The sequence below is a fragment of the Paenibacillus puldeungensis genome (assembly GCF_042678945.1).
Taxonomy (GTDB): domain Bacteria; phylum Bacillota; class Bacilli; order Paenibacillales; family Paenibacillaceae; genus Fontibacillus; species Fontibacillus puldeungensis.
In genome coordinates this window covers 57,672-99,119 of record NZ_JBHTLM010000019.1, presented here as the reverse complement: position 1 = coordinate 99,119, position 41,448 = coordinate 57,672, and the positions used below count along the sequence as shown (strand labels likewise).

The 41,448-nt window shown below is 48.8% G+C and carries 31 protein-coding genes and 2 tRNA genes (1 of these 33 cut by a window edge); 26 read left to right on the top strand and 7 right to left on the bottom strand.

From position 1 onward, the window contains the following. The first annotated feature begins 522 nt into the window (after nucleotides 1–522). Nucleotides 523–1,275, top strand: coding sequence for a class I SAM-dependent methyltransferase (locus tag ACFQ3W_RS20870; RefSeq protein WP_379321167.1), 753 nt, complete (start codon nucleotides 523–525; stop codon nucleotides 1,273–1,275). After that, complete coding sequence (locus tag ACFQ3W_RS20865; RefSeq protein ID WP_379321166.1) at nucleotides 1,272–2,249, top strand: MBL fold metallo-hydrolase; 978 nt, start codon at nucleotides 1,272–1,274, stop codon at nucleotides 2,247–2,249. The genes ACFQ3W_RS20870 and ACFQ3W_RS20865 overlap by 4 nt, the downstream gene beginning before the upstream one ends. Before the next feature lie 96 nt (nucleotides 2,250–2,345). Here ACFQ3W_RS20865 and ACFQ3W_RS20860 read toward each other — a convergent pair whose 3' ends face one another. After that, complete coding sequence (locus ACFQ3W_RS20860) at nucleotides 2,346–2,912, bottom strand: phosphatidylglycerophosphatase A family protein (protein ID WP_379321165.1); 567 nt, start codon at nucleotides 2,910–2,912, stop codon at nucleotides 2,346–2,348. Between the two features lie 150 nt (nucleotides 2,913–3,062). Here ACFQ3W_RS20860 and ACFQ3W_RS20855 point away from each other — a divergent pair, with 150 nt between their 5' ends. From ACFQ3W_RS20855 to ACFQ3W_RS20840, 4 genes are all read left to right on the top strand, one after another. Continuing rightward, the gene (locus ACFQ3W_RS20855; RefSeq protein WP_379321164.1) at nucleotides 3,063–4,133 is read left to right on the top strand and encodes a GerMN domain-containing protein; all 1,071 of its coding nucleotides are present in this window, start codon (nucleotides 3,063–3,065) and stop codon (nucleotides 4,131–4,133) included. 178 nt (nucleotides 4,134–4,311) lie between these two features. Then, on the top strand, nucleotides 4,312–5,070 hold the full coding sequence (rph, locus tag ACFQ3W_RS20850; RefSeq protein ID WP_379321163.1) for a ribonuclease PH: 759 nt from the start codon (nucleotides 4,312–4,314) through the stop codon (nucleotides 5,068–5,070). A gap of 5 nt (nucleotides 5,071–5,075) precedes the next feature. After that, the gene (locus tag ACFQ3W_RS20845) at nucleotides 5,076–5,693 is read left to right on the top strand and encodes an XTP/dITP diphosphatase (RefSeq protein ID WP_379321172.1); all 618 of its coding nucleotides are present in this window, start codon (nucleotides 5,076–5,078) and stop codon (nucleotides 5,691–5,693) included. A gap of 742 nt (nucleotides 5,694–6,435) precedes the next feature. Next, nucleotides 6,436–7,326, top strand: a complete 891-nt coding sequence (locus tag ACFQ3W_RS20840) for an endonuclease/exonuclease/phosphatase family protein (RefSeq protein WP_379321162.1) — start codon at nucleotides 6,436–6,438, stop codon at nucleotides 7,324–7,326. Between the two features lie 55 nt (nucleotides 7,327–7,381). Here ACFQ3W_RS20840 and ACFQ3W_RS20835 read toward each other — a convergent pair whose 3' ends face one another. Then, a complete protein-coding gene (locus ACFQ3W_RS20835; protein ID WP_379321161.1) occupies nucleotides 7,382–8,287 on the bottom strand; it encodes a serine hydrolase domain-containing protein in 906 nt (301 codons plus the stop codon). A 512-nt stretch (nucleotides 8,288–8,799) separates the two neighbouring features. Between ACFQ3W_RS20835 and ACFQ3W_RS20830 the strand changes: the two genes are divergently transcribed. The 7 genes from ACFQ3W_RS20830 to ACFQ3W_RS20800 all read left to right on the top strand — a co-directional run bounded on the left by ACFQ3W_RS20830 (nucleotide 8,800) and on the right by ACFQ3W_RS20800 (nucleotide 20,274). Further along, complete coding sequence (locus ACFQ3W_RS20830; protein WP_379321160.1) at nucleotides 8,800–9,558, top strand: alpha/beta hydrolase; 759 nt, start codon at nucleotides 8,800–8,802, stop codon at nucleotides 9,556–9,558. Nucleotides 9,559–9,587: 29 nt separating this feature from the next. After that, nucleotides 9,588–10,547 carry an ABC transporter permease gene (locus ACFQ3W_RS20825; protein ID WP_379321159.1) on the top strand — a complete coding sequence of 320 codons (960 nt, stop codon included), beginning with the start codon at nucleotides 9,588–9,590 and terminating at the stop codon, nucleotides 10,545–10,547. Nucleotides 10,548–10,568: 21 nt separating this feature from the next. Further along, the gene (locus tag ACFQ3W_RS20820; protein WP_379321158.1) at nucleotides 10,569–11,471 is read left to right on the top strand and encodes a carbohydrate ABC transporter permease; all 903 of its coding nucleotides are present in this window, start codon (nucleotides 10,569–10,571) and stop codon (nucleotides 11,469–11,471) included. A 49-nt stretch (nucleotides 11,472–11,520) separates the two neighbouring features. Then, nucleotides 11,521–13,125: an ABC transporter substrate-binding protein gene (locus tag ACFQ3W_RS20815; protein ID WP_379321157.1), complete on the top strand. Its 1,605-nt coding sequence runs from the start codon at nucleotides 11,521–11,523 to the stop codon at nucleotides 13,123–13,125. A 406-nt stretch (nucleotides 13,126–13,531) separates the two neighbouring features. Beyond that, on the top strand, nucleotides 13,532–15,697 hold the full coding sequence (locus ACFQ3W_RS20810; RefSeq protein WP_379321156.1) for a glycoside hydrolase family 3 N-terminal domain-containing protein: 2,166 nt from the start codon (nucleotides 13,532–13,534) through the stop codon (nucleotides 15,695–15,697). Between the two features lie 110 nt (nucleotides 15,698–15,807). Beyond that, a complete protein-coding gene (locus ACFQ3W_RS20805) occupies nucleotides 15,808–19,176 on the top strand; it encodes a GH36-type glycosyl hydrolase domain-containing protein (protein ID WP_379321155.1) in 3,369 nt (1,122 codons plus the stop codon). 99 nt (nucleotides 19,177–19,275) lie between these two features. Continuing rightward, entirely contained in the window at nucleotides 19,276–20,274 is a 999-nt protein-coding gene (locus ACFQ3W_RS20800; RefSeq protein ID WP_379321154.1) for a LacI family DNA-binding transcriptional regulator, read from the top strand. Between the two features lie 98 nt (nucleotides 20,275–20,372). Here the strand turns inward: ACFQ3W_RS20800 and asnB are convergent, their stop codons facing one another. Beyond that, nucleotides 20,373–22,217: an asparagine synthase (glutamine-hydrolyzing) gene (gene asnB / locus ACFQ3W_RS20795; protein ID WP_379321171.1), complete on the bottom strand. Its 1,845-nt coding sequence runs from the start codon at nucleotides 22,215–22,217 to the stop codon at nucleotides 20,373–20,375. A 142-nt stretch (nucleotides 22,218–22,359) separates the two neighbouring features. Between asnB and ACFQ3W_RS20790 the strand changes: the two genes are divergently transcribed. From ACFQ3W_RS20790 to ACFQ3W_RS20770, 5 genes are all read left to right on the top strand, one after another. Further along, nucleotides 22,360–22,680 carry a hypothetical protein gene (locus ACFQ3W_RS20790; protein WP_379321153.1) on the top strand — a complete coding sequence of 107 codons (321 nt, stop codon included), beginning with the start codon at nucleotides 22,360–22,362 and terminating at the stop codon, nucleotides 22,678–22,680. 95 nt (nucleotides 22,681–22,775) lie between these two features. Continuing rightward, complete coding sequence (locus tag ACFQ3W_RS20785) at nucleotides 22,776–23,066, top strand: hypothetical protein (RefSeq protein ID WP_379321152.1); 291 nt, start codon at nucleotides 22,776–22,778, stop codon at nucleotides 23,064–23,066. Between the two features lie 106 nt (nucleotides 23,067–23,172). Beyond that, nucleotides 23,173–23,246 (top strand) — tRNA-Arg (locus tag ACFQ3W_RS20780). 823 nt (nucleotides 23,247–24,069) lie between these two features. Beyond that, the gene (locus ACFQ3W_RS20775; protein WP_379321151.1) at nucleotides 24,070–29,523 is read left to right on the top strand and encodes a glucoamylase family protein; all 5,454 of its coding nucleotides are present in this window, start codon (nucleotides 24,070–24,072) and stop codon (nucleotides 29,521–29,523) included. A 393-nt stretch (nucleotides 29,524–29,916) separates the two neighbouring features. Continuing rightward, nucleotides 29,917–30,534: a carbohydrate ABC transporter permease gene (locus ACFQ3W_RS20770; RefSeq protein WP_379321150.1), complete on the top strand. Its 618-nt coding sequence runs from the start codon at nucleotides 29,917–29,919 to the stop codon at nucleotides 30,532–30,534. A 245-nt stretch (nucleotides 30,535–30,779) separates the two neighbouring features. Here ACFQ3W_RS20770 and ACFQ3W_RS20765 read toward each other — a convergent pair. Next, nucleotides 30,780–30,853: transfer RNA gene (locus ACFQ3W_RS20765), tRNA-Gly, on the bottom strand. 85 nt (nucleotides 30,854–30,938) lie between these two features. Next, a complete protein-coding gene (locus ACFQ3W_RS20760) occupies nucleotides 30,939–31,316 on the bottom strand; it encodes a PilZ domain-containing protein (protein ID WP_379321149.1) in 378 nt (125 codons plus the stop codon). A gap of 335 nt (nucleotides 31,317–31,651) precedes the next feature. Here ACFQ3W_RS20760 and ACFQ3W_RS20755 point away from each other — a divergent pair, with 335 nt between their 5' ends. The 4 genes from ACFQ3W_RS20755 to pstA all read left to right on the top strand — a co-directional run bounded on the left by ACFQ3W_RS20755 (nucleotide 31,652) and on the right by pstA (nucleotide 35,900). Next, nucleotides 31,652–33,097, top strand: coding sequence for a stalk domain-containing protein (locus ACFQ3W_RS20755; RefSeq protein ID WP_379321148.1), 1,446 nt, complete (start codon nucleotides 31,652–31,654; stop codon nucleotides 33,095–33,097). 28 nt (nucleotides 33,098–33,125) lie between these two features. Continuing rightward, complete coding sequence (locus ACFQ3W_RS20750) at nucleotides 33,126–33,986, top strand: phosphate ABC transporter substrate-binding protein (RefSeq protein WP_379321147.1); 861 nt, start codon at nucleotides 33,126–33,128, stop codon at nucleotides 33,984–33,986. Nucleotides 33,987–34,137: 151 nt separating this feature from the next. Next, on the top strand, nucleotides 34,138–35,022 hold the full coding sequence (pstC, locus tag ACFQ3W_RS20745; RefSeq protein ID WP_379321170.1) for a phosphate ABC transporter permease subunit PstC: 885 nt from the start codon (nucleotides 34,138–34,140) through the stop codon (nucleotides 35,020–35,022). Next, a complete protein-coding gene (gene pstA / locus ACFQ3W_RS20740) occupies nucleotides 35,019–35,900 on the top strand; it encodes a phosphate ABC transporter permease PstA (RefSeq protein ID WP_379321146.1) in 882 nt (293 codons plus the stop codon). The genes pstC and pstA overlap by 4 nt, the downstream gene beginning before the upstream one ends. 470 nt (nucleotides 35,901–36,370) lie before the next feature. On the opposite strand, the gene ACFQ3W_RS20735 is transcribed toward pstA, so the two are convergent. Further along, entirely contained in the window at nucleotides 36,371–36,520 is a 150-nt protein-coding gene (locus tag ACFQ3W_RS20735; protein WP_379321145.1) for a hypothetical protein, read from the bottom strand. Nucleotides 36,521–36,523: 3 nt separating this feature from the next. Then, a complete protein-coding gene (locus tag ACFQ3W_RS20730; protein ID WP_379321144.1) occupies nucleotides 36,524–37,105 on the bottom strand; it encodes a thioredoxin family protein in 582 nt (193 codons plus the stop codon). 508 nt (nucleotides 37,106–37,613) lie between these two features. On the opposite strand from ACFQ3W_RS20730, the gene ACFQ3W_RS20725 reads away from it, so the two are divergent. The 4 genes from ACFQ3W_RS20725 to ACFQ3W_RS20710 all read left to right on the top strand — a co-directional run. Beyond that, the gene (locus ACFQ3W_RS20725) at nucleotides 37,614–38,606 is read left to right on the top strand and encodes an ABC transporter ATP-binding protein (RefSeq protein ID WP_379321143.1); all 993 of its coding nucleotides are present in this window, start codon (nucleotides 37,614–37,616) and stop codon (nucleotides 38,604–38,606) included. After that, a complete protein-coding gene (locus ACFQ3W_RS20720; protein WP_379321142.1) occupies nucleotides 38,603–39,601 on the top strand; it encodes an ABC transporter ATP-binding protein in 999 nt (332 codons plus the stop codon). The genes ACFQ3W_RS20725 and ACFQ3W_RS20720 overlap by 4 nt, the downstream gene beginning before the upstream one ends. 81 nt (nucleotides 39,602–39,682) lie before the next feature. Further along, complete coding sequence (locus tag ACFQ3W_RS20715; protein WP_379321141.1) at nucleotides 39,683–41,341, top strand: ABC transporter substrate-binding protein; 1,659 nt, start codon at nucleotides 39,683–39,685, stop codon at nucleotides 41,339–41,341. Nucleotides 41,342–41,381: 40 nt separating this feature from the next. Next, nucleotides 41,382–41,448 carry the start of an ABC transporter permease gene (locus tag ACFQ3W_RS20710; RefSeq protein ID WP_379321140.1) on the top strand. It continues 938 nt past the right edge of the window, so 67 of the gene's 1,005 nt are visible here — the first part of the coding sequence; it begins with the start codon at nucleotides 41,382–41,384; its stop codon lies beyond the right edge, outside the window.

Below are 41,448 nucleotides of genomic sequence, written 5' to 3'. Positions count from 1 at the left end.
TGACCGATTCATGGACTTCTACAATAACCGCCGAATTCACATGAGTTTATATGGCTACTCCCCTGCCGAGTTTGCAGCAAAGTTGGAGAGAAACGAAGTAAACGCATTTAAAATTGCCGTATAACTGCGTCTAACTTAGGTTTGATCCTAAAGTGTCCAATATTCGGGGGCCCGGCCGTAAAACGGGGGGAATCGCCCATTTGGCCCGGTTTGGCCCATTTTAATTGTAGGTTTTGCAGTTAAAATCCAGAAATCCGCAATTTGCCCGAAAATAGTTGTACTAAATGCATTTAGTGGTGTGAATTTATGCCGCAACAGTAAATAGAGGAAGCTAGGGAAGAGTAATTCAAAGGACGCCGTCAGGCGGTTTTTCCGCTGCCATTCCTGGCGGTTTCGGCTATGTTCAAGGAAGCACAAATGGGATTTAAGTTTTGAGTTTACCGGAACGAGAGGGTACAATTAGAAAAAAATAGATTATATAAACCGTAAATTTCATCGGGTTGCTATAGGAGGAAAAGAACGATGTCGGAATGGTATGAGCTTAGTTTCGGAGAGGATTACTTGCTGGTGTACAAACATCGTGATTTTCAGGGGGCCAAGCATGAAGTTCAGAAAATGATTGCTTGGCTCGGTTTGCCTAAAGGCGCGAAAGTTTTGGATTTATGCTGCGGAATGGGGCGACATTCCATGGCTCTAGTTGAGGCGGGCTATACCGTTACCGGAGTTGATTTATCGGATGTGCTGCTACGTGAAGCAAAGGGGAATGACACCGCCGGTCACGTAAAGTGGTACAAGGCGGATATGCGCAAGCTGCCGCTCGCGGGCGGGTTTGATGCGGTCGTCAATTTGTTTACCTCATTTGGCTATTTTGAAACCGATGAGGAGCATATTCAGGTGCTCCAGGAAATCGCAAGAATGCTGAAGCCGGGGGGACGGTTTATCATCGATTTTCTGAACCCAGCGTACACGGCAGCTCATCTAGTCCCCCATTCAGAAAGGGTGGATGAGGGACAGCTTATTTCCGAGCATCGCTGCATCGAGAATGGTTATGTGAAAAAGACGATTGATATTTCAAAAGCAGATAGCGATTTGGATGGTACTACAAATCAGCCGCGACGTTACATGGAGCGGATCAAGCTCTATTCCAAGGATGACTTTGCCGTTATGCTGGAGAGGGCTGGTCTGGTTCTTGAGAAGGTGCACGGAGCTTACGATGAAGAAAGCTATGATCCGGATACATCACCTCGCATGATTATGGTGGGACTGCGCCCATGACCGAGCTGAACTTGGATCGATGGACTACTGAAGGAATTGCATCTGTTCCGATATCCATGGCTCCTCCGCTCAAGTGGGTGAATAGCTATGTGCTGAGGGGCGAGGAAGGGATCACTGTGGTTGATCCCGGTCCCCGGACGGCGGATACGGAGGAAGAGTGGCGGAAGGCTTGGCATGTGCTGGGTATAGGGCCTAAGGACATTTCTAGCATCATTGTCACCCATCACCATCCTGACCATTATGGCCTTGCTGGATTTTTGCAATCATTGACCGGTGCGAAGGTATTCATGTCTCGGCGCGCCTTCGAGGAAGCGAATTTAATGTGGGGACCCCGTAGCATCATGAACGAGGCGCTGCCCGATCTGTTTCGGCTGCACGGAATGCCTAGTGTATGGACGGACCAGCTTCCGCCCCATATGAACAGCTTCTTCCCTCAGGTTTCACCGGCGCCCCAGGTAACCTATGTGAACGATGGAGATCAGCTGTTGCTGGGAGGGCGAAGCTGGCAGGCGATTGAAAGCGGTGGACATGCCCCGGGGCATCTGTCGTTTTATGATCCCGTCCGCCGCTGGATGCTGTGCGGAGATGCGGTGCTCCCGCAAATCTCACCGAATATCAGCTATTTGCCGGATAGCGATCCGCAGCCGTTAAAGAGCTTTATCGAGGCGTTAGGTAAGCTGGAAAAATATGAGGTGGATCTCGCATTTCCGGGGCACCGCAACGCCTTTACCTATTTTGGAGAACGAGTGCGTTTGTTGCTGCAGCATCATGAGGAGCGTCTGCTGCGGATCGAGAGCCTGCTGCGGGAGCGGCCTCGGACTGGCTTCGACGTTTGTGCCGCTTTATTTGGAACGGACCTGGGCATTCATCAGATGAGGTTCGCTATGGCGGAGACGTTGGCCCATTTGCTTGAACTGGTCCGGCAAGGACGAGCTAAGCAGAACCTGGACGGACAAGTTGTAATTTTTGAATGAACAGCAAAAGCGCGAGTGATAGGGTGAAAATCCCTTCTCCCGCGCTTTTAAATCGAACTAACTATTTGCCAGTTAAAATCTGCTTGAACTCAGTTTTTAACGCTCGGCGTCAAGCGTCTCCTCGCCCCGTTCTCTCTCCCGTTCCGCTTGCTTGCGGTGTGCGATCCGGCTGCTTGCAGAAGCGGCGACCGCCCCTACGATATCGTCCAGGAACGTATTGCATGGCCCCAGGCTCTTATCGTTCAACTGTTCGAGAATCCCTGGCTTTAATTTATCGATGTATCCGTAATTCGTAAAGCCGATACTTCCATATACGTTAACGATCGAAAAGGCCAATATTTCGTCGACCCCATACAATCCTTCGTCATTGGCAATCATGCCCTGCAGCTCGGGGATGAGTAACCCTTGCTCTGCAAGAATGTCGAGCTGGATGCCGGTTAATACGGCATTTTGCACCTCTCTTTTGCAAAGCACCTGCTCCACATTATGTATACACTCTTCCATCGTCAGATTAGGATAATATTTTTGCTGTAAAAACAAAACAAGCTCGGCGATTTGCTCGGTGGTGACACCGCGTTTATGTAGCCAATCTTTCGTAGCATCGGCTACTTTTTTACTGTTTAAACTGTAAGGTGCTTTTGTCTTCGGTTGTTCCATCCCCATACATCCTACCCCTCGCTATTTTATCATGTCGGCATAGATATGAAGCAGTTTGTCCACTTCCTTTGAAAAATAATAGTATTTTTCGCAAAAAGGGCTCGTATATATAGTAATACAAACTTTAGAAAAATGTTAGGGAGGGATTCATAAGAGATGAGATGGAACCGACGGATACAAAACACCGCTGCGGTCGGGGCGTTAGCGCTGCCGCTGCTGTTGTCGGGCTGCAATATGTTTGGGACAGGTTCTTCCGCACCGGTTGACCCGCCTCCGGCGGATATTGAGACGCAAATGCTGCAAGGATTTGATGGGCAGGATCACGTAAAGCAGACAAGCATCTCCACCGAGAAGACGCTATCCACCGTTTATTTACAGAACGAGCATGGTTTGCTTGCCCCTGTTGCAATTCATTTGCCGATCGGTGATGCCGCAACAAAATTAAACCGAATGCTGGAGACATTGGTCAAGGATGGTCCCTATACCGGGCTTCTTCCAGCAGGGTTTACCGGCGTACTGCCTAGGGGCAGCGAAATAAAGGCCGTGACCATCAAGAAGGACGAGAAGCTTGCGATTGTAGAGTTTGGTAAATCGTTTAAAGATTACTCTGCAGAGGATGAAAGAAAAATACTGGAAGCCTTAACCTGGACGCTGACAGGATCTGCCGAGGTGGAAAAGGTTCAGCTATGGGTCGACGGGGAAAAGCTAAACGAAATGCCGGTAAACGGTACGCCGCTTGACCGGCCGCTCAGCCGCAGTTTCGGCATTAACCTCGAGCTTCGCGAAGGCACGAATTTGTCGCAAACGACTCCGGTGATTGTTTATTTCTCGGCGTCTACACCTAGCGGGGTGCAGTATTTTGTTCCGGTTACACGTTTTGCACCTGCCGGTGAGGATCCCGTCAAATCCGCCTTGAATGAGCTGATGGAGGGACCGGAGCAAAATGAGGGCCTCGAGCGGGTCGTTACGGACAATACTAAGCTGGACAGCGTTGAATTATCCAAGGACGGCGTCGTCACAATTGCACTGGAGGACGATATGTTTGAGGCCGGCGAGAAGCTGCCGGCGCAAATGATGCAATCGCTTGTACTCACGGTGACAGGTAACGCAGACAAAAGCAAGGTTCGGATCTGGGTGAACGGACAAAAAGACGTAGTTGGCATGGATAACAAAAAATACAGCGAACCGGTCATGCGGCCTGACACGATCAATGAGATCCCGCTTTAATTTGCCTTCGCTTATAGTCGAAATGAATACCGCCCTGGCTTAATGACTTGTTCGTCCGCAGCTATCCTTAGCATGCTTAGGCTATTCGAAGCACGAATGGAATGATGCTTTTATGCCCACACTTTGGTAGAATAGGGAAAGCATACTGACAGCATGAAAACGTAGGAGGCAATGAAACATGAGAATTAACGGACGTGAAGCCAATGAGCGGCGGCCGATGAATTTGACGGTAAACATTAATAAATATGCGGAAGGCTCTGTGTATATTGAAGTCGGCGATACGAAAGTAATGTGTACGGCGACTGTGGAAGAGAAAGTTCCGATGTTCATGAAAGGTCAGGGGAAAGGCTGGGTGACCGCGGAATATTCCATGCTTCCGCGAGCTACGCAAACTCGCAACCAGCGCGAATCGGCAAGAGGCAAACTCAGCGGCCGGACGATGGAGATTCAGCGTCTGATCGGTCGTTCGCTTCGATCTGTAGTGGATTTGCACGCCCTTGGCGAACGATCTGTTACGATCGACTGCGACGTGCTTCAAGCCGATGGAGGCACACGGACAACATCGATTACGGGGGCGTTTGTTGCGATGGCTCTTGCGATGCACAAAATCGCTCAGAAGCATTCTCTCCCTGTATTTCCGATAACCGATTACTTGGCGTCCGTCAGCGTAGGTATCGTTGGTCAGGATACGCTCCTTGATTTGAATTACGAAGAGGATTCCAAAGCGATGGTCGATATGAATGTCGTTATGACCGGCCGCGGCCAATTTGTTGAAATACAAGGGACTGGTGAGGAGAATCCGTTCTCTCGGGAGGATTTGGACCGTATGCTGGCCCTTGCCGAGAAAGGCATTCGGGAAATGATTGAGCAGCAGCGTGAAGCATTAGGGCCGGTAGCTCTACTGATTGGCAGCAAACAGTCGGAGGAGACGCTGTGAACAAGATGGAATCATCTGTTATTGTGATTGCAACCCGGAACCCAGGGAAGGTACGCGAATTTGCGCATGCTCTGGCCCCGTTGAACAAACAGGTGAAAAGTCTGTCCGATTATGATGGCTTGCCTGAAATCGTGGAGGATGGAGATACCTTTGCTGCGAATGCGCGTAAAAAAGCTAAAACGACCGGCGATGCGCTCGGCCATCCCGTGTTGGCCGACGATTCGGGGTTGTGCGTAGACAAGCTGGATGGAGCGCCCGGAGTTTACTCCGCCCGTTATGCTGGCGAGGCAGCCTCCGACGAGGACAACAACCGGAAGCTGCTGGCTGAACTTGAGCAGCTGCAGCTCGGCGAAGACACGGAGCAGCCGCTGCTCAGTACGGCTCGGTTCGTGTGCCATCTGGCGCTGTATGATCCGGCCAGCGGGGAGTTTGTGGAGGCAACCGGCGAGGCAGAGGGCAGGATCACCTCCGACCCGGCCGGAGGCGGCGGATTTGGGTACGACCCACTGTTTTATTTGCCGGCGTACGAGAAGACGTTTGCGGAGCTAAGCTTAGAGGAGAAGCAGGCAGTCAGTCACCGGGGAGCGGCGCTGCGCAGTCTGATCGATAAGCTTACATCGTAAGGCAGAGCGGGGCTTGTGCAGGTGGACTTGCACTTTAGGTGCGATATATGAGCTTAAGTTTGCTTAAACAAAGGAATAGGAGAGCGCGAGTGCAGTGGGGGGAAACTTCCTTTGTAGCTCGCGTTTTTTATTGAGACGTCTAGTCTGGGGAAGAAACATTCGATTTCGAAATATCCACCTGTTGCGAGTGTAAATTCTAAAGACCCGGGGCGAAGTAAGTGTAAAAAGTGCAGCTATTTTCGGATAAGTCGCCGATTTTTCAAATTTAACTGCAAAACCTGCATCTAAAATGGGGTAATTTTCTAAACATAGGTTAATACGTTCCCTTTAACTGTACTTTTTACAACTAAATTCCTAGTAAAAGGATATAAATTGAATTTAAGTGTACTAAATACATTTATTCCATTGAGTGTATCTAGGGACGGCAGAATGGTGTACATTAGCAGTACTCTGGCGGTACATTAACGGTACATTAACGGTACATTTGAAGATTAGTCTAGTGCTGATCAAGCCACAATTTAATACGTTTTGCATAATACTCAGTATCTTCTTAAAAAGGGAGCGAGCTGCCAAGCCGCAATTTTTACTTCAGCAAATCATGCCTGCCATTCGAGAAATCGCCCAGAAACCCGCATCATCCCACACCATTCGCACCATCCATCTACCCTTTCTGCCTAGCATTTCCGCCAATTTATGATAGAATAGCTGTGCAATTAAACTAAACTGAAACGGAGTGCTGCAGATGAGCAAGTTAGAGCCGAAGCCGGAATTTGAACTTCGCTGCATGTCCTACAACATTAAGAACGACTATGACCGTGAAGGCGAAAATATATGGAGCAGCCGCAGGGATATGGTAGCAGGCGTCATCCGCTTCCACCGGGCCGATTTGGTTGGGATGCAGGAGGTGCTGTTCAATCAACTGGATGATTTGCAGCAGCGTCTGCCGGAATACGGCTGGATAGGAACCGCAAGGGATGACGGAGATAAGGCAGGCGAGTTTTGCTGTATTTTTTACTTGAAAAAGAGACTAACGCTACTGGAACACGGTCAGTTCTGGCTATCTGAAGAGCCTGAAAAGCCGGGTAAACTCGGCTGGGACGCCGGCTGTGCCAGAATTGTGACATGGGGACGGTTTAAGGATACATACACCGGAGAAGTGTTCACCCACTTCAACACGCATTTCGATCATATCGGCGTGGTGGCGGTAGAGCAAAGCGCTCATCTGATCAAGCGACGGATTCGGGAGATTGCGAAGGAAGAAAATGCACTGCTGACCGGGGATTTCAATATGACAAGCGATTCCGAGCCTTACCGGATACTGATAAGACAAGAGGAGGGCGAGCATCAGCCGCTTCTTCTCGATGCAAGCATCGCCTGCGACTACAAGCATTTTGGGCCTGAGTTTACGTTCCAAGGCTTCGATAGCGCCGAGGTGGCTGCGCGTACGTTTCCTCCTTATGCTCCTTCCCGGGAGCAGCACGGCATTGAGTTTGACAGCGCCATCGATTTTATTTTTGTGACGAGTGGAGTGCATGTGTTAAATTACGGGGTTATTGCTGATCACCGAAAGGGTAAGCTTCCTTCGGACCATTATCCGATCGTTGCTGATGTAAAGCTCCATAAAAATTGCTAATTGCAACAAAAGAACCATCCGGACTGTCTTATTGGCCACGGATGGTTCTGTCATTTTACAGCTGAGGATAGATGTCCGCCCAAACGGCATCCAAAATGGCCTGCAGATTGTCCTCCTCACTGTTTATGGCGATAACGGATTCCTTCTTCGGGAGAATTACACAGAACTGCCCATGGGCCCCGTCGGCTCGATAGGCTTCATGGGAGCACATCCAGAATTGGCAGCCGTATCCCTCGCTCCAGTCCCCGCCACCCGTTGTATCAATGTGCTTCCGGGTGACAAGTTCGATCCACTCTGCGGGGATGAGCTGCGTTCCCTGCCAGTTGCCCTTCTGCAGCAATAGTTGGCCGAACCGGCTCAGTTCCTCGTTGCTGATCCAGAGTCCTGCACAGCCTAATGTTATTCCGAGCGGCGAGGCGTCCCACTGGACATCCCCGATGCCTAGCGGCTCAAACAGCCGTGGGGCTAAATAATCCCGCACCGTTTGACCCACGGCCGCCTGTATCATCGCGGAAACGATGAACGTATCTCCACTGCTGTACGTAAAGGTATCACCCGGAAACCTGTCCAGCGGCAGGGACATATAGTATTTCACCCAGTCCTTTTCCTGCAAAGAAGACCGCTCCTCGGCCCACAATGGTGGTGAATCATGACCGGATGACATCCGGAGCAGATCAAAAAGGGTAAGCTTTTCCGGCGGTAAGGGTGATTTGGGAGCCAGTCCTGCATACTCCGGAAACAAATCCTCAAGCTTCGTACCGAGATGGAGTTTTCCTTCGGTAATCGCAAGTATGGCTGCCATACAGGTAAAGGACTTGCTGATCGAGTGCTGCTGTCTGCGGACGTCTTGGTCGGCATCCCACTCGCCGATTAAACGGCCTTGCTGGAGTACACGAACGGAAAGAACATTAAGACTCAGGCTTGCAATTCGTTCAACGAATTCGGTTAAAGAAAAAGTCATAATTAAACCTTCTCTCTTCAGGGCTACTCCTGTTTATTTGAAAGTTATCAAAACTCTATGAAATTTATTGAAACGTTTTGATTTTTATCTCTTAACGTAGAGATTATTATAGATGACGCATATTTGTCAATATATTGCTGAAATCGCTTTCCAATAATATAAATAATGCTGAATTTTCCCAGTGTAATAGGGTTTTTGCGGAAAATTTATTTTGTTTGCGAAGATTAATATTTTGAAAAAAGATAGTTGACAGGTTTGAATATCGGACTTATGATGTAATCGAAACGATTCGAAAAAATCGCTTTCAATTCCCAAGGGTGTTCAAAACGATAATCATATAGTCCCGATGCCGAACACTCCTCCCTGAGAAAATCGAGGTGAATATATTATCAACCAAGACATATGAGTACGTCAGCAGTTCGACAAACGTTGATTATTTTAAAGCAAGACTTACGGACATCTGGCGGAAAAAAGAAGAGAGCCATCGGGCTGACCAATGAAAGGGGTTACAAATGGCGCATATTACGATAGATACCGGATCGCCTACGTTGCGGATGTCGACCAACATCCACGTGGTTTTGCCCGACGATATCGGAAAACGAGCCATGAGCACGCTTTATTTGCTGCACGGCGCGGGAGATAATGCCAGCACTTGGCAGCGGCTTACCACGGTGGAACGGTATGCGGCGGAGTACAGCTGTACCGTCATTATGCCGGAAGCGAATCGCAGCTACTATACGGATATGGCGTATGGTTTGGATTACTTTTATTACATCACCCAGGAGTTGCCTGAGTTTTGTGAACGCCTGCTGCATATAAGTACCGACCCGGAGAAAACGTTCGTAGCCGGTTTGTCCATGGGAGGCTATGGCGCACTAAAATGCGCTTTAACTTACCCGGAGCGATACTCCAAAGCCGCATCCCTTTCCGGAGTTACCGATATTCGTAAGCGACTTGCGGATCCGGACATGATACCTGGCATGGTTAGTGAAATGCAGGCGGTATTTGGACCGGAGCTTCAGGTGAAGCCGGATCAAGATCTGTATGAGCTTTCCAAGAAACGAATTCAGGAGGGCGGCAAGCTGCCGGACGTGCTCTGCTGTTGCGGTTCCGAAGATCCTTTCGTGGATATGAATCGCGAGTTTGCCGGATACATGGAAGGAACTCCGTTTACGTTCAAATACGTGGAAGGGCCCGGAACCCACGACTGGCGTTTTTGGGAAGAGCATTTAAAGACAACGTTTGACTTTCTGTTTAACGATAAGAACTAAGAGAACTAAGAATAGTGAGGAGATGCCATTTGAAACCCGCAGCCTTAGAGCCCAACGCAAATACAAAGGGACGTTTCAAAACCGGGAGCCTGCTGACGGAAATCTGGAAGAACCGGATGACGTATACACTGCTCATCCCCGGCCTGATCTGGCTGATCCTGTTCGCCTATTTGCCAATGGGCGGTCTGTCGCTTGCATTTAAGCATTACAAGGCCAATATGGGGATTTGGGGAAGCCCCTGGGTCGGTTTGGAAAATTTTACGTATGTATTCCGCGACCCCTCATTTACGAATGCCGTCTGGAGAACGCTTTATCTGAATATTATCAAGCTTGTTATCCAGTTTCCGTTCCCCATTCTGCTAGCGCTGCTTCTCAATGAACTGCGGATGAAACGCTCGAAGAAGCTGTTTCAAACTGTATTTACGTTCCCGCAGTTTTTGTCCTGGATTATCGTATCCGGGGTCGTGATCAATGTACTATCCTATGACGGACTTGTGAACAGCGGGCTGTCGCTTCTGGGTCTGCCGACAATCAACTTCCTTGGCTCGGAGAAAATGTTCCTGCCGATGCTGATTCTAACGGACATATGGAAATCGACCGGCTGGGGCGCCATCATTTATCTGGCGGCTATATCCGGTATTGATCAGGATCAGTACGAGTCGGCACAGATTGATGGAGCTTCGCGTATGCAGCAAATGTTCAAAATTACACTGCCGAACATAATGCCAACCATCATGATCATGTTCATTCTGGCGGTCGGCGGCCTGATGTCCTCGGGCTTTGATCAGATCTTCAACTTGGCGAATGCAGCGACCAAAAATGTGTCGGAGGTACTCGATGTCTACATCTACCGGGTGACCTTCCAGTCCGCGACCGACTTCTCTTTCTCGACGGCGGTCAGCCTGTTCCGTTCCCTCGTCAATATGATTCTGCTGGTATTAGCTGACAGAGTGTCCAAGATGATGGGCGGAGACGGTCTGGTGCGATAAGAAAGGAGATGAGAAAAAACGATGAGCAACGTTGCTGCTAAAAGATCCAAATACCGGGTCGGAAAAATGACAGCTCTCGATTACTTTATATTTGTATTCCTGCTGGTCATGGCTCTAATGGTCATTATTCCGTTCTGGAACGTCATCATGATCTCCTTTGCTTCGCAGAAGGAATACGCGGACAATCCGTTTATGATGTTCCCGAAGCATCCGACTCTTGATTCTTATAAGGCGCTGTTCGATAACGGAACGATCCTGACGGGTTACCTTAATACCGGGAAGCTTCTACTTGCAGGACTTCCGCTAAGCTTATTCCTGACAAGCACAATGGCTTACGCGTTAAGTAAGAACAAATTTCCAGGCAAGAAATTCTTTTTCTTCCTTGTCCTGTTCACCATGATTTTTAACGGCGGGATTGTTCCGCTCTATTTGATTATGAAATCCATGCATTTAACCGGGACGCTCTGGTCCGTCATTTTCGCTGGATCATTCAGTGCCTTCAATATGATTTTAATGATGAATTACTTCCAGGGTCTGCCGGAATCGCTGATGGAATCGGCCCGATTGGATGGGGCCGGTGAATGGAGAATCCTGTTATCTGTCGTTCTTCCGCTCGCCGCACCGATTATGGCCACGATTACGTTGTTCTATGGCGTTGGCATTTGGAACGGTTGGTATGACGCGATGATCTTCCTGCGCAAAGCGGAACAATTACCGCTGCAAAACGTGCTGAGGGCCATCATCGTCGAATCGTCCACGAACGTGTCCAATGCATCCAGTGTCGATGCGCTAAGCAAGCAAGGGTTCTCCATGGGGATGAAAATGGCTGCCGTTTTCGTCACGATGGTGCCAATCATGTGCTTCTTCCCGATGCTGCAAAAGCATTTTGCTAAAGGGGTGTTAACAGGGGCTATCAAGTCCTGATGCACAATAGATTTTTTATCAAAAAATCTTAAAAACATGGGGGTAAAACATGAGAACGAACAAAAAGCTGTCGGTAAAATCTGTCTTGGCCATCTTGATGTGTCTAACCATGCTGACGGTGAGCGCTTGCTCCAAGCAGGAAGCAGCTAACAAGGGCGGCAATGCGAAGGACGACAACGGAGGTTACAAGGATAAGCTGAAAATCTCCGTGGCGAGTACCCTGCAATTGAAAAATGGGGACATGAACAATGAGTTCCATAAGTTCTGGATGGACAAATTCAACATCGATTGGGATTACAACTATGTGGAATGGGATTCCTGGGATGAAAAACTTCGCCTTTGGATCAACTCCGGTGACCTTCCCGATGTGGCGACTTGGCAGTACAACAACGCAGACGCTTTGAACTATATCGATCAAGGACTTTTGTATAAATTGCCGGATGACTGGAAGGAACGTTGGCCAAATGTTGCGGCGGCCTATAAGCTGACCGGACTTGGTGAGAAGCTTGAGGAAAAAACCGGCGGCACTTATGTTTTGCCAAGACCGGTGTATTACGAGAACAAACCAGCTGATCCGCTTTTGAACCAAATTGGTGTTATTGCGCTTCGTAAAGACTGGGCTAAAGCGGTTGGCTTCCCGGTTAAAGATCAATATACGACCAGCGAGCTGATGCAGTATGCCAAACTGGTTAAAGAAAAAGATCCGGGCAAAGTTGGATCCAAACTTGTACCAATTTCTTATAACGCTGCCGACGCCTTGACGAACATTATCATGGCGAACAGTGAGCACTCCCGAGTTGAGTCGGCCTTCTATAAAGGGGCAGACGGCAAATACCACTGGGGTCCTGCCGATCCTGAAACGCTCACCGGTCTGAAGCTGATGCAAAAGGCGTATAAAGATGGCTTGCTTAACCCAGAGTTCTATACTTGGAAAAACAACGAAGGCAGCGACAATTTCCGTGTCAAAGGTGTAGCTGCGATCACCAGTCTCGGGGGCTTGGCTTCTTACAGACAAGACATGGATAACAACATGAAAAAGAACCTGAATCTGAACAGCAGCGATGTTGTGCAAACGGCGATCGTGGTTGGCGATGACGGCAAATACCGCAACCTGGAGCAAGTGAACTTCTGGTCTGCGCTCGTGTTCTCCCCGAATATCAGCAAAGAGAAATTTGAACGCATTATGGATTTGCTCGATTATTCGACAAGTAAAGAAGGACAATTGCTGCTGAACATGGGCTTTGAAGGTAAGGACTGGAAGTATGGCGATAACAAAGAGCTTGTAAACTTGCTGCCAGAAGGAACGACGATGGATACCAAATACCCGAATCGTTTCGAAGGTTTGTACCTGTTGGGCGATGACTTCAGTGTCATTAACCCGGCGATCAAGAAAGAGTTCCGCGATACAGCCATCAAGCATTATCAAGACAAAGCGAAGCTCAGCAAAGAAGGCGGCAAAATGGCTACCTATGATTGGGACTTCCAATTGTACGACTCCAAAGCTAAGAGCCAGGCTGCTTTCGAATACGAAAAGGAATATACGAACCTGATTTTGCAGGACGGCGATTTGGAGACCAACTGGAAAAAATGGGTTGACAGCAAAAAGTCTCTCGTTCAGCCTCTGCTTGATGAACTGAACAACATGAAAAAGTAATTTAGTGTGTGCTGCATTTTTGAGAGGACCTTACGGCGAAAGCCGGGAGGTCCCTCAGTTCCACGAACCCGGTATGCAGGATATCCCGCCTCCAGCCGGGTTCTTCTCTTCATCAAATGTGATATGTGCATGGCTCTTCTAAATGAGGAATTTGCACAACCTCGGGCAGCTCTGTATAGAGGCTATCCGAACCGCAGCAGACAGCATAGTAGTGAAACACTTATAACCAAGCGGGTTTTGTGCAAGCTCCTGAGAAAGGAGATAGGGGCTTGATCTGGAAAGAGCTTTAAAACGATCCGCGAGGCAAGTTTGAAGAACTTATGGGAACGACTCGTTGAGAATGGCTGACTTTCCAAGGATGCAAGCTATTTTTTTCTTATTAATATGTGGTGTGGAGGAACTAGAAATGTATAACCGGCAGTTAACCGACCTGGTTCGCCAAATGACTCTTGAAGAGAAGGTGGCCCAGTTGCTTCAGCTTACCGCCCATTTTCATGAAGGCACGGAGAGCGAAGGCCAAGTCACTGGGCCGATGGAAGAGATGGGCATCACGGAATCGATGGTGGCCGCGAGCGGCTCTGTACTTGGCTTATCGGGTGCGCAGGCAATCATCGACGTGCAGAAAACCTACCTGAGCCAAAGCCGGCTAGGCATTCCGCTGTTATTTATGGCCGATGTCATCCATGGCTTCAAAACGATATTTCCGATTCCACTTGCGATCGGCTGCTCGTGGGATTTAGAACTCGCTGAGAAAAGCGCCGAAATAGCCGCGAAAGAATCTGCGGTATCCGGCATTCATGTCACGTTCGCGCCGATGGTGGATTTGGTTAGGGACCCGCGCTGGGGCCGGGTTATGGAGTCGACAGGCGAAGACCCGTACTTGAACGGTTTGTTCGCTAGAGCCTTTGTGCGAGGTTATCAGGGGAGCAATTTGAAGGAGGAGCCTGAGCGGCTGGCCGCATGTGTGAAGCATTTTGCCGCTTACGGCGCTCCTGAAGGCGGGCGTGAATATAACACGGTAAACATGTCCGAGCGCAATCTTCGCGAACAGTATTTGCCGGCTTATAAGGCGGCGCTGGACGAAGGCTGCGAAATGGTGATGACGTCGTTCAACACTGTGGACGGAATTCCCGCTACTGGGAACGAGAAATTGATGCGAGGTATTTTGCGGGACGAATGGGGCTTTGACGGGGTGGTCATCTCCGACTGGGCTTCCCTTCGCGAAATGATTGCTCACGGAGCCGCGGAGGATGATCGCGAGGCCGCGTACCGCGCGATTCGAGCCGGTGTGGACATTGAAATGATGACCCCGTGTTATATGCACCATCTTCCGGAGCTTATCAAGAACAGCCATGTGGATGAGGCTCTTATCGACGAGGCAGTACTGCGTATATTGCGCTTGAAGGATAAGCTCGGCCTGTTCGACAATCCGTATCGGGGAGCCGATCCGGAACGGGAACGTGAAGTACTGTTCAGCGAAGAGCATCGAAACGTTTCTTATGAGCTGGCAGCGAAGTCCAGCGTACTGCTGAAAAATGAAGGCAGCCTGCTGCCGCTAGGGTCAGACAAGAAAATAGCTTTGATCGGTCCATTCGCTCAAAGTGATGACATTCTCGGATGGTGGTCCTGCATCGGCGTGAAGGAAGATGCTGTGAAGCTGGGAACGGCACTGGAGGAACGCCTTCCGGCAGGGCAACTGCTTATCGCGGAAGGCAGCTCGATTCACAGCATGAGCTCGCAGCAGTTAAAGGAAGCGATGGAAACGGCTCGTGAAGCCGACGTCATCGTACTCGCCTTAGGAGAAAACAGCGAGATGAGCGGAGAGGGCGGTTCACGCACCGATATTCGTCTTCCCGAAGCCCAGCTTGAGCTGGTGTGTCAGCTGAAAACGCTCCGGAAACCGCTGGCCGCGGTATTATTTAACGGCCGTCCTCTGGATTTGCACGGCTTATTGGATAAGGTCGATGCGTTATTGGAAGCTTGGTTCCCGGGCAGTGAGGGAGGCGCCGCTCTTGCGGATATTTTGCTCGGGCGGATCAACCCTTCGGCCCGGCTCACGATGTCTTTTCCGCAGTCAGTCGGTCAGATCCCGGTTTACTACAACCATTTCAATACGGGCCGTCCGCTGAATCCAAGCAAAACTGAAGAACGTTATGTTTCCAAATATATTGACAGCCCGAATGAACCGTTGCTGCCGTTTGGCTTTGGCCTTTCTTACACTACGTTCGTATACGGTGAGCTGAAGCTCTCCTCGGAGGGACTCACGTCCGAGCAGCCGCTTAAGGTGAGTGTATCGGTAACCAATACAGGCGACAGAGCCGGTGTGGAAACTGTGCAGCTCTATATTCGCGATGTCACTGGTGATGTTGTTCGGCCAATGCGCGAGCTTAAGGGATTTGTTCGGCTTGCGCTTGCGCCCGGGGAAAGCGCCGAAGCTGTCTTTACAGTGACGGAGGAGCAGCTTCGGTATCATCATTCCGATCTGACATTTGCCAGCGATCCGGGCAAGTTCCAGGTTTTCGTGGGACCTAACAGCCGCGATACTCAGGAGCATGCCTTTCGGTTAATTTGATTTGAACCTGCCACTGCAGGATGAAAAATGAAAATATAGCAAGCTGCCTTGAGGCACAGCCGTGTTGAAAAAGTCGGCTGTACCTTACGGGATAGGAGGAGTACACATACATGACAACCATAACGAATTCCAAACTGCATGTTCAGGCTGGAGATTTGCGCTTTACATTTTGGGAGAGCGGAGATTTGTTTCAGGCTGTCAGCGGCAACACAATGATCAATCAGTTGATGACGAGCCCCGTGGACGGGTCGCTGAACAATATATATCTGCGAATCCATGCGGAATCCGGTATTCGCTTTTACCCTCTGCTGGGTATCCACTCTAGCAGCACGGTTAGCGTCGGTGATGGCTGCATTTTCTGGAAAGGCGCTGTGGAAAATATTAAATACAGCGTTAGCTTTTCTTTATCGGCACAAGGCATCTGGTTCTGGGATGTGAAAGTCATTGGGGACGGCAGCACGATTGACGTCATTTATGGCCAAGACATCGGAAATGCGGATGTTGGTGCAGTACGCAGCAACGAAGCATATCTATCCCAATACATCGACCAGCAGGTGTTCAAGGACGAGAATTACGGTTATGTGGTGTGCTCTCGTCAAAACCAGCCGCAGGGCGGGGCATTTCCTTACATTCAGCAAGGTTCGCTGACCCGTGCGGCGGCTTTTTCCACCGACGGTTTCCAGTTCTTCGGGTTGTCCTATAAGGAAACGAATGTACCCGCTTGCTTAAGCCAGCCTACACTCGCGAATGAGGTTTATCAGTACGAGTTTGCCTATACCGCACTACAATCGGAACGGGTCTCCCTGGATGGTGAAGCACAGTTTGTATTCTACGGACTGTTCAAGCCGGATCATCCGGAGGCGGTCACAGAGCTGAAATATCATGAAGAGGCGCTAGAGGCTTGGGAGGCGCACCAAGCGAAAACGGAAGCTGCCGGACAACAGCCAGCGCCGCACGAGTTGCCGAAGACGCAGCTGAAGGAATATATTGGCGAACCTCTTCAAACGGTTGCACTTACCAACGATGAACTAAACGCGCGTTTTCCGAAGCAAAAGAGACATCAGGAGGAAGTGGATCAAGATCGGCTGCTAGCTTTCTTTACAGATACGTACGAGCATGTGGTTCTCAAGGACAAAGAACTGCTCGTCGAACGGCCGCATGGGCACATTCTCATGAGCGGTAACAATGTGAGGCTAGGCGAGAAGGTCATCACAACAACTTCCTATATATATGGTATTTTTAACTCTCATTTGGTGGTGGGTAATACCAACTTTAATAAAATGATGAGCAACGCCCGCGGCGCCCTGAACATACCGAAGACGGCAGGTCAGCGTATTTATGTGGAAATGGAAGGCAAATACCACCTGATGACCATGCCATCGTTATTTGAAATGGGCTTTAACTATGTACGCTGGTACTACAAAATGGCCGATGACATGCTGGTCATTACCAATTTCACTACGGTCGATACCCCTGAAGTTCGGCTGCACGTTTGCTCGGAAAGCGGAAAAGCTTATAAATTTCTGGTCACCAATCAGGTGACGATGAACGTAAACGAATACGAAACCCCGGTGCACATGACGGAAGCAAACGGGTGCTTGACCTTTTACGGCGCTCAGGATGAGCTTCGGGCGGAAGCCTACCCTAATCTTCAATACCGGATGTGGGTCGATGGAGCGAAGACAGTTATTGGCGACGAAACCATGCTGGCAAGCGGCGTTCAACCGGGGGATGCTTCCCTAGTTGTACTGCAGCTTGAAAAAAGCAGTGAATGGACCTTAGTGATGCAAGGATTGCTTGAAGGAGAAAGCATTCCGACTAGAGAATGTCATGTGGATGAAGAAATTGCGAAGTACCGGGAGTTCTACCGAGATGTGATGAACGGTTTCCGATTGACCGACGAACAAGGGGCGGAAGGACAGGAGCTGTTCAAGTTTAACGCCTTGGCATGGTGGTATACCCATAACATGCTTGTTCATTACTCGGTTCCACACGGACTTGAACAGTATGGCGGTGCAGCTTGGGGGACACGGGACGTCTGCCAAGGTCCTGTCGAATATTTTATGGCGACTCAAAAATTCGAACAGGTTCGCGATATTTTGAAAATGGTCTACTCCCATCAATACATGGATGACGGCAACTGGCCGCAATGGTTTATGTTCGACCGTTATTACAAGGTTCAGCAGGAGGAAAGCCACGGCGACATCATCGTATGGCCGCTTAAGGTGCTCAGCGATTACTTGCACGCCACCCGGGATTTCAGCATCCTGACGGAGAAAGTTCCATATACCGTGAAGCACAAGTTCCACTTCAGCGAGGAAGAAGCTACAATTCTGGATCATGTGAAGAAGGAAATAGAATATATCCGTAACCACTTTATGCATAATACCTATTTGTCCAATTATGGAGACGGGGATTGGGACGATACGCTTCAACCCGCGAACGCCCAGCTCAAGCGCTATATGGTCAGCAGTTGGACCGTTGCTTTGACTTATCAGGTCATGGCTCAGTTTTCAAGCGTGCTGAAATCCGCTGAACCTAAGCTCGCAGCCGAGCTGAAGGATATGGCCATGGGCATCAAACGCGATTATGAAAAATACATGCTCAGCACGGAAGTGATTCCTGGATTCCTTTACATGGAGGATCCGGCCGAGGCTAAGCGGATGCTGCATCCGACGGATGAAGAAACCGGCATTAAATATCGGCTGCTTCCCATGACACGGAGCATGATCGCTGAGCTGCTTGATCCGGAACGCGCCCGCTTCCATTATGATCTGATCAAGGAAAAGCTGTTCTTCCCGGACGGCGTTCGCCTGATGGATCGACCGGCTCAATATGCTGGAGGCGTGAGCTCGCACTTCAAGCGAGCGGAGCAGGCGTCTAACTTTGGACGTGAAGTTGGTTTGCAGTATGTGCATGCCCACATCCGCTTCGTCGAAGCGATGGCCAAAATAGGCTGCGCGGACGATGTATGGAACGGGTTGAAGGTGATTAATCCAATCGGCATTCGCGATGTAGTGCCTAATGCAGCGCTGCGGCAAAGTAACTCTTACTTCAGCAGCTCGGATGGAAAATTTAATACGCGTTATGATGCTCAGGAGAATTTCAATGATCTTCGGACCGGAAGTGTTCAAGTGAAAGGCGGATGGCGGATTTATTCCAGCGGACCGGGAATTTACATGAATCAGCTCATTTCGAATGCGCTTGGAATCCGGCAGGAGCTGGAGGACCTGGTGATTGATCCGGTGCTGCCACCGACATTGGATGGCCTGCACTTTGAATTCCGCTATGACGGTGTGGATGTGACGTTTATTTATCATCTATCGGAAGCCGCAGATCCAAAAGTGATCGTAAACGGCAAGGTGGTTGCCGCGGAGCGAATCGCAAATCCTTATCGCCTCGGAGGTTTCCAAATTTGCCGCAAAGAATTTGAGCAGTCCATGAGGCAGCATAACAATATAGTTGAGATTTTTCTGTAAAAAACTTAAGGTAAACATAACGGATTTCCATTATATAGGTGTCAAGCGTCTGTTTAATTAGGACCAAGGAATGGTTTACAAGCAGAGGGGCGAGGAACATTGGTTAGTATTAAGGATATCGCTAAAAAAGCCGGGGTTTCCATTTCAACGGTATCTTATGCCCTGAACGGAAGCAGCAAAGTCACGGATGAAACCAGTTCTAAAATTTTGGCGATCGCCAAAGAGCTGAATTATGTCCCGAATGCGGCCGCCAGAACGTTAAAGAAGCGCGAATCTAGAATTTTAGGTGTATTTCTAACGGACTTTAAAGGCGACGTCTACGGGGATCTTCTGGATGGGATGAAGGAAGTTTGCAATGCACAAGGGTATGATCTGATCGTGTGCAGCGGGAAGAGGTCGCACCGGATGCTGCCGGAGCAAATGATCGATGGGGCCATCATTTTGGATCAGACGTTTACGAGCGAGGAACTGCTTACGTATGCAGAACGCAACAGTAAGATTGTCGTGCTGGACCGGGAGCTGGATCACCCCAACATCAATCAGGTGCTGCTGGACAACAAAGCGGGAGCGACCTTAGCCACAGAATTTTTGCTTGAAATGGGCCATAAGAAAATTTATATCGTGTCCGGACCGGAGGGCTCGTTCGACTCCAATCAGCGGATGAAGGCCGTAAGGATGGTAGCGGATCGCGCTGGAGACGTGGAATGGATCGAAATCGTCGGCAATTTCAAGAAAAGCGGTGGTGAGCGGGCTGCCGAGCAGGTCATCAATGAGTATAACGGGCCTGCGGCCGTCTTCTGTATGAATGACGAAATGGCCATCGGCTTCTGCAACCGTATTGCGGAAACGGATCTGAAGGTCGGTGAGCATATCCATCTGATCGGCTTCGATAATATCGAGTTGACCAATTACATGCAACCGCGTCTGGCAACGATCAACTATTCCAAACGGAAATGGGGAGCACTTGCCTCGGAGCAGTTGATAAAAATTTTGGCTGGGGAACAGGTGGACCATGAACGCATCTATGTAACGCTCATTAAAGGAGAGTCCGTTAGGAAATACGCGGACGCGGCTAAGCGGACGGAACATCACGCATAAACGATACGGCTTTAATTTATAAGCATCAAAGCGCAAGCAGCAGGGGATTTGTCTCCTGTGCTTGCGCTTTTTTTTCAGCCTACGTATTATCCTCAGAATTAGCGAATAGCTACGTTGTAATTCGTCAGCCAGTGATTCACTTGGGTCAAATAAGCGAACAGCTGTGGACCGGACATGAGTTGACCGAACCAAGGAAGGTTGGAGGACGATTCCTCCGAAGCGGCAATGGCCCGGATTTTGTCGGCATTGATCAGCTTTAAGATCGGCGAAGCGGGATTATCCAAAATAGCGAGCATGTCATTTCGAACGGCGGTTAAATAGTTGGGGTTGTGGGTCTTCGGGAAGGGGCTTTTTTTGCGATACAGCACATCCTCCGGAAGCACATCCGTGAGCGCCTTACGCAAAATACCTTTTTCCCGGCCACCCACCGTTTTGATTTCCCACGGAATGTTCCAGACATATTGCACGAGCCGGTGGTCACAGTAAGGAACACGTACTTCCAAGCCGGCCGCCATACTCATGCGATCCTTTCGGTCCAGCAGCGTTGGCATAAAACGGGTTATGTTCAGGTAGGACATCACCCGCATTCGGGCCTGTTCCGCAGTTTCACTGTTCAATTGTGGTGCCTCGGCTATGGCTTCGCTGTACCGATCCGCAATATACTCTTCCGGCTTGATCCACTCGCGAATTTCCGGAGCAAGAAGGTCGGCGCGGAGACCGGTGGCAACGGACCATGGAAAGGTGCCGGAGTTCAGAAGCTCTTCCCGGTGGAACCAAGGATATCCGCCAAACACCTCATCCGCGGCTTCGCCGGAGATGGCAACGGTAGCCCCTTTTTTAATTTCACGGCAAAACAGCAGCAGGGAAGCGTCCACATCGGCCATTCCGGGGAGATCGCGGGCATTCGTCGAATCGGGCAGAGCGGCGACGAGCTCAGGCGTGTCAAAAGTAATGAAATGATGCTCTGTTTTGAGTTCCTCTATCATTCGCTTGATCCAAGGACCGTCCGCTCCAGGCTGGTAGCTATGGGCTTTAAAATGCTTGTCGTTATCGACGTAATCTATGGAATACGTATGGACCTGGCCCTGGCCGGTCCGTTTGTAATAGTCTACGGCGAGTGCGGTGAGTGCGCTGGAATCAAGCCCCCCCGACAGCAGCGTACATACCGGCACATCGGAGATGAGCTGCCGCTCCATGGTGTCCTGCAGCAAGCTGCGTATATTGGCCGCCGTTTCTTCAACATTATCCGTATGGGGCTCCGCTTCCAGCTTCCAGTACACCAGCTTACGCAGCCCGGCACGGCTAAATATCATCATATGGCCGGGGCGGAGCTCTTTAATATCTTTATAAACTCCTTGACCTGGCGTACGAGCGGGGCCGATTACAAAAATTTCAGCCAGCCCTTCCGGCCCGACTACGGCTTCAACCTTCGGGTGACGTAATATCGCTTTCGGCTCGGATCCAAAAATGAGCGTACCATCCACTTCACTGTAAAATAATGGCTTTACGCCAAGACGGTCCCGAGCAAAGAAAACGTGCTCTCTTACGCTATCCCAAACGGCAAATGCGAATATACCGTTCAAACGGTGTACGCAATCCGGGCCCCATTCGATATACGACTGGAGCAGGACCTCCGTGTCGCAATTCGTTTTAAAGGAACGGCCTCTTCGTCCGAGCTCCGCTTTTAACTCCGGAGCGTTGTATATTTCTCCGTTATATACAATGGTAAACACAGCATCCTCTTCATGTATGATCATCGGCTGAGCCCCGTTCTCGGGGTCCATCACACTAAGACGCCGATGGCCGAAGGCACACGGGCCAGAGATCCAGGTTCCCTCTGCATCGGGTCCACGTTTCTCCAGACAGGATGTCATAGAGAGCACAAGCTCCGATTCTTTGGTCAAATCCCGGTTCCACTCGATAAAGCCGGTTATTCCGCACATTTTGCTTTCTCCTCTCTGCATTGCTTTACGCCCCCGTTTGCCGACCGGGTGAAAAGTATTAACAAATTATGCCGAACCAAGGCATAAAATGTCTGTCCATTAAGGAAAACTATGGATGGTAGACCACAAGTAGGAGGGGGATATGGTGGATCGAAAGCTGTATTACGTATCTGTCCAAGGCCGTTCCATGCTTGCAAATCGAGAAGCTACGGCCTACGAATGGACGATTTGCGCGACGGCTGAAGAGGCGGATACGCTGGGCCGCATGCTGGAGCAAATCCAGCAGCATGAGGAAGATAGCTTTCTCGCCTTTACTTATCCTTGGCCGGATACGCCGGAGCAGGGAGTCAGTCAAGGCTATCAGCGTCATCTGGACAATTTGTACCGAGAGATTTACCGGTTAGGTACGGAGGAGACTAAAGAACAGCTTGCAAGGTCTGGCTATGGAGACAGGATGGATTGATCTATAGCTTATGAAGGGGGGAGTTTCCAATCAGTTATTATATCAAAGACGCACAATTTAGGCGGACGGAGGAACACCAGGGAAGGCCTTGCGCTGTGGTTCAGGTGAAGCCGGGAGCGGTAAACGATCCCGAACTATTTGTGTATCTGGCTCGTACAGAGAGCGAGGAAGGATTCGAAATCATTAAAATGATCAGCAGCGATGCCGACCTGGAGATCGACTGGTACGACAACAGCATGCACCAAGCATACGCCGTAGTCCCGGAGGAGCTGTTTGGTGACCGAGGCTGGCCGGAACCAACCGTGCAGCGCAAGCAATTTTTGCAAAATCTCCTTTCGCATGAAGGGATCGCAGCTAAGCTGGAGGAGCAGCTTCCGAGGGCATAGCCAATCGTAGGGAGCAAGGATAATTTCATTTTTTTCACAAAAACATCTTTGAAAAAATGAGGGGGATGCGCTATAATAATTAACGCATCCTTTTTTAATATCTTATGTCCCAGTAGCTCAGCTGGATAGAGCAACGGCCTTCTAAGCCGTCGGTCGAGCGTTCGAATCGTTCCTGGGACGTCCTTTGAAAACTCCCTTAATGGGAGTTTTTTTCAATATTATTGAATTTACAAACTAAATGTATTTTCTACAGTTAAATCCCGCCTATTTGGAACCTTTGAGCATTTAAATGCAGAAAGTGCAGCTAAAATCAGCAAAACGGACCTGCCAAGGCTAATAGCTGCATTTTAGATGTACGAAATGCAATTAAAATTCCAAAAACCTCAATTTGTGCGGAAATAGATGTATAAAATACATCTACTGCGGATGATCACCCCTGAAAGTACGCCTATAGATCGGTGAGATGTTGAAAAAGCTGCAGGGGGCAAGGAGTAGAACAGAAGAGGGAATGGGTATGGGTGGAAAGTTTAACAGCGGGTGAAACCCATACTCATCCCTCCCATCCCTCCAATGTAGAAGTCTAAGCTAACTCAAAGGACGCCGTCAGGCGTTTTTCTTATATTTGAATCTATAGAACTACTGAGAGCAAGAGCCCTCTTTAACCATTCCTGTCTCGTAGCTTCATTATCACAGAATAGTAACAAAGTTTTCCAAAAATAAATTGACAGTTTGAGATGGAAATTTTATACTAAAGGGGTAATATAATCGAAACGTTTCGATAAGCTTGGTTAGAAGGTGGATGCCCATGGGAGACCCCTCTCATGAGGTATAACAAAGGAGAAACCAACAATAAATATAAACAATTGTCGCCAAGTTAGCACACACTTGACGGCAGCAAAGCACAGGAAGAAAGTTAGCTTATTTCTTTCTTATTTTTTGATACAAAAATCGAAACGTTTCTGTTTTTGTAAGCGATTTCTCAATTGAGGAGAGGAGTACGAAAATGAAGGCTACCAGCCGAAAAGCTTCGAAGATGATCAAACTTCCTGTTATTGCAATCTTGATTTTCACCATGGTATTTACTTTCACATTTCAATCCGTGTCCAAGACGTATGCCGAGACGAACGCATCACCCGCAGTGCAACTGACGGATTTTTCGTCCATGACGGACGACCAGCTGCTGGATTATGAAAGCCGCAAGTCCTTCGATTTTTTCTGGAAGGAGGCGAACACCGATCCTTCGAGTCCCGGATACGGACTGATTCGAGACCGGGCATCGGGTACCGATCTTGATCCCTATAAACACAGCAGCGTAGCCTCTGTAGGCTTCGGCTTGAGTGCCATCGTCATCGGCGTGGACCGGGGCTGGATCACTCGCGAAGAGGGACTTGAGCGGACCCGAGGCACGTTGAACACGCTGTTGAATAACGCTTCCCAAGAGCACGGCTTCTTCTATCACTTCTTGGATATGGATACGGCTGGGCGAAGCGGAACATCGGAGCTGTCTATTGTCGACACCGGCATCGCCATAAACGGCGCTATGTCGGCTGGTGAATATTTTGGCGGCGAGATCAAGGATATGGCTGATCAGTTGTATCGCAAAGTGGAGTGGGATTGGTACCGGGATTCCAAACCAGGCGATAAATACAACCAGTTTTATATGGGCTACTCTCCGGAGAACGGATTCAGCGGACATTGGGATTTCTATGGCGAGCAGTTCATGCTCTATTTCCTGGGAACCGCATCTCCGACCCATCCGGTTAATTCCGATATGTTTTATGATTTTCAGAGACATTCTGCCTCCTACGGCGATTATCCGTCCTTCATCCATTCCTGGTTCGGCTCGATTTTTACGCACCAATTCTCCTTCGCATGGTTCGATATGCGCAATATGGTGGATAAGGAAGGTCTCAGCTGGTGGAACAATTCCGTTATTGCCACCAAAACCAGCAGACAGTACGCCATCGACCACAGTGGCAGCGGAGCGGGCAAATATAAGACATTCGGCGCCGATGCTTGGGGACTAACCGCATCCGACGGACCTTACGGTTATGAAGGAAGATACGGTTCAGCACCCTCGGGCTTCGGCAATGACCAGCACCGCATTGACGGAACTGTTGCTCCTGCTGGCGCCCTCGGCTCTATCGTATTTACGCCTGAAGAAGTGATCTCAGCTCTGCGCCATTATTACTCTTATCCGAATCTGATCGGACCGTACGGCTTGAAGGATGCCTACAACCTGGATGTAAGCCAGGACGGCTGGTACGGCAAGGACTTTATCGGTATCGACAAAGGCATTACGCTGCTCATGATCGAGAACTATCGCAGTGGTTTGATCTGGAATTTGATGAACCAAAACAAATATGCGCAAGCCGGTATGAAAAAAGTGGGACTGCTGCATATCGGCTCAACGGTGATCGATGATTTTGAAGGGAATCGCAACCACGCCGGATGGGCGGACGGAGGGGACGGAGCCTATGTATTGACTCCTGAGACCAACATTACCCATAGCGGTACCGGCTCATTAAAGGTGGATTTCGATAAAGGAAGCTACACTTGGGCCAATTTTTCGGCGGCTTTCGATGGTGAAAAGAACTTTGCTTCCTCCGATTCCGTCAAAGCTTCTGTTTACGGCGATGCTAACCTGCTGATAAAATTTGAAACCTCCACAGGCGCCATCGAGAAAAATTTCATCGTAGCGGGAAATGAATGGCACCAACTGGAATGGGTGCTTACCGCAGACGAGAAGGCTAAACTTCAGGCTGCGAAGAAGATCTTGATTTTCGCAGCGCCCGGTCAAGAGCAAACGAGAGGTACTTTCTATCTAGATGACATTCAGATCCAAGGTAAGGGACCAGCCGCATCCAATTTGCTGATTGAAGGCAAGCCGATTGTGGGGAACACGTTGTCGGCGACTTACAATTATTTTTCACCGGAAGGCCTTGATGAAGGAAATTCCAAGTACCGCTGGCTGAAAGCCGACAAGATTGACGGTTCTTACGAACCGATTCCTGGTGCGGAATCGAAAACCTATACGGTACAAAGCTCCGACTTGGGAAGCTATCTGAAGTTCGAGGTAACGCCGGTATCAGTTGCCGATCCGAATACGGGAGTGCCTTTGATCGGCAAGCCGCGGCAGAGTGATCCAACCCAAGCTGTGGAGAGTGCGGAGCCGATTGCCAAAAACACAACAATTACCACCGTTCCTAGTACGACGGCTACCGTGATTGACGATTTCGACGGACACAACGTGAATCCGGGATGGGTTGACTCGGGCGATGGCGTCTATAAGATCACTCCAGACCCCACCGCGACGCCGGACGGTAGCAACGCTTTGAGAATTGACTACAATAAAGACGTGTACGATTGGGCTTATTTGAAGGGGACTGTTGATCCGACAAAACCGTATTTTGTGGGAGACACCTTATCCTTTGACGTAAAAGGAACTTATAACTTCATTCTGAAATTCGAAGAGGTAAATGGCCAGCACGAGCATACCTTCAAAGGGGATACGAACGGGGAATGGCAGACATTGACCTGGAATATCTCTGAGTTGAAAAAGGAACTGAACGATGTGCAGAGGATCCTGCTGTTTATCGAGCCTGCCTACAAGCATTCGACCGGTACGATCTACATCGATAATTTCAAGGTGATCAAAACTTCGCAAGCGGACCTTACCCGGGATGAAGCCCCGGTTGTCGGGACGCCGGTGTACGGCAGCTATGAGTACTATGACGCCAACGGAGACCTGGAGCAGGGCTCGGCTTACCGTTGGTTGAGATCTGACACACAGGATGGAGTATTCCTTCCTATCGACGGAGCGAATTCCCGTACCTATACTCCGACAGATGCGGATGCGGGCAAGTTCTTGAAATTCGAAGTGATGCCGATGTCCAATCACGCTCCGAATGCAGGTACAACCGTTGTAAGCCCGGCTTCGAACCGGGTGATCCAAGAGGCGGATTTGGACCGTCCGTCAGCCGCTAATGTTACGGTGAAGAAGCAGCTTCCCGTGCAGATGCCGATGCAGGGAATAGCTGAGCGAACGGTTCCGGCGGTTTGGGCCGATTCAGGCGACGGCGTGTTCACTGTAACTCCGGATGCGCAGGAGACCGGGGAAACCGTATGGAAGATTGACTATAACAAGGGCGGTAAAGAATGGGCTTATCTCCAACATGATATTGCTGATCCTTCCCTGTTGGCCGGTGCGAACCGGGTTACGGTGAGCGTCTATGGAAATGCGAATCTGATGTTCAAATTTGAAGGAACCGGTGGCTCCATTGAGAAATCCGTCAATTTGACCGGCGGCGACACATGGCAGACCGTCGATTGGGATGTTTCCGCGGGGAAAGCAGCAATAGCCGGGGCTAAGAAAATGCTGGTTTTTGCAGCTCCCGGCAACGGTTCCGATGCGGGCAGCTTTAAGCTTGGAGCGGTTAAAACCTACGGCAGCGGTTGGAAGGATGGGGGAGACGGGGTCTATAAGCTGACTCCGGCGGATTCCAACGGCATCATGGTTCGATATGCCAAGAACCATGCGGATTGGGCGAATTTCCGTGTCGACACGGACCCGTCGAATCCTGTGACTGCAGCCGGTCAGGTAAACGCAACCGTTACCGGAAACGTGACCTTGCTGGTGAAGTTGGATAAGGCCGCGGGCTCCGACGTGGAGAAAACCTTCGATTTTACGGGAGGCGAAGCTGCGCAATCCCTGCATTGGGATGTTTCAGCGTATGATATTTCGGACCTGCAGCAGATTCTCATCTTCGCGGCTCCGGGGAATGGGGAGGCGGCAGGAAGCTTTACTATCAAGGACTTTACTATTACCGGTCAGAAAACGGCGGAGCTTGCAGCGGCAGACGTGCCCGTCGGAACGGTACTCTATGGCAGCTACGATTTCAGAGACCGGAACGGCAGTGCAGAATCGGGTTCGTTATACCGCTGGCTGATCTCGTCTTCCGCTAACGGAACTTATACAGCTATCAGCGGGGCAACCGACAGAAGCCATCAGGTGACGGCGGCGGAGTACGGAAAATATCTCAAGTTTGAAGTCACTCCGGGAACCTCGGAAGAACCGAAGCAGGGGTTTGCCTCCGTGAGCGCACCGGTGAAAGTTGAGAATGCGCCTTCGAATCAAACTCCAGGAGGCAGTACGGGAGGCAGTACGCCTTCGAACCAAACTTCGGGAGGCAGCACTCCCCCGGTCAATAAGGACGTGGATAAAGGTAAGCTAGGAACAGAGAAAACAGTGCAAACCGCAGACGGGCGGACAGCTGTTGTGTTGGAGGTAAGCAAGGAAGGATTGACGGCTGCCTTGGCGAAACTGAATTCATCTGATGCAGCGCCATCCGTTATCATTAAGGTATCCGGCAATGAGGAGGTCAGCAAGGTTGCGCTTCCTGCTGCAGCACTAGCGCAGGCAGCGGAGAGCAGCAAGAATGCAAAGATCGTCATCAAGACCGCTGCAGCTGAATATGAATTACCGCTTTCCGCGATTCATATTGATCAGTGGATGAAAGCTTCCGGCGGTGACATCAATGGAGCGAAAGTAACGGTAACTATCGAATCCGTTTCCGGCAAAACCGCTGATGAAATCAACGTAAAAGCGGTGGCAGCGGGCGGTAAGCTGTTGACGGGGCCGGTGGAATTCAAAGTAGAGTTAACTTCGGGGGATAAGACAACGGAAGTGAAGGATTTCGGGGGACAATATCTGACCCGTACCGTGACCGTAGCGGGGACGATTGATCCGAGCCATGCGACCGGCGTATTTTTCGATACCGAAACCGGCGATCCGGTGTTCGTTCCTACGGTTTTCGTGACGGAAAACGGAGTAACCAAAGCTGTGATGAAACGGATGGGCAACAGCGCGTATGCCGTGATGGAATGGAACAAATCCTTCGGCGATGTGACAACCCACTGGGCAAAACCGGACATTGAGCTGCTGGCGGACAAATTGATTGTGAAAGGTACGGACACTCAAACCTTTGATCCGAATTCCCCTGTAACAAGAGCAGAGTTTACGGCCATGCTTGTGAGAGCATTGGGGATTTTCGTGGGCAATGGTCAAACGGCTGCATTTGCTGATGTTCCAGCGGATTTCTGGGCAAACGAATCGATTGCTGCAGCCGTGAAATTTGAAATCGTCAGCGGCTATAGCGATCATAAGTTCCAACCGAACCGGCAAATTACCCGTGAGGAGATGGCGGTTATGATTTCGAACGCAGCCAAGTTTGTCCAAGGCAGTCTTCATGAAGGTGCGACTGAAGATACCCTAGCCGCCTTCAAGGACCGTTCGGAAGTTAGTGGATGGGCCGCAACGGCTATGGCTTACGCGGTTCATGAAGGAATTCTGCAGGGAGCGGGACCAGACCGCCTGGCTCCTGCTAAGGATACAACTCGGGCCGAGGCCGCTGTTATGCTAAAACGACTGTTGGTGCAATTGAACTTTATTAATTAATAAGAGAAAGAAGAGAAAGCCTTGCTGGTGGATGAAAAAGCAGTCCACCAGTAAGGCTTTTTTTCATTTATATTGCTTCCTGGCCTTTCATTAGTTTAGTAATCATCGGCATGGGTTGGTTGTATAGCTGCATTTTATACATCTACTTCTAAATGAGCCTAGCCCCCATGAACTAATTCCTGCTACTGCTTGATCATGTTCAAAGCCCAATATAGCAATCTTTCAAAAGGTTGAAATCTTTAAAAATGAGGTTGGAATAGGAGATTCAATATAAACGGATAAGCCAGTATTATAATAATTAAAGCGCTACCAATAAGAGTGGAAAATTGATAGCGAATAGGGTCCCGATTGTAATTAAGTTCCACTATTTTGAAATGGCGGGGAGAGAAGAAGATGAAGTTGGAAACCGATCCTACCTCGGAGTTTCAAAAATCGATTTCCGTCACATTAATCTATTCATTTGTCAATGTGTTTCTTGTCATCACCTTCTGTCTAGTCATATCGCTGCTGTTAAATCGCAAATTTATAGGTAGAAACTTGCTGCGGGCCGTATTTTTTCTTCCTTCGGTCATTCCGATGCTGGCAACGACAATTGTTTGGCAGATGCTGCTGCAAAACCAGGCAAAAGGCGGTTTGCTCAACTGTTTTTTGCTGAAGCTAGGTTTGACGCCGATCGATTTCTTAAACGACCCGCACAACATTTTCGCCACCTTGTTCATGATGAGCTTATGGACATGCGGCGGGATGATCGTCGTATTTCTGGCAACCTTGCAGGATGTGCCTGGAGAGCTGCTGGAAGCGATTGAGATGGATGGTGGAAATGCGTGGCACAAATTCGCCAAGGTTACCTATCCGACGATTAAACCGGTGTTGTTCTTTCAATTAATCATGTGCATGATGACGTCCATCCAGATATATACACAAAGCGTCGTGTTGTCTCGTAATGGTGCGCCGTACGAGGATATCTCCTTCACACACGGCCCATTCGACACCGTCCTCTTCAATAAATAAATATGTTTCTCCCCAGGTAGATATTTGGCTTTGCCGCAATCGATAAAATAGGGAATGGGTGGTGAAATAAAATGATATATGGGTCCTTCCATATCAGTCCCTCCCGAAGAAACCAGGTGCAAGCTTCGAAATTGTATCAACTCTAATATTTTATAATAAGCTGAGTCCTAAATAAGGCGCTTACCCAAATGGATAACACAAAAAAACCCTTCGGCTTACCGAAGGGTTGTCGTGTTTTATTGATATGGAGCGGGTGAAGGGAATCGAACCCTCGCCTCAAGCTTGGGAAGCTGGCATTCTACCATTGAACTACACCCGCAAAAGCTAAGCAAAAGTAATTATACACCCTGCTTTATTGAAGATCAAGTCAAACCTGCTCGGGTGTTGCTTAAGGACGCCTAAAACTAATTGACGATGATTCGGCGGGAGCCGGCCAGCGTTCTGAGCTCAGCGTTGATCGTTTCCTTCTCGCTGCCGTCGAGCTGAAGAGAGATTCCGTAGTCGAATACATCGGGCTCCACTTCCTTTTGCCAACGAATTTGACCGTTAAAAATATGTAAATCCTCGCTTAATTTCATATGTATGTTTGCTTGAATCGCATGGGAAGATGCGTATAAGTTAAGACCCGTCCGAATTCGGCAGCCCGATTTACTGATATTAATCAAATCTACTTCCGCCAGTTTGCCTTTTAGCGGTACCTGGTCGATTTCTTTGATTTCTAACCAGCAGATCATCGGCGGTGTGATGGAATAGCGGAAAGGTTCTTTTCTTCGAGTCAACATGCTGATAGCCCCCTGAAGTAGGTAAAGTTACTCCGATTATAAATGATTTGCAGGCCATATGGCATGAATCTCTTGTCCCATTTTTTGGGCAAAAGCGATAGTTTTATTAATTGTTAGTTTACAAATGTTAGGGTGCTGCTATATCGAAGTTATGGGATTTTTACAAATGAACAGCAGTTACATACAATATTTAACATTATTTTGGCTTTATATTTTAAGGAGCGGGATTATTTCTGTTAATTTTACAAACTATTACAATCTACGAGAATTGATTTAACAATTGTATACGACAATCAAGACATAGGAACTAATGTCAAAGAAAAAGGGTGAAATGAATGAACAATGGTAAAGTACTAGGGATGCTCCTCGCCTCCGCGATCATAACCTCATCGGTTGCGGTAGGGTCAGCGAGTGCAGCGCCGGCTTCGCAGCCGCGTGCGAAGGCAGCTCCAGTCAAGGCAAGTGTAAGCAAGCTAAAAGTGGTAAACCAAAGCGTGACGATCAACGGCAGTAAATTAACACTGAAATCGGTGGTAGTCAGCAAAGTAACATTGTTTTCCCTTCGCGATTTGGCAAAAGGTTTAGGGGCGTCTATTAAGAAAAACGGTGCGGACCTGGTAGTAGAAGATAATACAGGCATGCACAAGTTGACATTGAAAGTTGGTTCCAAAGGATACCGTGCTGAGGGTTCTCAAGATGGTACTGCAACTCAATTCATCGTGGCTCCACAATCTGTAGAAGGTTCGGTTTACGTAGAGCCGGTTGCAGTAGTCAACGCACTTGGTGGTGAAGTTTCGGAAACAGGAGAAATTAGCAGCACGGCTCGATTATCCGGCCAATTCTCCACTCCTTTCTTCGATGCCAGCGGCAGCGTAATTGTAAGTAAAGATGATGCTGAAACGCCACAGCTCGTTAAGCTGAGTGCAAACGGAAATCATGAAGTGTTTACCAGTAACGAAAATGCTAACAGTGCTGTTCTTTCTCCAGATGGCGCATGGGGTGCTTTCACCGATGAAAATGGTGCTCTGTTCCTCATAAATACTGCGAACGGTACAGTTAAGACGCTGAGTACAGATGGTTCGGTCAAGACCGATTTGGTATGGTCCGCCGACGGTAAGAAGATTTACTTTATTCAAGGCGACAAACAAGAGAAGATCTCCTACATAACCCTTGATACTGGTAAAGTGACCGAAGTATTGGCTGACAAAGTGGAAAATAAATCAGAAGTTCAGGTTTCCGCAGACGAGAAGAAGATCGCATATTTCGTGAATGTTACCGGTAAAGCGGAAACTGATAAAGACAGCACCGAGGATGCCTTGAAGATCGATTATTCCAAAGCAGGAACTCAGGTATTCTCATTGGATCTTTCCGCCAAGGATGCAAAACCGGTTCAACTGACCAAGGAACTTGACAATAAACTGTATCTGTCTCTCCTGTCTGACGGCCGTGTTACTTATGTAAGTGCCGATCCGGATGGCAAGGTCGAGAACAGTATTCTCAAAGTCATTTCCGTAGACGGAACTAAAATTGATAACCTGGTTTCTGACATTGATGTCGTTTCCAGTGAAGTGATTTCCGGGAAACAAATCATTCTCGCCGATACAGCTGACGGAAGCTATAAGTTGATTGAAATTAACGCTACAGGCGCGAAGACAGAATTGTTCAGCACGAAGCTTACGGTGTCGGAATGGGCCGTATCTCCATCCGGAGCAATCGCTCTGATTGCTGACGGCAAAGTCGTGTTAGTACAAGGCGGAAAAAGTTTGGAATTAACCAAATAAATTAAACCCTCGAGAGGAGTAATTCACAATGAAAATTTTTAAAAAGCTTTCTTTGATGACAATCGCATCGGCAGTTCTGTTGTCTACGGCAGTAGCAGGTTCAGCTTTGGCAAAGGACGACTTGAAAGGCAAAATTACGGTAAACGGTTCGACAGCTCTCCTGCCGTTGACACTGCAAGCCTCTAAGGAATTCCAAAAGCTGCACCCTAAAGTGAAGATCGCTGCTTCAGGTAAAGGCTCCGTAACTGGACCGCAAGCGGTTAAGAAAGGAATTGCCGAAATCGGTGCGTGTGACTGGGACGCAAGTACAGATGTGCCTGGATTTAAAAAATTTGACGGTCAAGTCGCAAACAAAGTCGCCGTTATTCCGTTCGCAACGATCGTTAACAAAAACGTTAAAGTGGATAGCCTTACTACGGAACAACTGAAAGGCATCTATTCCGGAAAGATTAAAAACTGGAAAGAAGTCGGCGGCGACGATGAAGATATCGTGGTAATCACTCGTTCCTTCGGTTCCGGTACACGTGTTAACTATCAAGCTAAAGCGCTTGGCGGTGGCGACATCGTGAAGAAGGAGAAAAACTATAAAGAGGTTGGCTCCAGCGGCGATATGAAAACAGCTGTAGGAACTACACCTAACTCCATCGGCTACATCGACCTGACTTACATCAGCGGCGGCGACATAAAAGCTGTGAAGCATGACGGAGTAGAGGCTTCTGTTAGCAATGTTATCAACGGCAAATATAAAATCTGGTCTTACGGCTACTTCATGACCAAAGGGGAGCCAACCGGTGCAACAAAAGCATTTATCGAATACATCCAAAGCAAAAAGTTCCAAGAAGGTTCGCTGGAAAAATTGAAATTCATTCCGATCTCGGCAATGAAATAATCAGCAGCATAGCTTAACGTAATCCGGCCAGCCCCGAAAGCTTGGGGCTGGCCTCTGTATAGGAGGAACTAGGGTGAAAACACCTGTACAAAATGTTGGGATTCAGGCTGGTACTGAGCGAAGTCCGCAAAATCAGCTCTCTAGTCGGAATCTGAAGGGTAGATATTCTCGGGCGCGCTTTGTAAATACACTATTTAAAAATTACTATCTTTTTAGTATTTTGGTGTTATGCTTCGTGCTCGGTTTAGTTGTTTTCTTTATTGGCAAGACAGCTTTTCTTACTTTCAAGGAAGTATCACCAGCAGAATTTTTCTTCTCATTCGACTGGACACCGGAAGAGAACCGTTTCGGAGCGGCCCTGTTTATTGTCAATACGTTGTCCTTAACAGCGCTCACTTTAGTTATTGCCGTTCCAATTTCCGTAGGTATGGCTATCCTTATTGCCGAAATAGCGCCTACATGGCTCAAAAAATTTATCCGTCCGCTGCTTGATTTGCTGGTGGGCATTCCTTCGATTGTTTACGGTTATCTCGGATTAACCGTGTTGCTGCCGCTGCTTAGGGAGGCTAGTGGTGAAGGCTTGGGTGACGGCTTGCTGGCCGCAGCCTTGGTACTGTCAATCATGATCTTGCCAACGATTTGCCGTATTAGCGATGACGCCATTCAAGCGGTACCCAAGAAATACCGCGATGCAGCTTACGCGCTCGGTTCCACCCGTTTGCAAGTCGTGTTTAGAGTGGTGCTGCCTGCAGCCAGTCGCGGCATTATTGCCGCAATCATATTGGGTATGACCCGGGCGATCGGAGAGACGATGGCTGTGGTCATGGTTATCGGGAATACGCCTCAGCTTGCAAAATCTTTATTTGCCTCGGCTTCTGTACTTACGAGTAATATCGTAATGCAAATCTCCAACGTAGAGTTTGACTCTACCTGGAATTACAGCTTGCATATGATGGCTTTCCTGCTGCTCCTTATTTCCTTCATCTTAATTTTGATTATTCGTTTCATCAGCAGAAAAGGGGAGGCTAACTCATGACCGGCTTTAAGTTGTCGCGTAAAAGCACCCGCGCATTGGTGTGGGATCGTATTGCTACCGGTTGCTTTTATGCATTGGGTGCGGTAATCCTGCTGTTTATTTTCTGGCTGCTGTTTACGATCCTTAGCAAGGGCCTGCCCAATATTTCCTGGCAATTTCTCATCAAGCTGCCGGAGGAAATCGATGCCGGTGGCGGTATTGGGCCGATGCTGTTTAACTCGTTTTACGTTCTGTTCCTATCCCTGCTTATTTCGATACCGATCGGGGTAGGTGCGGGGATTTATATGGCGGAATATGCGCCGAAAAACAAATTTACCGAAGTATTGCGGATTTGCGTTGAATCGCTCTCCTCTGTACCGTCGATTGTGTTCGGAATGCTGGGACTTGCAATATTTGCGGAGTATTTTGGAATTGGGCTAACGATACTCGGCGGGGCGGTCAGCCTTGCTTTTCTGAACCTTCCGATGCTCGCGAGGGTAACGGAAGAAGCCGTACGTGCAGTGCCGAACGATTTGCGCAACGGGGCTTATGCACTTGGGACGACCAAACACCAAACGATCCGGACCGTTGTCATTCCTGTGGCTATGCAGGCGATTGTTACCGGGATCTGTCTTGTAGCCGGGCGTGCTTTCGGGGAATCGGCCGTTATCATCTTAACGGCTGGTCTAAGTACGTCGGGAGAAATGTGGGATTTCAATCTATTCTCACCAGGGGAGACGCTGGCCGTTCATTTGTGGTACGTGCAGTCCGAAGCTATCGTGGAAGACGCGAAGCAAATTGCGGATAAGTCGGCAGCGGTGCTGGTTTTTGTGGTGCTATTCATCAATATGATCTTCCGGGTACCGCTTTGGTTTAACAACCGGAAACTAAAACGATAAGTGGGTTGAACAAAAAAGCCGCTGGAACATTGATATGGTCCAGCGGCTTTCTTAACGAATTGAAGCTTATTCTTAAGCAGCACAGGCGCCTGCTCCTCGCGCTCAGTCGTTGTGTAGGAAAAATGGGGTGCGCCAAGACTTACTGTTGACGTAGAACTTACTAAATGTATTTTGTACACTTAAACATCGCCTTGCTCGGAGCTTTTGCCGTTTAGATGCAAAAAGTACAGTTAAAAAGAGTAAAATCCCCCTGCTGAGGTAAATTGCCTCGCTTTAAATGTAGGAAATGCAGTTAAAATCCAAAAATCCACAAATAGCTCGAAAATAGCTGCACAAAATACATTTAGTGAAGTACACCCACTCCACTTTTATACTATACCCGTACCTTGCAGCTTTTCGAATCTCACCGATCTTCAATCCGGTACTCTTTCCATGGAGTAATTCTTAGCCTCTACACATAAAAAGGAGCCTTAACCGCTTGTTCTCCTTTGCAGTACATTTCCATCAAGTCGCAGCCGCTCGCCGTATTGACGTTGAAACTGGACTTCCTCTCCACTTCGTATGGTTTCAAAATCGTTCTCTCCAGTAATGGTAAGAACCTCAAAATCATAGATGCTCATAGGCTACACCAAATCACAGGCGTCCCCTGGCATCCAGTGGGCATCCTTGCCTTCCCATTTTACATTGCACCCAATTGGATTGGTCAAAGGGACCGAAATTGGCTGCTCGGAGGTCAGTTCGCCAAGCGTGCGATCAAGATCGTTAACAGTTATTTTCTCGACATCCCTTGGGCTATCTACCCCGCGTCCCGTGTACACCAGCTTGCGTTCGTGGTCAAACACGTAGAAATGCGGTGTCCGCAGTGCTCCGTATGCTTTGGCCGTTTCTTGGGTCTCGTCACGAAGATAAACCCAGGGGAAATGATGCTCTTCCATTCGCTTCACCATATTTTCAAAAGAGTCCTCGGCGTAAGTATTTTCACTGTTGGAGTTGATGCCAACAAAGGCCACGCCTTTATCCTTGAATTTCTCGACCGTTTGCCGGGTTACTTCATCCGAACCGATGACATACGGGCAATGGTTGCAGGTAAAGAAAATGACAAGGTACGGCGAGGCACTAAAGCTATCCAGCGAATACGTTTTTCCGTCTGTGGCGGGGAGTTGAAAATCCGGAGCCTGCGCTCCAATAGACAAAGTAAAATTCATTTTTTTGTTCACCTCAAAGTTTTGTTTAGCGTTACACCTTCGAACTGCTTCGGACAAAACTCACTTCGAAAGCGTGGGCTAAGTTTTGTTTAGCGTTACGTGTTAGCTTAATTGTACCTTATTTATGCAAGGTATCCTAATTTCATATCATAAAACTAGTAAATCTATCATAAACATAACATAATAAAATTTTGTATTGTAAAATAAACCCATATACTGTAAAGTTACTAATCAAATGAAATATATTATAAAATATAGCGTCAGAAAATGTGACATATAATTTAACCGTATTTATGAATTTGTCGTTTTTTGTTGAGAATGAATCGTCCTAACAAAAGCTATATGTTTGCTACACTCGCACTTTATCGCTTTACATTAATAACAGTTACCCTCGCCTAGTAAAAGTTTTAAGTGAACTTACCCATACCTTTCTACCTTCCAGCTTCAGCTAACCGTTTATATAATACTGCGTTTATATCCCACTTTTTGATGAAGAGAGGCTGTGCTTATGGTTCAACCCATTTTGCAAATCGAGGATTTGCATACTCATTTTTTTACGGATCGTGGGGAGATTCCTGCGGTAGATGGAGTGAATTTGTATGTAAAGCCAGGGGAAGTGCTTGGTGTGGTCGGGGAATCGGGATGCGGCAAGAGCGTAACTTCGTTATCGATCTTAAAGCTTATTCCGCAGCCTCCAGGGAAAATCGTAGGCGGGAGAATTTTTTTCAAAGGAAACGATATTGTCCCTCTGAAGGAACGTGAAATGCGCTATATTCGCGGCAATTCGATCTCTATGATTTTTCAGGAGCCGATGACCTCGCTTAACCCTCTTTTTACGGTTGGACAGCAAATCGGGGAAACAGTTCGGGTGCACCGGGGACTCAGTAGGAAAGAAGCGCGCGAGCATACCGTAGAAATGCTGATCAAGGTAGGTATTCCTAGGCCCGAAGCGGTTATCGATGAGTATCCCCATCAGTTGTCTGGCGGAATGCGCCAGCGGGTGATGATTGCGATGGCCATATCGTGCAGCCCGGAGCTGCTCATTGCGGATGAACCGACAACGGCGCTTGACGTAACGATTCAGGCACAGATTCTTGATTTGATCCGCCGCTTGAACGAAGAGAACGGGACAGCCGTCATGCTGATCACGCATGATCTTGGAGTTGTCGCGGAGATGTGCCACAGAGTAGCGGTTATGTATGCAGGCAGGGTTGTTGAGGAAGGCCGTGTTCGTGATATTTTCAAAAATCCGCTGCACCCGTATACCCAAGGGTTGATCCAGTCTGTACCGCAAATGAATGAGCAGCGAAAGCGATTGTTCTCGATCCCTGGCAACGTGCCTATTTTGAGTACACAGATGAAGGGCTGCCGCTTCGCCGAGCGCTGTCCACATATGATGCCGTTATGTCTGGAACAGATTCCGCGGCTTGAAGAGCATGAAGCTGCTCACAGCTGCCGCTGTTGGCTGTATCAAACTCCGCAGGAGGAAGTGGCCCAATGAGTGAACCCTTGTTGGAAGTAGAGCATTTGAAGAAATATTACCCGATCGAAAAAGTGTGGCTAGGCGGGTCTTCCAAGCAATTTGTGAAGGCGGTAGACGATGTTTCGTTTTCAGTACGGAAGGGTGAGACATTTGGTTTGGTTGGAGAAAGCGGCTGTGGCAAGTCTACTACGGGGCGCTCGCTGCTTAGATTAATCGAACCGACAGAAGGACGAGTTGTTTTCGACGGACAGGATATTATGTCATTGTCGCCAGAGGAGCTGCGCCGAAAGCGGAAAGATATGCAGATTGTATTTCAGGACCCGTTCTCCTCGCTCGATCCTCGCCATACCGTCCAACGCATTTTGGAGGAGCCGCTTATTGTGCATGGGGTGGGGAGCAGGAAGGATCGGCAACAAATGATTCGTCAGTTGATTGATGTTGTCGGCTTGTCGCAAAGCCATCTTCATCGATATCCCCACCAATTTTCCGGCGGGCAGCGGCAGCGGATCGGTATTGCCAGGGCCTTATCTCTGAAGCCGAAGCTAATCATCGCCGATGAGCCCGTTTCGGCACTGGATGTTTCGATTCAGTCACAGGTTGTCAATTTGCTGCAGGATCTTCAGGAGGAATTCGGCCTTACATATATTTTTATCGCTCATGATCTTAGTGTAGTTAAGCATATTTGCGACAGAGTGGCCGTGATGTATCTCGGGAGGATTGTCGAGATCGCTGAAAAAAACAAGCTGTTCTCCTCGCCGCAGCACCCTTATACCCAAGCGCTTCTATCTGCAGTACCGCAACCAGACCCGGATATAAAAGCAGAGCGGATTATTTTACAGGGGGAGGTCCCCAGTCCTGCGAATGCCCCGATTGGCTGCGCATTTCATACACGCTGTCCGAAGGTCATGGACATCTGTCGAACTAACCGTCCTGAGCTTGTGGAAACGGAGGATGGTCATCAAACCGCATGCCTTCTGTACTCTAAAGAGCCGCCTGCCGGAAATGCGGTATAAGAGCTTTGGTTTATAGTCGGGCTTTAGGGTCCGGCTTTAAATAAACAAGACTAGTTAAAAAAGAAAGAAGGGAGCTATAGGATGAAAAAAAGGTGGAGTGGTGTCATTTTAGCTTTGACGCTTAGCATGGCGGTTGCTCTAAGCGGGTGCGGCGGTAGCAATAGCGGCAGTAAGGGGGCGGAAGACAAGGGTACGGAAGGAAAGGCGGAAACAAGCTCCCCTAAGCAATCCACACAGGATACATTAATCGTGGGACGTGGTGGAGATTCCGCTTCACTGGATGGTGCGATTGTCACAGATGGTGAATCGCTCAAGATTGCCCACCAGGTATTTGATTCATTGCTGGAGTACAAGGAAGGTACAACGGAAGTCCAAGGCTCGCTCGCCGAGAGCTGGCAGGTTTCAGATAATGGCTTGAAATATACGTTTAAGCTTCGTCAAGGCGTGAAGTTTCATGACGGTACCGATTTTAATGCTGATGCGGTTGTGTTTAACTTCACCCGTTGGTCCGATCCAAAAAGTGAATATAAGTTTGAAGGGGACTCCTTTGACTATTTCGATTCCATGTTCGGTCCGGACGGCAAACGGGTCATCAAGGAAGTTAAGGCGGTTGATCCATACACTGTGGAATTTACGTTGAATCAGCCGCAGGCCCCATTCCTGCAAAACCTGGCTATGACGTCCTTCGGAATTGCTAGTCCGACAGCCATTAAGGAGAAAAAGGAAAACTTCAAGAACGAGCCGGTCGGAACAGGGCCGTTCGTTTTCAAAGAATGGAAGCGCAACGATTCCATTACGTTGGAGAAAAATGCGACCTATTGGAAGGAGGGGCTTCCAAAGCTGAACAAAGTAATTGTTCGCTCTATCCCCGACAACTCCGCGCGCTTTAATGCGCTGCAAAACGGAGAAATCGATCTGATGGAGGATTTGAGCCCGGATGATTTAGCTACGCTTGAGAGCAACTCGAATTTGCAAAAAATCGAACGTCCGGCCAATAACGTTGGCTACGTTGGCTTCAACCTGAAGAAAAAGCCGCTGGACAATGTCAAAGTAAGACAAGCGCTGAATCATGCTGTGAACAAACAGGCTATTATTGATGCTTTCTTCGCGGGTCAGGCAGAACCGGCTGTAAACCCGTTGCCATCCTCCTTATGGGGGTATAACGACACTGTGAAGGATTACGAATATGACTTGGAAAAAGCAAAGCAACTGCTTGCCGAAGCAGGTTATCCAAACGGACTTCCGAACGAGCTGACGTTTTATGCGATGCCTGTATCCCGGCCATACATGCCGGATGGCAAGAAAGTAGCTGAGGTCATCCAGGCCGATTTTGAAAAGATAGGAGTTAAGGTGAAAATTGAATCCCCGGAATGGGCAACGTATCTGGATGATGCGCAGGCTGGTGAGAAAGACGACATTTTCATGCTGGGATGGACGGGGGATAACGGCGACCCTGACAACTTCCTGTATACGTTGTTGGACAAAGACGCCATTCCATCCAATAACTACAGTTATTACGCGAATGATAAGCTTCACGAATTGTTGATCGCTGCGCAAAAAGAAACGGATCAAGCCAAGCGAGCCGAGCTTTATAAACAAGCTCAAGAAATTATCAAGGCTGACGCACCTTGGATTCCGCTCGTGCACACAACGCCGCTTCTTGCAGCCAAAGCGAACCTGAAGGGATATGTTCCGGCCCCCACGGGTACGGAGTATTACAGCAACATATATTTTGAATAGCGGCCTTATCCTCATGCGCCCAGGTAGGTGAACCAGCAATATGAAAGCCTATGTTTTGAAGCGATTAATTATCATGGTTCCCGTTCTAATCGGAATGACGATCATCG

Excerpts from the sequence above, each read along its gene's own strand:
- ACFQ3W_RS20860 (WP_379321165.1), bottom strand. The coding sequence starts at position 2,912 with ATGGGGATGGAACAACCGAAGACAAAAGCACCTTACAGTTTAAACAGT.
- ACFQ3W_RS20755 (WP_379321148.1), top strand. The coding sequence starts at position 31,652 with ATGAACAATGGTAAAGTACTAGGGATGCTCCTCGCCTCCGCGATCATA.
- ACFQ3W_RS20735 (WP_379321145.1), bottom strand. The coding sequence starts at position 36,520 with ATGAGCATCTATGATTTTGAGGTTCTTACCATTACTGGAGAGAACGAT.
- ACFQ3W_RS20715 (WP_379321141.1), top strand. The coding sequence starts at position 39,683 with ATGAAAAAAAGGTGGAGTGGTGTCATTTTAGCTTTGACGCTTAGCATG.
- ACFQ3W_RS20830 (WP_379321160.1), top strand. The coding sequence starts at position 8,800 with ATGGCGCATATTACGATAGATACCGGATCGCCTACGTTGCGGATGTCG.
- ACFQ3W_RS20840 (WP_379321162.1), top strand. The coding sequence starts at position 6,436 with ATGAGCAAGTTAGAGCCGAAGCCGGAATTTGAACTTCGCTGCATGTCC.
- ACFQ3W_RS20870 (WP_379321167.1), top strand. The coding sequence starts at position 523 with ATGTCGGAATGGTATGAGCTTAGTTTCGGAGAGGATTACTTGCTGGTG.
- asnB (WP_379321171.1), bottom strand. The coding sequence starts at position 22,217 with ATGTGCGGAATAACCGGCTTTATCGAGTGGAACCGGGATTTGACCAAA.
- ACFQ3W_RS20750 (WP_379321147.1), top strand. The coding sequence starts at position 33,126 with ATGAAAATTTTTAAAAAGCTTTCTTTGATGACAATCGCATCGGCAGTT.
- ACFQ3W_RS20760 (WP_379321149.1), bottom strand. The coding sequence starts at position 31,316 with ATGTTGACTCGAAGAAAAGAACCTTTCCGCTATTCCATCACACCGCCG.
- ACFQ3W_RS20805 (WP_379321155.1), top strand. The coding sequence starts at position 15,808 with ATGACAACCATAACGAATTCCAAACTGCATGTTCAGGCTGGAGATTTG.
- ACFQ3W_RS20770 (WP_379321150.1), top strand. The coding sequence starts at position 29,917 with ATGAAGTTGGAAACCGATCCTACCTCGGAGTTTCAAAAATCGATTTCC.
- ACFQ3W_RS20720 (WP_379321142.1), top strand. The coding sequence starts at position 38,603 with ATGAGTGAACCCTTGTTGGAAGTAGAGCATTTGAAGAAATATTACCCG.
- ACFQ3W_RS20775 (WP_379321151.1), top strand. The coding sequence starts at position 24,070 with ATGAAGGCTACCAGCCGAAAAGCTTCGAAGATGATCAAACTTCCTGTT.
- ACFQ3W_RS20820 (WP_379321158.1), top strand. The coding sequence starts at position 10,569 with ATGAGCAACGTTGCTGCTAAAAGATCCAAATACCGGGTCGGAAAAATG.
- ACFQ3W_RS20815 (WP_379321157.1), top strand. The coding sequence starts at position 11,521 with ATGAGAACGAACAAAAAGCTGTCGGTAAAATCTGTCTTGGCCATCTTG.
- ACFQ3W_RS20725 (WP_379321143.1), top strand. The coding sequence starts at position 37,614 with ATGGTTCAACCCATTTTGCAAATCGAGGATTTGCATACTCATTTTTTT.
- ACFQ3W_RS20845 (WP_379321172.1), top strand. The coding sequence starts at position 5,076 with ATGGAATCATCTGTTATTGTGATTGCAACCCGGAACCCAGGGAAGGTA.
- ACFQ3W_RS20865 (WP_379321166.1), top strand. The coding sequence starts at position 1,272 with ATGACCGAGCTGAACTTGGATCGATGGACTACTGAAGGAATTGCATCT.
- ACFQ3W_RS20810 (WP_379321156.1), top strand. The coding sequence starts at position 13,532 with ATGTATAACCGGCAGTTAACCGACCTGGTTCGCCAAATGACTCTTGAA.
- rph (WP_379321163.1), top strand. The coding sequence starts at position 4,312 with ATGAGAATTAACGGACGTGAAGCCAATGAGCGGCGGCCGATGAATTTG.
- pstA (WP_379321146.1), top strand. The coding sequence starts at position 35,019 with ATGACCGGCTTTAAGTTGTCGCGTAAAAGCACCCGCGCATTGGTGTGG.
- ACFQ3W_RS20835 (WP_379321161.1), bottom strand. The coding sequence starts at position 8,287 with ATGACTTTTTCTTTAACCGAATTCGTTGAACGAATTGCAAGCCTGAGT.
- ACFQ3W_RS20855 (WP_379321164.1), top strand. The coding sequence starts at position 3,063 with ATGAGATGGAACCGACGGATACAAAACACCGCTGCGGTCGGGGCGTTA.
- ACFQ3W_RS20730 (WP_379321144.1), bottom strand. The coding sequence starts at position 37,105 with ATGAATTTTACTTTGTCTATTGGAGCGCAGGCTCCGGATTTTCAACTC.
- ACFQ3W_RS20790 (WP_379321153.1), top strand. The coding sequence starts at position 22,360 with ATGGTGGATCGAAAGCTGTATTACGTATCTGTCCAAGGCCGTTCCATG.